General features: G+C 54.4%; 45 protein-coding genes and 1 other annotated feature (2 of these 46 only partly in view). Of the genes, 29 read left to right on the plus strand and 16 right to left on the minus strand.

Features of this window, described 5'->3' with window-relative positions; translation table 11 throughout:
* The 5 genes in view from ACG1VR_RS10500 to ACG1VR_RS10520 are tightly spaced (each overlapping or abutting the next) and all read left to right on the plus strand, a layout consistent with a single transcriptional unit that may run on beyond the window.
* Positions 1-1,444 carry the 3' portion of a hypothetical protein gene (locus tag ACG1VR_RS10500; protein WP_395490884.1) on the plus strand. The gene continues 1,025 nt to the left of window position 1, outside the view, so the window shows 1,444 of its 2,469 coding nt (coding positions 1,026-2,469); the start codon falls outside the window, past its left edge; its stop codon occupies positions 1,442-1,444.
* Positions 1,444-1,908: a hypothetical protein gene (locus tag ACG1VR_RS10505; RefSeq protein WP_395491090.1), complete on the plus strand. Its 465-nt coding sequence runs from the start codon at positions 1,444-1,446 to the stop codon at positions 1,906-1,908. The genes ACG1VR_RS10500 and ACG1VR_RS10505 overlap by 1 nt, the downstream gene beginning before the upstream one ends.
* The gene (locus ACG1VR_RS10510; protein ID WP_395490885.1) at positions 1,908-2,486 is read left to right on the plus strand and encodes a hypothetical protein; all 579 of its coding nucleotides are present in this window, start codon (positions 1,908-1,910) and stop codon (positions 2,484-2,486) included. The genes ACG1VR_RS10505 and ACG1VR_RS10510 overlap by 1 nt, the downstream gene beginning before the upstream one ends.
* The gene (locus ACG1VR_RS10515; protein WP_395490886.1) at positions 2,486-5,200 is read left to right on the plus strand and encodes a transglycosylase SLT domain-containing protein; all 2,715 of its coding nucleotides are present in this window, start codon (positions 2,486-2,488) and stop codon (positions 5,198-5,200) included. The genes ACG1VR_RS10510 and ACG1VR_RS10515 overlap by 1 nt, the downstream gene beginning before the upstream one ends.
* Positions 5,200-8,217, plus strand: a complete 3,018-nt coding sequence (locus ACG1VR_RS10520) for a hypothetical protein (protein WP_395490887.1) — start codon at positions 5,200-5,202, stop codon at positions 8,215-8,217. Before ACG1VR_RS10515 ends, ACG1VR_RS10520 begins: the two co-directional genes overlap by 1 nt.
* A gap of 3 nt (positions 8,218-8,220) precedes the next feature.
* Here ACG1VR_RS10520 and ACG1VR_RS10525 read toward each other — a convergent pair whose 3' ends face one another.
* Positions 8,221-8,655 carry a hypothetical protein gene (locus ACG1VR_RS10525; RefSeq protein ID WP_395490888.1) on the minus strand — a complete coding sequence of 145 codons (435 nt, stop codon included), beginning with the start codon at positions 8,653-8,655 and terminating at the stop codon, positions 8,221-8,223.
* Between the two features lie 19 nt (positions 8,656-8,674).
* On the opposite strand from ACG1VR_RS10525, the gene ACG1VR_RS10530 reads away from it, so the two are divergent.
* Together ACG1VR_RS10530 and ACG1VR_RS10535 are read left to right on the plus strand one after the other, a co-directional pair.
* Positions 8,675-9,124 carry a hypothetical protein gene (locus ACG1VR_RS10530; RefSeq protein ID WP_395490889.1) on the plus strand — a complete coding sequence of 150 codons (450 nt, stop codon included), beginning with the start codon at positions 8,675-8,677 and terminating at the stop codon, positions 9,122-9,124.
* A 25-nt stretch (positions 9,125-9,149) separates the two neighbouring features.
* On the plus strand, positions 9,150-9,461 hold the full coding sequence (locus ACG1VR_RS10535) for a hypothetical protein (RefSeq protein ID WP_395490890.1): 312 nt from the start codon (positions 9,150-9,152) through the stop codon (positions 9,459-9,461).
* A 29-nt stretch (positions 9,462-9,490) separates the two neighbouring features.
* Here ACG1VR_RS10535 and ACG1VR_RS10540 read toward each other — a convergent pair whose 3' ends face one another.
* The gene (locus ACG1VR_RS10540; protein WP_395490891.1) at positions 9,491-10,036 is read right to left on the minus strand and encodes a hypothetical protein; all 546 of its coding nucleotides are present in this window, start codon (positions 10,034-10,036) and stop codon (positions 9,491-9,493) included.
* Between the two features lie 275 nt (positions 10,037-10,311).
* Positions 10,312-11,052 (minus strand): Bro-N domain-containing protein, encoded by a 741-nt coding sequence (locus ACG1VR_RS10545; protein WP_395490892.1) that lies wholly within the window; start codon positions 11,050-11,052, stop codon positions 10,312-10,314.
* A gap of 421 nt (positions 11,053-11,473) precedes the next feature.
* Between ACG1VR_RS10545 and ACG1VR_RS10550 the strand changes: the two genes are divergently transcribed.
* The gene (locus ACG1VR_RS10550) at positions 11,474-12,172 is read left to right on the plus strand and encodes a hypothetical protein (protein ID WP_395490893.1); all 699 of its coding nucleotides are present in this window, start codon (positions 11,474-11,476) and stop codon (positions 12,170-12,172) included.
* Between the two features lie 34 nt (positions 12,173-12,206).
* Here ACG1VR_RS10550 and ACG1VR_RS10555 read toward each other — a convergent pair whose 3' ends face one another.
* Positions 12,207-12,476, minus strand: coding sequence for a hypothetical protein (locus ACG1VR_RS10555; protein WP_395490894.1), 270 nt, complete (start codon positions 12,474-12,476; stop codon positions 12,207-12,209).
* Positions 12,477-12,672: 196 nt separating this feature from the next.
* On the opposite strand from ACG1VR_RS10555, the gene ACG1VR_RS10560 reads away from it, so the two are divergent.
* The 5 genes from ACG1VR_RS10560 (at position 12,673) to ACG1VR_RS10580 (ending at position 16,492) form a co-directional block, all read left to right on the plus strand.
* A complete protein-coding gene (locus tag ACG1VR_RS10560) occupies positions 12,673-14,721 on the plus strand; it encodes a phage tail protein (protein WP_395490895.1) in 2,049 nt (682 codons plus the stop codon).
* Between the two features lie 134 nt (positions 14,722-14,855).
* Positions 14,856-15,260 (plus strand): putative holin, encoded by a 405-nt coding sequence (locus ACG1VR_RS10565; RefSeq protein WP_395490896.1) that lies wholly within the window; start codon positions 14,856-14,858, stop codon positions 15,258-15,260.
* Positions 15,247-15,531, plus strand: a complete 285-nt coding sequence (locus ACG1VR_RS10570; protein ID WP_395491091.1) for a phage holin family protein — start codon at positions 15,247-15,249, stop codon at positions 15,529-15,531. Before ACG1VR_RS10565 ends, ACG1VR_RS10570 begins: the two co-directional genes overlap by 14 nt.
* On the plus strand, positions 15,528-16,007 hold the full coding sequence (locus ACG1VR_RS10575; protein WP_395490897.1) for a lysozyme: 480 nt from the start codon (positions 15,528-15,530) through the stop codon (positions 16,005-16,007). Before ACG1VR_RS10570 ends, ACG1VR_RS10575 begins: the two co-directional genes overlap by 4 nt.
* Positions 16,004-16,492, plus strand: coding sequence for a DUF2514 domain-containing protein (locus tag ACG1VR_RS10580; RefSeq protein ID WP_395490898.1), 489 nt, complete (start codon positions 16,004-16,006; stop codon positions 16,490-16,492). The genes ACG1VR_RS10575 and ACG1VR_RS10580 overlap by 4 nt, the downstream gene beginning before the upstream one ends.
* A gap of 105 nt (positions 16,493-16,597) precedes the next feature.
* On the opposite strand, the gene ACG1VR_RS10585 is transcribed toward ACG1VR_RS10580, so the two are convergent.
* Positions 16,598-16,894, minus strand: a complete 297-nt coding sequence (locus ACG1VR_RS10585) for a YciI family protein (RefSeq protein ID WP_039898288.1) — start codon at positions 16,892-16,894, stop codon at positions 16,598-16,600.
* Between the two features lie 215 nt (positions 16,895-17,109).
* Between ACG1VR_RS10585 and tonB the strand changes: the two genes are divergently transcribed.
* The 4 genes from tonB (at position 17,110) to ACG1VR_RS10605 (ending at position 33,736) form a co-directional block, all read left to right on the plus strand.
* Complete coding sequence (gene tonB, locus ACG1VR_RS10590; protein WP_395490899.1) at positions 17,110-17,850, plus strand: TonB system transport protein TonB; 741 nt, start codon at positions 17,110-17,112, stop codon at positions 17,848-17,850.
* 312 nt (positions 17,851-18,162) lie between these two features.
* The gene (locus ACG1VR_RS10595; protein ID WP_395490900.1) at positions 18,163-19,824 is read left to right on the plus strand and encodes a ShlB/FhaC/HecB family hemolysin secretion/activation protein; all 1,662 of its coding nucleotides are present in this window, start codon (positions 18,163-18,165) and stop codon (positions 19,822-19,824) included.
* Positions 19,825-19,833: 9 nt separating this feature from the next.
* Positions 19,834-33,498, plus strand: coding sequence for a hemagglutinin repeat-containing protein (locus tag ACG1VR_RS10600; RefSeq protein WP_395490901.1), 13,665 nt, complete (start codon positions 19,834-19,836; stop codon positions 33,496-33,498).
* Entirely contained in the window at positions 33,488-33,736 is a 249-nt protein-coding gene (locus tag ACG1VR_RS10605; protein ID WP_172569819.1) for a hypothetical protein, read from the plus strand. The genes ACG1VR_RS10600 and ACG1VR_RS10605 overlap by 11 nt, the downstream gene beginning before the upstream one ends.
* Positions 33,737-33,832: 96 nt before the next feature.
* Here ACG1VR_RS10605 and yciA read toward each other — a convergent pair whose 3' ends face one another.
* From yciA to ACG1VR_RS10620, 3 genes are read right to left on the minus strand one after another with little or no spacing between them, the layout of a single operon-like run.
* Positions 33,833-34,228 (minus strand): acyl-CoA thioester hydrolase YciA, encoded by a 396-nt coding sequence (yciA, locus tag ACG1VR_RS10610; protein WP_016536710.1) that lies wholly within the window; start codon positions 34,226-34,228, stop codon positions 33,833-33,835.
* Complete coding sequence (locus tag ACG1VR_RS10615; RefSeq protein ID WP_016536709.1) at positions 34,228-34,764, minus strand: septation protein A; 537 nt, start codon at positions 34,762-34,764, stop codon at positions 34,228-34,230. Before ACG1VR_RS10615 ends, yciA begins: the two co-directional genes overlap by 1 nt.
* Before the next feature lie 59 nt (positions 34,765-34,823).
* A complete protein-coding gene (locus tag ACG1VR_RS10620) occupies positions 34,824-35,567 on the minus strand; it encodes a YciC family protein (protein WP_016536708.1) in 744 nt (247 codons plus the stop codon).
* A gap of 331 nt (positions 35,568-35,898) precedes the next feature.
* Here ACG1VR_RS10620 and ompW point away from each other — a divergent pair, with 331 nt between their 5' ends.
* On the plus strand, positions 35,899-36,531 hold the full coding sequence (ompW, locus tag ACG1VR_RS10625) for an outer membrane protein OmpW (protein WP_016536707.1): 633 nt from the start codon (positions 35,899-35,901) through the stop codon (positions 36,529-36,531).
* 42 nt (positions 36,532-36,573) lie between these two features.
* On the opposite strand, the gene trpA is transcribed toward ompW, so the two are convergent.
* From trpA to ACG1VR_RS10650, 5 genes are read right to left on the minus strand one after another with little or no spacing between them, the layout of a single operon-like run.
* Positions 36,574-37,380, minus strand: a complete 807-nt coding sequence (trpA, locus tag ACG1VR_RS10630) for a tryptophan synthase subunit alpha (protein WP_395490902.1) — start codon at positions 37,378-37,380, stop codon at positions 36,574-36,576.
* Positions 37,380-38,570: a tryptophan synthase subunit beta gene (gene trpB / locus ACG1VR_RS10635; protein WP_016536705.1), complete on the minus strand. Its 1,191-nt coding sequence runs from the start codon at positions 38,568-38,570 to the stop codon at positions 37,380-37,382. Before trpB ends, trpA begins: the two co-directional genes overlap by 1 nt.
* A gap of 12 nt (positions 38,571-38,582) precedes the next feature.
* Positions 38,583-39,944, minus strand: a complete 1,362-nt coding sequence (trpCF, locus tag ACG1VR_RS10640) for a bifunctional indole-3-glycerol-phosphate synthase TrpC/phosphoribosylanthranilate isomerase TrpF (RefSeq protein WP_172569822.1) — start codon at positions 39,942-39,944, stop codon at positions 38,583-38,585.
* Positions 39,945-39,948: 4 nt separating this feature from the next.
* On the minus strand, positions 39,949-41,544 hold the full coding sequence (gene trpD, locus ACG1VR_RS10645; RefSeq protein ID WP_016536703.1) for a bifunctional anthranilate synthase glutamate amidotransferase component TrpG/anthranilate phosphoribosyltransferase TrpD: 1,596 nt from the start codon (positions 41,542-41,544) through the stop codon (positions 39,949-39,951).
* Complete coding sequence (locus ACG1VR_RS10650; RefSeq protein WP_216374717.1) at positions 41,544-43,106, minus strand: anthranilate synthase component 1; 1,563 nt, start codon at positions 43,104-43,106, stop codon at positions 41,544-41,546. The genes trpD and ACG1VR_RS10650 overlap by 1 nt, the downstream gene beginning before the upstream one ends.
* A gap of 21 nt (positions 43,107-43,127) precedes the next feature.
* Positions 43,128-43,225, minus strand: a sequence feature (Trp leader region).
* Between the two features lie 141 nt (positions 43,226-43,366).
* Here ACG1VR_RS10650 and ACG1VR_RS10655 point away from each other — a divergent pair.
* The 4 genes from ACG1VR_RS10655 to rluB all read left to right on the plus strand — a co-directional run bounded on the left by ACG1VR_RS10655 (position 43,367) and on the right by rluB (position 46,794).
* Entirely contained in the window at positions 43,367-44,263 is an 897-nt protein-coding gene (locus tag ACG1VR_RS10655; RefSeq protein ID WP_172570404.1) for a PHP domain-containing protein, read from the plus strand.
* Positions 44,260-44,880 (plus strand): L-threonylcarbamoyladenylate synthase, encoded by a 621-nt coding sequence (locus ACG1VR_RS10660; protein ID WP_016536700.1) that lies wholly within the window; start codon positions 44,260-44,262, stop codon positions 44,878-44,880. Before ACG1VR_RS10655 ends, ACG1VR_RS10660 begins: the two co-directional genes overlap by 4 nt.
* Positions 44,881-44,890: 10 nt before the next feature.
* Positions 44,891-45,709 carry a MerR family transcriptional regulator gene (locus ACG1VR_RS10665; RefSeq protein WP_172569824.1) on the plus strand — a complete coding sequence of 273 codons (819 nt, stop codon included), beginning with the start codon at positions 44,891-44,893 and terminating at the stop codon, positions 45,707-45,709.
* A gap of 197 nt (positions 45,710-45,906) precedes the next feature.
* Complete coding sequence (gene rluB, locus ACG1VR_RS10670; protein WP_016536698.1) at positions 45,907-46,794, plus strand: 23S rRNA pseudouridine(2605) synthase RluB; 888 nt, start codon at positions 45,907-45,909, stop codon at positions 46,792-46,794.
* A 30-nt stretch (positions 46,795-46,824) separates the two neighbouring features.
* Here rluB and cobO read toward each other — a convergent pair whose 3' ends face one another.
* The gene (gene cobO, locus ACG1VR_RS10675; protein WP_279046333.1) at positions 46,825-47,415 is read right to left on the minus strand and encodes a cob(I)yrinic acid a,c-diamide adenosyltransferase; all 591 of its coding nucleotides are present in this window, start codon (positions 47,413-47,415) and stop codon (positions 46,825-46,827) included.
* On the minus strand, positions 47,412-48,173 hold the full coding sequence (locus tag ACG1VR_RS10680) for a YciK family oxidoreductase (RefSeq protein WP_395490903.1): 762 nt from the start codon (positions 48,171-48,173) through the stop codon (positions 47,412-47,414). The genes cobO and ACG1VR_RS10680 overlap by 4 nt, the downstream gene beginning before the upstream one ends.
* A 257-nt stretch (positions 48,174-48,430) precedes the next feature.
* Here ACG1VR_RS10680 and sohB point away from each other — a divergent pair, with 257 nt between their 5' ends.
* A complete protein-coding gene (sohB, locus tag ACG1VR_RS10685) occupies positions 48,431-49,480 on the plus strand; it encodes a protease SohB (protein WP_039898285.1) in 1,050 nt (349 codons plus the stop codon).
* Between the two features lie 37 nt (positions 49,481-49,517).
* Here sohB and ACG1VR_RS10690 read toward each other — a convergent pair whose 3' ends face one another.
* Positions 49,518-49,769 (minus strand): YciN family protein, encoded by a 252-nt coding sequence (locus ACG1VR_RS10690; protein WP_016536694.1) that lies wholly within the window; start codon positions 49,767-49,769, stop codon positions 49,518-49,520.
* Positions 49,770-50,167: 398 nt separating this feature from the next.
* Here ACG1VR_RS10690 and topA point away from each other — a divergent pair, with 398 nt between their 5' ends.
* From topA to acnA, 6 genes are all read left to right on the plus strand, one after another.
* Positions 50,168-52,765, plus strand: a complete 2,598-nt coding sequence (gene topA / locus ACG1VR_RS10695; RefSeq protein ID WP_395490904.1) for a type I DNA topoisomerase — start codon at positions 50,168-50,170, stop codon at positions 52,763-52,765.
* 203 nt (positions 52,766-52,968) lie between these two features.
* Positions 52,969-53,943, plus strand: coding sequence for an HTH-type transcriptional regulator CysB (gene cysB / locus ACG1VR_RS10700; protein WP_172569831.1), 975 nt, complete (start codon positions 52,969-52,971; stop codon positions 53,941-53,943).
* Between the two features lie 344 nt (positions 53,944-54,287).
* Positions 54,288-54,416, plus strand: coding sequence for a YmiA family putative membrane protein (locus ACG1VR_RS10705; protein WP_016536690.1), 129 nt, complete (start codon positions 54,288-54,290; stop codon positions 54,414-54,416).
* 2 nt (positions 54,417-54,418) lie between these two features.
* A complete protein-coding gene (locus tag ACG1VR_RS10710; protein WP_016536689.1) occupies positions 54,419-54,589 on the plus strand; it encodes a hypothetical protein in 171 nt (56 codons plus the stop codon).
* 157 nt (positions 54,590-54,746) lie between these two features.
* Positions 54,747-54,845: a small membrane protein YmiC gene (gene ymiC / locus ACG1VR_RS10715; RefSeq protein WP_279046313.1), complete on the plus strand. Its 99-nt coding sequence runs from the start codon at positions 54,747-54,749 to the stop codon at positions 54,843-54,845.
* Between the two features lie 174 nt (positions 54,846-55,019).
* Positions 55,020-57,671, plus strand: the 5' portion of a protein-coding gene (gene acnA, locus ACG1VR_RS10720; protein ID WP_395490905.1) for an aconitate hydratase AcnA. Its footprint extends 24 nt past the window's final position; only the first 2,652 of its 2,676 coding nucleotides appear in the window; its start codon is at positions 55,020-55,022; its stop codon lies beyond the right edge, outside the window.

Here is a 57,671-nt window from a genome sequence, read left to right on the forward strand (position 1 = left end):
AAGCCGTACTGGTGACTATAAAGACTTCGGCAAGAATAACCCGCTTCAGGACGATGACCGGATTATCTATACCTACGCCGGGCGGCAAGTTAACGAGATTCGCCACCTGATTGATGTAGGTTCGCTGGTGGCCCTTACCTCTGGTGGTGAATATCAGATCACCGGCGACCAGAACAAAGTGCTTACCCCAAGCTCTTTCGCGTTCAGCTCTCAGGGCTCTAACGGCTCGAGCAACATCCCGCCGATTGCCGTGGCAAACATCGCCCTGTTTGTGCAGGAGAAGGGGAGTGCCGTGCGGGATCTGGCTTACTCGTTCGACGTCGATGGGTACCAGGGTAACGACCTGACGATACTGGCAAACCATTTGTTCGCCAATCACACGCTGGTGGACTGGTCATTCTCCATTGTGCCTTATTCAATCGCGTGGGCGATCCGCGATGATGGCATGCTGCTGGCGTTGACATATCTCCGTGAACAGCAGGTTTTTGCATGGGCACCGCAGCCAACCACCGGAAGATTCGAGTCAACTGTATGCATCAGCGAAGGTGGTGAGGATGCTGTTTATTTCGTGGTAAACCGCACCATCAATGGCCAGGTAAAACGCTATGTTGAGCGCCTGCAAACCCGACAGTTCACCAGTGAAGAGGATGCGTTCTTTGTCGATTGTGGCTTGAGCTATGACGGTCGTAGCGTCAGCGGGCGCACAGTTACCATCTCGGGCGGCACCGAAGAGTGGAATTACCAGTGGCAGTACACGCTTACCATAAGCGGGGCAGCGTATTTTACTGCTGGTGATGTTGGGGCTCAGATCCAGTTGCCGTATACAGAAGCAGACGACGATACCGGTGCGGCAGTATATAAGCAGTTGCGCTGTGACATCGTGGCATTCGTGAACGGGAACACCGTGACCATTTCAGCTAACCGCAATGTACCGTCGCAGTTCCAGGCTATCGCCACATCTAACTGGCGAATGGCGAGAGAGCACTTTGCTGGCCTTGATCATCTTGAAGGACAGACGGTGAGCATTCTTTCTGATGGCAACGTTGAGCCGCAGAAGGTGGTTAACGGTGGTGCTGTTACGCTGGAATCACCGGGTGCAGTAGTTCATATCGGACTGCCAATCACAGCGGAATTTGAAACGCTGGACATCAATATCAACGGCCAGGAAACGCTGCTGGATAAGAAGAAGCTAATGCCGACCGTTAGCCTAATTGTTAACGCCAGCCGCGGCATATTCGCAGGCACGGATAAAGAGCACCTTTACGAATACCCACAGCGAGAGTTCGAGTTCTACGACGATCCGGTTTCCGATGCCACCGGCGTTGTTGAGGTCAAACTCGAATCGCAGTGGGATAAAGCCGGGCGCGTGTATATCCGACAATCTGACCCGCTGCCACTCTCTGTTCTGGCTGTAATACCTCGCGTCTCCGTAGGTGGTGCATGATGAACAGCACCAACATTGTCCCGGCCACTGCCGATCATGTGGCCGCGCTACTACCTAATATCCGAGAAGCTGACGTAGCAGAGTTCATCGCAGCATCCGGGCAAACTCCGGTAGAAGTTCTTGAACACGCGCTACGCGTCTCGACCAGGGCGTGGGCCGGGGTAGTTAAAGGTGAAGTGATCGGAATCTTCGGTGTTGCACCTTCATCGCTTATCGGCGGAAGGGGTACGCCATGGCTGGTAGGTTCAACGCTGATTGAGCGTAATTATCGAATCTTTCTGCGCAACTCCAGACCAGTAGTTAGCGAGTTCCTTTCACTGTATCCGCACCTTGAAAACTTCGTAGATCAGCGAAACCACGTCGCTAAAGCATGGCTGCACTGGCTTGGCTTTCATCTTGAAGACCCTACGCCATACGGTGTGCAGGGTCTGCCTTTCCACCGATTCCACATGGAGAAAAAATAATGTGTGACCCAACAGTGATCGGCGGTGCTGTGCTGGCAATGTCAGCCATGCAGGCATACAGCCAGAACCAGCAGGGGAAATATCAGGCAGAGGTGGCAAACCAGAATGCCAGTATTGCCGAGCAGCAGGCGCAGGATTCCATCAACCGTGGTAACGACCAGGCTGATGAGGTGCGCCGTCGTAACCGGCAGGCAGCCGGTACTCAAGCCGCAACAATGGGAGCTACCGGGGCAGACTTAAGTTCGGGTAATGCACTGGACATCTTCGGCGACACCGCGCAGTTCGGCCAGCTTGATGCGCTGACGACGGTGAACAATGCGCAGCGTGAAGCGTATGGCTTCCAGGTACAGGCCATGAACTCCAGGGCAGAGGCTAACGCCGCGCGATCTAATGGTCGTACCGGCGCATTAACCACAATTCTCACTGCTCCACTACAGGCATATGGCGCATACCAGATGGCGGGTGGAACATGGAACCCGTTCTCCAAGGCTATCTCTTCCGGCGGTGGAACCACGCCAATGCTTTCAGATAAGAGCTTCGTTAATAGCAGTCCACAATTCAAAATAGGGGGCTACTGATGCCAGTCGTTCCAACAGTGCAAGGCCGCCAGGTACAAAGCACCGGCGTGCAGACAGGCGGCTTTACCGCAGCACCAACGCAGGATGCGTTCGGGGCTATCGCTAATGTCGGCGAGAAATATGTCGGTGCCTTTGCCGAGGCAAAACAGCGCGCTAATGTGGCGATGGCGCAGGACGCGGGATTGAAGCTTAGCCAGGCTGAAGAAGATCTTAAAACTCAGCTCTATAGCTTGCAGGGTAGAAATGCCCTTGGTAAGGGGCAAGAATTCACACAGAAATATAGTGAGCAAATTCAGGAGCTTTCTGACTCGCTCCCTGATGATGCATCTCGCCAAATGTTCATGCAGCAGGCCAGGCAGCAGCAAATACAGTTTCAGGGGAACGTTGGGCGGTATGAATTAGGCCAGGTTAATGCTTTTGAGGATGATCAGCATAATGCTACCAGGCAATTGCAGATACAGAAGGAGGCTGACGCCTGGAACGATCCGCAGGCTGCTATTCTGGCTAAAAACACTCGTACCGTTGCCACTGCGAGGTTTGGTGCCGCGCGCGGATGGTCTCAGGAACAAATCCTTGCCGAGATAGAAAAAGACAACCAGGCAGCTACTGAGCTAAGAGCCAAAAATTATGCTGTTTCAAACCCACTCGGCTGGATGAATGGCGATTTTTCAGGTTTAGAACAAAACAGCAGCGGTATGGATTTACGAGCCATTGGCATAGTTGAGTCTGGTGGCAAGCATTTCTCCGATGACGGTACGGTTATCCAGGGGCCGGTAACGAAGTCAGGGGAGAGGGCGCAGGGACAGTACCAGTTGATGCCAAAAACAGGAAAAGAACTGGCAGCTAAACGAGGCGTTGAGTACAACCCAAATGACCCAGAGCAACATGCTCAATTGGCTAAAGATTACTTGGGTCAACTGTATTCTAAATACGGTTCAGAAACTCTTACCGGAGCGGCCTATAACTGGGGGCAGGGTAATGTTGATGAGCTTATTGCCAAGGTTGGAGATCCACGCAAGGGGGAAATTTCACAGACTGATTTTATTAGGAATCTACCTGCTGAAACGCGCGGTTGGCTGGCCCGCTATAACAAAAATAAAACCGGGATGGATCCGCTTACAGTCTACCAGATTGATAATCTTGCTAATGCGCAGATAGAGAAGCAGCGTAGCCTTGTGCTCAAATCACTGGAACCGATGTATAACAACACTCTCGCCCAGTTGAACAATGGTGAGGTGCCGGATGCGATGCCATCAATTCCATCGATAATGTTCGGGTTTGGCCCGCAGGGTAAAAAAATGGTTACCCAGCTAAATATTGCGATGGACAGCGCTAAAAAATTCCAGGCAATTCAGTATCTCGATCCTGCAAGGCAGCAAGCGGAACTGGTGCAGATGAAGCCGCAGGTTAATGACCCGGATTATGCTTTAAAGCTCGATGCCTATGGAAAGCTATCCTCTCTTGTCCAACGGTCCAATGAAGTGATTAAGGATCAGCGAGATTCCCGCAGGTTCAATGAAGCATTGTCTACAGGGGAAAAACTGGACCCTACTGATAAATCTATGCAGAAAGCGGCTGACTATACTCAGGCTGCCCAGAACTTTCGCGTAAATGACACAGGAACGCACAATGACATTGTGCAGCAGGTAGCACAAACCGGCATTATTCCTTCTCAGGTAACATCGCAACTCCAGGCGATCTCCCGTGCCAAAAGCCCGCAGGTTGTCATTGAAGGCGCTCAGCTATTCAATCGACTATATGATGCTGATATGGCTTCCGTTGGTGACATGCCGAAAGATATGCAGAGTTTTTACCTCACCGTGAAGCAGCTCAGCGACGCCGGGATGGCTCCTGAGTCCGCGGTAGATCATGCGCAGCAGGTAACCTACAACCAGACAGATGCTTTGAAACAGCAGCTAGCATCAACTCAAGGGACAAAGGATTACAAAAAAGAGCGCGACAGTGCCATGGATTCCTCAGTTAGCAAGATGTCAGGCTTCTTTAGTTGGGGTGGGCCGTCCGCTGACGATAGCAATGCTGACGCAGCAAGGTTCAGAAATGACTATCAAACCATCTACGATGTTAACTATCGCAGCTCTGGCGGTAACGCGGAAGTAGCGAAGAAGATGACCAACCAGCAAATCGCTCGCACCTGGAGCATCAGCGAGGTTAACGGCGACGCTAAGTTGATGAAGTATGCGCCTGAAGCTTTGTATAACCATGGTCCATCTGGTTGGCAGTCAGCGCAATGGAAAGCCGAGAAAGAACAACTGATGTACGGCGACCGCAAAGAAACCATCACCACAAGCCCTACATCTTTGGGTATCACTTCAGGTAGTGCGCCAGAAGCACAAACCACGATCCCTAAATCCCGCATCGGTGGCGAGCTTGAAATCACGCCTGACGTACTTACTCCTCAAGGATTTGGCTACGCAATTATGGTGCGCACAAAGAGTGACGAAGGAGTTGAAACCGTACAACCACTATACGACAAGTCTGGACAGGTAAGTCGCTGGAAACCTTCGCTGGAAGACTGGGGGCCATATCAGAAAATGCAGCAGGAACGCGAGCAGCAAGAGCAGCAGGAACTCATCAGAGGCCAGGAAATTCGTGGCTTTAAAGATAAGCACAACGCCATCGATGAGCAGTACAAAACTTTCCACAATGACCGTGTTAACCGTTTCAAAAACTACTTCTCATGGGGTGATGAATAATGCCTGTGTTTTCTTTACCAGATGAATTCTCAAATGGTTACACTCCTGGCGGGAGTATATTGCCACAGCCAACAGGGTTTGATGTTCCTCTCCCGGCGGGTCAAAATCCCGCACCGCCGGAAGAACAACCTTCAGTGTGGGGCGCTGCTTTTCGCCAGAATAACCTGCTGGCCGGGATGTTTCGCCCGTCGAAGCAGTTCGAAAACCAGGACGGGTACAACCCGTACACGGACAAAAATGAGCTGCACGGCTACGAACAGTGGGGATCCGCATTCGTTGATTCGCGTTCTCCGGAAGAAACGGCATGGATAAAACAGCAAATTGATTACGAGAACGAAGACCGTCGCGTACTGGCAGATGCTGGCGGCGAGGGTGTGCTCGCCAGTATCGCGGCTGGCGTTGTTGATCCGGTAACTGTCGCATCGATGTTTATCCCCGGCGTCCAGGGCGGGGCCGTTGCCCGCATTGCTTCACAGGTTGCTATCGGCGCAGCCGGTACCGCACTAAGCGAGATCGGGCTTAATAACCAGCAGATTACCCGCACATGGGGCGAAAGCGCGTCTCATGTCGCCGCAGGCGCTTTGCTTAGCGGTGTGTTTGCCAGTGCCGGTGCGGCGTTGTCCCCAGCCGTCAGAACAGCGGCCACGCGGGAGGTGGAGGACGCGCTGGATAATATGCGAGTAACCTCGCCGGTGGATGCAGCGGCAGATGCCCTGCCTAACGGGGGGAGTGTCGGCGCGGCGCGGATCAGCGAAGCCACCCTGGAAGATTTAACCCCTGCTGGTGGAGCGGTCAGTAAAGCCGCCCGCAAAGCAGGTAGCTATCTCACGCCGATTACCCGCTTGATTGAGTCTCCGTCGCTGACCTCCCGCCGCACTGCGCTCGAGCTGGCAGAGAACAATTTCACGCTAGAGGGAAATTTACGTGGTATCGAAACGCCGGTGGCCGCAGAAACTCGCGTTCGTGGCTGGCGCCGGGAAGAGGCGGCTGTAGTCGTCACCAATAAACAGGCATACACCAAATATAAGGCTGGCGGTGGCAATCTTAGTTCCAGTGAATTCAGGGAGGAGGTTGGTAACGCCATGCGCAACGATGACATACACAGTAACCCTGTGGTGCAGGAATCTGCCCAGGCTATGCGGCAGGTAGTGAATAAAGTCAAAGTCGCGCAGCAGAAATTAGGGCTGCTGCCGGGTGACGATGAACTGAAAGCTATAGGTCAGACCAGCTATTTCCCGCGAGTGTACAAAGTCGGCAAAATCATTAAAGAGCGGGACCTGTTCAGAAACTTGCTTGTTAACTGGTGGTCACGCGGTGCCATGGCGATGACGCATGAAGAAGCTGGAATAGCAGCAGATGTGGTTATTAATAAAATAACCGGAGCTAAAATACCTCAAGATTTTGCAAATGTTTTCGCGGTCAAGGCTGCTGGTAGCACAAAAGAAAGAACACTTAATGTTCCTGACAACCTGATGAAAGATTATCTCGAAAGTGACGCTAACTATGTTTTGCAGCGGCATGTTCGTGAGGCAGCATCGGAAATTGAACTTACCCGGGCATTTGGCAACAGAACAATGTCTGAAAGGTTGAAAGATATCCAGGACGAATATGATGATTTGTTACGTGCACTACCTGGTAAACTGGAAGATGAGCAAGCAAAAAAATTAGAAAACATGAAATCAAATATGTCTCAGGAGGATTACGACGCATTTATTGAGAGCAAACTGGAGTCTTTTGATAATAAGCTTTATAAGAAAATTGAAAGGGAACAGGCCAAACTGGCGAAGGCGCGTGAAAACGATATTCGCGATATCACAGCGTTACGTGATCGCCTTGCTGGCACATACGGGATGCCAGATGACCCATCATCGTTCTTTGTTCGAGCCGGCGATTTTCTGCGTAGCGCTAACTTTGTCACTAAGCTTGGCGGCATGACTGTTTCGGCAATACCCGATCTGGCTCGCGGTGTCATGGTGAACGGCTTCAGTAATATCGCCCGCGGCTATGGCGCTCTGATAACCAAGTCACCGGCATTTCTCGCCGCCCGGGCAGAGCAGAAAAAGATGGCGGTGGGACTAGAAACCATTCTGCACAGCCGCGCACGCACAATGGGCGACCTTGTAGACAGCTCATCACGCACTACCGCTGTGGAAGCGGGCATGGAACGCGTTACTGAGGCTTTCGGTAAACTCACGATGATGGGCCATTTCGATGACATGAACAAATCAGTAAACGGCCTGATAACCTCTGACGGCATTCTTTCAGGCGCGTTCCCGGCGCAACGCCTGGCAAAGCTCGGCATTAACGAAAATATGGCGTCGCGCATCCAGGCGGAATTCAGGGTACACGGCGAGAAAATCGATGGCTGGCATATCGGCAACTTTGATAAGTGGGACGACCAGCACGTCGCTGGGATATTCCAGGCAGCGGTGCTGAAGGACGTGAGCAATACCGTTGTTACTCCTGGGATCGGTGATACGCCGTTGTGGGCCAGTACGCCGCTTGGCAAAACCGTATTCCAGTTTAAATCCTTTACCACTGCATCGTATAACCGCGCCACGCTTGGCGGCTTGCAGGAAGGAACAGCGCAATTTTATTACGGAACCGCTTTCCAGATCGGTCTTGGCGCGTTGACTTACGCTTTGAAGCAGGCGGCTAACCAGCGAGATATTGACTGGTCACCACAAAAGTTGGTACTGGAGGGTATCGACCGTTCCGGCATCCTAGGCCCGCTCATGGAATATAACAACATGGCGGAAAAGGCGTCCGGCGGCATGGTTGGCCTGGGGGCAATTCTCGGCACCGGCACGCAGTCTCGTTACGCCAGTCGCGGATTCATTGGCTCAGCTTTGGGCCCAACCTTTGGTCTGTTGGATACCATCACCGATGTAACCTCTGGTGTACTCAACGGCGATGCTGGCGACAGAGTGCTTCACAATGTGCGCACCCTGCTGCCTGGAAATAACCTGTTCTGGATTGCCCCCCTGATTAACCAAGTTGATCCTGGGATGCGATAGCTGTTACTCACATGAGGTGATATTTACAGTATTATAGATTTTTCCTGAGGGGTGGGAATATATGTAACTAACCTCGCCCCCGAGACGAATAAAAGAACGAAGAGGGTTTTTACCAGCGCAAACTCCTGACTTTGCTAACTCAGACATTCTAGTTTTTACCACTCCAGGTTGAATATGATTCTTAATGGCAGCATCGATCATTTGCTCTTCTGTCATGTCTATTCTAACGTTGGCAATGATTTTGTTATCACTTGCGTCAATTGCAAGCATTTCAACGGAATCAGATAGCGTAATTGGCAAGTGAGGCCTAACTTCATTAACTATTTTAATTGCTTTTTGGCATATGTCTGTTTCTATGATGTTTGGTGCGCACGCGCTTGCTGCTAATGTCGTTGAAGAGGTTAGCATGCAAAAAACAAATAAAACTATATTTTTCATATATTACCCTGAGGTTACCATGTTAGGACGATTGATTAACAGAATAATGGGCAAAGGGAATGCTGGCAACGATGATCACTTTCTCAGCTTCAAAGATAACCAGTCAGCATTCGACTACGCCTGCCAGTTTATGGACAGCAAGATACAGATGGATAAACCGATGCTAGCAATCGTCGAGCCGGGCCCGACAGGAGAGCAGCCAATTCAAATGGACTCGGGTAGACAAAGGACTATCCTCAGAGTCTGTTCTGATGATGGCGGGTTTATGGTTGTGGCCGATTCTGCTTACGATAAAGGTCCACGATTGAGGATTGGCGATTTGGTGGCTTGGTTGCCAGTTGATTATGCAGCGGAGCTTAAAGGGCAGGTTGATGATCCAAGGTTCGCAATCATGGGTTTTATCGTGGGAACGTTACATCCTGTTCTTAGCGGAGAGGGTTGGAAAGCGAAGGATAAATTTCACAACTAGCGTGACCAGTCACAAGGGAAAAAACATGAAAAATATCTTTTTAATTTCGGCACTCCTTTTACCTATTTCCAGCTATGCAGCCGTCTATGGTGGCTCTAACCTGGGGTACTCTGGCTATCCTGAGTTCTCAGAGATTGAACCGTCTCAGCCTTACTCAAGCGATCAGTATGCAATGGATAGCTATAAGCGTGAGGTTGAGAATTATGTGGCTAAGGCAAAGCAGTACGTTGAGGATGCTGATTCAGACGCCAAGAGAGTAAGGAAAGCTCAGCAAGAGGCCATTGATAAAGCTAATGCTGTAGTAGCAGATTACAACAGAAAAATGAACAGCTATTAACACCCTACAAAAAAGCCCGCGCTGCGGGCTTAGTTTTTCCACTTATCGGAAAATAAATCCTCATCAAGTGGCATTTCTTTCGTTTTGGTTTGTTCGAAGAACTTATAGCTGATTGAAATCATCGACTCTGTTAACTCTTTCTTTTCGCTTGAAGAGTGAGCATTTTCATCGACAAAAAACATTACTAATGCATCCCTTTTTTCGTTTACTGAGTAGATAAGAAAACTGTCACTGGTTGGCGCATAACGTACTGCTACAGATCCAATATTTCTCCATGCATCCCAGGCGGATTCTTTCCCCCTAATATTTTTATCACTTTCTTCTGGAGTATAATTTTTCGTATCTACGTGACTATGTCTTACGTGCAGGTTCAAAATCTCTGCTGGCCTGGCGAAGGCTGCATTCTTCCCAAAATCAGGGTGGTAGCCATTTTTCCAAAATTGAGCGAAGGCATCTGCAATTTTTTGTAACTCTGGGTCAGAATTACAAAGGGTCGAGAAATTCTTAGTATGAAAGACTCGACCCTTATATGTATAAACTTGTTCTTTATCATTCTGCGACGCAGACGAACTCATAGTTATCCTTATCGTTACGAGAGTCATAGAAAGCGTGAGACACATAAGCCGAATGTTCTGCGGTCATGGTTACCCTAGTGTACTCAACACCTTCATTTTCGGAACGTCTTGCGGCACTACGTGCGTTCTGCACTTGCAGCTCTTCGTTGTAGCGCATGACACCACCTCATAATTTAAAGATTCATTACTGAACCCGTTTACCAATAAGGTAATTCTACATTAGTTGACGGGATCGTCAATGTGTAGTTTATGAGCGCATCCTTGCGCTGCATTACTCAGTGGCTCTTCGCCTGCTTAATGATGTATTCCGCATGAGTCAGCATGTCACCAATCGCCTTGCGCTGCTGAAGCAGGCAGTAGCGGATCACCTCCAGTTCGCGGTATGCACCGGCCACCTCATGGTTATTGCTTCCCAGTTCGCGCAGCAGGGCGTGAAGCTGTAGCCCTTCGCGTTCCTCAGAGAGCAGGGCAGGAAGCACTTCGTCCGGCCCGATCTCGCAGTTGGAATAGTGGTACTGGTAATCTCGCATCTCGCGCAGGATCATCGGCACGCACTTCTCGGCAATGCGTTCTGCCGCTTTGCGGTCCGTTTCCTTCTTACTGCGGCGGCCGTCGCGAACGCTCAATGAGCTGGACACTTCCGGCAGTTGCTCCTGTACCGGTTTAGAGTAGCTACCCGTGCGGCGAATCTGCGGCAGCACCTCGCTGGTCACCCACTTGCGGAATCGGTAGGGGATTGTGCCTTTTCTTACTGCGTCACGGCAGCGAAGAATGAGGGTATAGAGGCCGGACTCGGAAATGATGGAAATGCTCTGAGGCCCCATTCCTGGCTGACTGTCGGTTAAACCGACGGTATCTTTCTCGTCATCATCCAGCTTAAGAAGTGCGTCTCGGTTGTTGGTAAGCCCGAGCGCATTACAGACATCAATTGCAACAAACCAAGGAGAACCGTTAATGGTAATAGCACGGATTTGAGTATTGGATTCGAAGGAAAAGACAGCAGGTTTAGCGTTCATGTGATCACCTTTGTAGTTCGGTTAATCACCACCGCTGAGACCAATCAGTTGGTGGTGAACTGTGCGGAGTTGGTCTTACCGGCTACAAAGGACCCGGCGCACCTTTCGGTGCCACCACACAGCCCACCATAATGCGAATGTGGCCGTGCTTAACGCATAAAAAAACCGCTCGCGCGGTAGATGCGCCTTTGTAGAAATCCGGGAGACCAATCCCGGCACCGGATTTTGCCGATGCAGGATCACTATGGCACACGTTTTTTTGTATGTAAAACCACCAAATTGGTAATTTAGGCAATTGGCCTATCATTGTAATTACCATTTTGGTAATGTTTTATGGCAAAACAAACGGGCATTACGCCCGCTTGATGTGGGTGGCGCTAACGACGCCAGCCTGACAACCATAAAACACTGGAGGTGCTTCATGCACAATCTACCACTGCATCAAAATAATGTCACTAACATCGATAGCCAGAGCCTGCTCGCAATGGTGAACGATGCTCGCAGGCAGTGCGGCGAGCCGGAAGTTCGCAACAATAAATTCATCGAAAAGATCGAGGATGAACTGGAGGGGGAGTTTTACACAAAAAGTGCAAAACCCTCTGGCATCAGTGGCGGTCGCCCTGTTGAGGTGATTGATATGTCCATCAAGCAAGCCCTCCGGGTTGCTGCTCGCGAGTCAAAAGCCGTTCGTCGCGCCCTGGTCGACAGGCTGGAGGATATGCAGGCAGCCCGGCCCGCATCACTTTCTCAGAATGAAATCATTGCCGCGATGGCAGTGGCGAACGTTGAGCAGGACAGGCGCATCCATGCTCTCGAGAAGCAAGTAAATGATATGGCGCAGGGCGCAATACCGGCAGGTTATCAGGGCTACTCTTATCTTTCAGGTAGAACGGGGCTTAGTGACAGGAAGTGTCGACAGCTTGTGGCTGCTTACGATGTGGAGCATAAGACCGTTCCGCATGTTGCCCCGACAGGTGCAGTTACCCGAATGACTGTGGTTCTTGAGCAAGATTTTATGGACAGCTTTAACCAGATGGTTTCTGAAGCCGAGAGGCGTGGATGCTATCACTTCCATGCTGCAATAGGTAAATTTATGCTTGCCGGGGGATTGCCAGCTTAAGACATCGACAGGCCGCGCATGCGGCCTTAGCTCATCACTGGTCGTGATTAAGGTTCTTTTTGATGATCGAAGTACAATAGTCCAGGTGAGAAAGCAGGTCCCCCATCGAAACATTGGTGCTACTGACGTAGTTTATCAGCGCCGTCAGCTCAGCCGCCGCCCCGCTAACGTCGTAACCGTCGCCGTCCAGAGCACGCAGCAACTTCATCAGGTTTGATTCGTAAACCAGTGCGCGAACCCCGGCATGGCTATGTATCCTCTCTTCGTCGCCCTCAATGAGCGGGTAGTTATACGGCGATGACATCCGATTACCTCCACCAATATACTGTATATTTATACATATATCAGAAGAAGATTAAACCTTCCAGAAAAAACTGATTACCAATAAGGTAATTTCTTAGCTCAAAAGGCAGCCGTTAATTCATATAAGGTTTTTTGGGCTATAGAATAACTGTCAGCGGCCGCGCCGGGCGAGCCGGTTCTCCGGAGTGAATAGAGAAATGACAGTCTCAACCGAAGTAGACCACAACGAATATACCGGGAATGGCGTTACCACATCTTTTCCGTACACCTTCAGGATTTTTAAAAAAGGCGATCTAGTAGTCCAGACGGTTGACCTGAGTGAAAACATCCGCGTGCTTATACTGGATACCGATTACAGTGTGACGGGAACCGGTAAGTACAGTGGAGGTAATGTTGTTCTTACCTCACCGCTGGAGAACAACTGGCGCATTGCTGTATCACGTGAGCTGCCGGTTACCCAGGAGACGGATCTGCGCAACCAGGGCAAGTTCTTTGCTGAAGTACATGAGGACGCTTTCGATAAACTTACGATGCTGATCCAGCAATGCTTCGGCGGTTTACGTCTGGCCCTGCGCAGGACGTCTTTTGTCGCTAACTTCTATGACGCGATGGGATATTACATCCGAAACCTTCGTGACCCGTCACGACCGCAGGATGCTGCGACAAAAAACTATGTTGATAGCGTGGCAAATACGAATCTTAGCCATACATTGAGGACGCCAGAGGCAATACCGCCGCTACCTGGAGTTGAGCAGCGCAAAAACAAAATTGTTGGCATGGACGATAATGGCAATCCGATTATGCTATTGCCAGAATCTGGCTCTGCTGCTGATGTGCTCATTGAGCTGGCTAAACCCACAGGCGCTAAGCGAATTGGCTACGGTGATGTGACTGTAGATGATGCCTTAAACAAGCTTGAAAAAACGCAGGGCAAGGATGGTTTTAACGCGGTAGGGCGGTTCCTTAATCTTGCAGAACTGCGAGCATTCCCGCCAGCGGCTGTTGGTGACGTGGTTTATGTTGTATCAGCAGCAAGCACCTCAATTGAAGATATCCATTATGGCGGAGGACATTTTCAGGCTGTAAGGAAACAATCACTCGCTGATGATGGCGGGGTGACCATTTTTCCATTAGGCGGAGCCTTGGCGTGGAGGAGGATAATTGAGGATGGCTATTATTCATTAGATATGTTCGGCGCGAAGCCAGATGGCGTGACGGAATCTGGTGATCAGATATTGAATGCCATGAAATTCGCAAGGATAAACCGAGTTGTTATGAATGCGTCTGCTGGAAAATATCTATCACATACCGGTATCCCAATCTGGAAGAGAAGTGGCCTTAAAGGCGGTGGGATAGGTGTTACAACAATAGCCAGAACAACTAATGATAAATATCACGTGACCGCCGGTAAAGACATCGATGCATATGTCCTCTTCCTCGGTGATTATATGGACGCTGATGATTACACTGCTGACTGTGAGAACGCCACTTTAACTGGTATAACTTTTATTAGAGAAGGATTAACCGGGAGGGGAAATAACACTTATTACGGCCTATGGCACCCTCGGCTTAACGTATCCTCATATTATGATCTTAGATTGGAATGTCCATATATCGGAGTCTACTTTGAAGAGGCGTGGTTTAACAAAATGCACGCACAAATTGTTGGCCTGGGTGTTAAGCAGTTTTACGGAGTTTATGGCGCAAAGTTAAGGGATGGTAAATATCTTCCATCAGGGACTAGCAACGATATCTGTATTGGCGTCACAAACTATCAAGTCGGACACTTCCTTGCTGGCATGCAGTACACCACTCTAAATTGTTGCACCTGCGATAACTGCGAGCCGATGTTAGACCTTGGTGAAACTAACGCAACAGCGTATCAGTTCATAAACCCCACTGGAATTACAATGAATTCATGCGGTTCTGAAGGGGTGGCCGGATCAAGAATTTCTTGCTCAATGACAGCAGATTACATTTATGATTGCACTGTTGTTGTTAACACATACCAGGGAATGATTGAGCAAAGAAACCCATCAGTAACGACACCGATTTTTAGAATACAAAGCGAGCATTTAACTAAAAATCTTTCAGTTATTTTTAATGCATGCAACATAAAAAAAGATGCATCACTTTCCAACCAAACTGTTGGTTTCGTTGGCGGTGCAAATACTTACCTTAATAATATAGGCAGTGTTATGGATCCTCCGACACTATCCGGGGGGGCTGTATTTAAATCTCTGTAAATAAATTGTTTTGTTACGGAGTTTTTTCATGCCAGCGCTGCCATTAAAAGGTAATTATTAACCGTATGCGGTTTATTGTGTACTATGTGATCACCAACTAAGGGGGTCTATATGCACATTGAACGGTGGCTGCTATGTCAGCATCCATAGCCAGCACGGCGCTTAACCAGACGCTGGGGGTCGCCGCGGTGGCGGCCTGGTTTGCAGGTGTCCCGCCAGAGGTCGCCCTCGGCGCACTGGCTGGGGCTATCATCTTCGTAACATCGGCTGTCGAGTACCACATTCATCGGCGGCTACTACTCGCAATATTCAGCTTCCTTTGCGGGCTTCTCTTCTTCAAACCCATCGCTTCGGTACTGATCGGCGTGGCCAGCATCATTCCGTCTATCACTTCCAGTTCGTTTGAGCGCGGCAGCGTAGACGCAGCTGGCGCTTTTGTGGCAGCGATTGTCGCCGTCCGGATCGGCACATGGATTTACCGACGTTCTGACAATCCGGGGCAGCTTATCCCAGGGGGAAAAGATGATGGTAAATCATGATCCGTGGACAACGTTTAACGCGCTTATATGCGCAGTGATTGCTATCCGTGTCCTCACCTTCCGACGGGGCGAATCCCGCCACAGGCGCTGGGGCGGGATCCTCGCTTACGTCCTGATATTCATCTCGGCCAGTATCCCGGTGCGCACAGTGCTGGGCGACTACCCGCAGGCCGACTGGTCAGAAGTCATTCTCAATGCCGTCATGATGGTTGCCGTGCTGCTGACGCGGGGCAATGTCGTACAAATTTTCAAAGTTACGAGGTCACAATGAAGATTTCCCAGAACGGCCTGGCCGTCATCAAGTATTTCGAAAGCTGCTCTCTGGCCGCTTATCCGGATCCCGGCACCGGCGGTGCCCCATGGACAATTGGCTGGGGCCATACCGGCCGGGACGTAGTGAAGGGCATTGTCTGGACTCAGGCACAGGCAGACTCAGCACTGTTGGCTGACCTGGACAAATTCGAGAAGGGTGTTTCCTCTCTGGTGTCTATCGAATTGAAGCAGGGCCAGTTCGACGCGCTGGTATGCTTCGCATTTAACGTTGGCCTTACGGCGCTGGAGAATTCAACGCTGCTGGAGATGGTGAACAATAAACGTTTTGATCAGGCGCTTGCACAATTTGCGCGATGGAACAAAGCAGGTGGCCGGGTGATGAAAGGGCTGATCCGTCGCCGTGCTGCTGAATCCTGGTTATGGCGTGATGCAACCGGCGCGGAGGCAATCAGGAAGGGAGTGGCAGCCGCATGATTGCCGCAATCCTGAAGGCCTACTGGAAACCACTACTGGCGCTGGCGATTATAGTCGCGGTAGTTGCCGGTGTGCGGCTAGCCTGGGTTGGTCATGGTGAAGCCCAATACGCCGCAGGCTACGCTCAGGCAAAAGCAGATCAGCGTAAAGACGATGATGCAGCGAAGAAACAACGCGAACAGGAGAAAGCTAACGATGAACGCGACGCGCAGCAGCGCATTGACAAAGCGCGTAATGATGCTCTTGATGCTTCCAGTCGCGCTGGCCGGTTGCAGCAGCAGATTGCCGCCATCAGGAAACAGCTCGGAGAGTATAACGCCGCTGTCGGCGCTGGGCCGTCAGCCGGAGAAACCGGCGTTCTGCTTGCCGACGTGCTCAGCAAATCTCTCGAGCGAAACAGACAGTTGGCAGAATACGCTGACCGGGCAGCCGAAGCCGGGCGAGTCTGTGAACGGCAGTACGATTCCATGACTGCCGCCAGGTGAAAGAAGGGCACCTTAAAATATTGTGTACTTAAGTGTGCCCTTTTATTGTTTTGGTTTGGTTATTGATTCAATAAATAATACTTAAAACAGATGCTTGCAATACATCTAAAACACCTTTTTGAACGGCTTAACCGAAACCTGCTCATAGACACCGGCCGCAACATACGGGTCGGCATCAGCCCAGGCCTGGGCTTCTTCAAGCGAGGCGAACTCGGCTATCACGGTGGAGCCGGTAAAGCCAGCTGCGCCCGGGTCGTTACTGTCTACGGCAGGCATCGGGCCTGCGGTAAGCAGTCGCCCTTCATCACGCAGCAGTTGCAGTCTGGCCAGGTGAGCAGGGCGCACTGCCAGGCGTTTCTCCAGTGAGTCAGCAATATCCTGGGCATAAATTACATACAGCACGAGCACACTTCCTTCTTAATGTTGGGTTGCAAAAACACGGTAAGTGAACGGCGCGAAGACTGCAATTGAAAGATAAACAGGATGTTAAATCCTTGAGATAACTGCGGGAAATTAGCGCACACAGCATGAAAAAGCGCGCCTTTACTCGATGCGTTGTTGAATATGATTGCTATTTGCATTTAAAATTGCGGTCTCTTAAAGATACTGAAACCATTATGACGTCAATGACCCTCGATTTACCTCGCCGCTTTCCGTGGCCGACCGTACTCTCCGTCGGGCTGCACGGTGCCGTTGTGGCCGGGTTGCTCTACACCTCGGTACATCAGGTTATTGAGTCCCCGGCGCCTTCGCAGCCTATCAGCGTCACCATGGTTGCGCCAGCCGACCTTGAGCCGCCGCAGCCTGAAGTTGTTCAGCCGCCGCCTCAGCCGGTAGCGGAACCCGAGCCGGAGCCTGAACCGATCCCCGAGCCGCCAAAAGAAGCGCCGGTGGTTATTCACAAACCTGAGCCTAAACCAAAGCCGAAACCTAAGCCGAAACCGGTTAAGAAGGTCGAGCAGCCGAAGCCGGAAGTTAAGCCGGTAGAACCGCGCCCAGCCTCGCCGTTCGACAACAATGCGACGCCGCACCCTTCACCGACTCCGGCAGCTAAACCGGCACCAGCCGCACCTGCACCTTCGGCAAACGTCGGGCCGCGCGTTATTAGCCGCGACAGGCCGCAATATCCTGCTCGTGCCTTCGCTCTACGCATGGACGGAAGCGTGCGGGTTAAGTTCGATGTAGATTCGGACGGGCGCGTCAGCAACGTCGAGATCCTTTCGGCCCAGCCGGCGAACATGTTCGAGCGCGAAGTTAAACTGGCGATGAAGAAGTGGCGCTATGAAAGCGGTAAGCCCGGGCAAGGGATTGTCGTGAACATCAAGTTCCGTATCAGCGGCGGCGCAAGCATGGATTAACGCCCGGCGTCCAGCCGTTATTAAAAAGCCGCGGCATTTTGTGTCGCGGCTTTTTTATATTTCTCTACTCAAGTCACATAATTAAAATAAAAATCATATCTTTATTATTATATTTCCCGGCAGAGTCATAAAAATAATTTAGCGGTTTAAAAACAATGAGTTGAAAATTCACCCTGAACTTATCTTAAATTATATTTTTAACTTAACTGAAATTAACTACCAATTATAATAGGGGTGTTTATTTAAGACTTTTCTTATTTCGGCAGGAGGTGGCATACTGCCAATAATTCGAAATAAAATATTAGCTACTTTATGCGCAATTACCGTAAGGCCGCATTACTGTGCGTGCTGGTTTATTCCTCATTAAATAATGCCGCTCCGTTATCACCTGCCGACAGAGATACCGTGCGCCAACAGCAGGAAGACCTGCTATTACAGAATCAGCAGCAGCGAGAAGAATTACAGAGAAGCCTTCAGCCACGGCTGGAGCGGCCTGCAACCGTGTCTGATCAAGGCCCCTGTTTTACCATAAATCAAATTAATATTGATAATGCCACGCTGCTTTCCAGTAAAGTCCAAAAAAAACTTATCGCGCCTTATATTAATCAGTGTCTGGGAATGGCGAAAATTAATAATCTGACGCGTGATATCTCCGACTGGTATATCAACCGGGGCTACATAACCAGCCGCGCATTTCTTACCGAACAGGATCTTTCCGGCGGGGTTTTGCATGTAGCTGTGCTGGAAGGGCATTTGCAGGATATTCGTATCGAAGGCGCGCCGTCCCGTCAGCTAAAAATGGCGTTTCCGGGGCTCATTGGCAAAATCCTTAATCTGCGCGATATCGAACAGGGAATGGAGCAGATTAACCGCCTGCGTACCGTACCGGTACAGATTGAAATTCTGCCGGGAGATAAAGCCGGGGAATCTATTGTTAATCTTACGGCTACGCCCGAATTCCCGCTTTCAGCCGCGGCAGGTTTCGATAACAGCGGGCAAAAGAGCACCGGGACCGGGCAGCTTACCGGCTCCATCACCGCCAACAACCCACTCGGGCTTGCGGATAAATGGTTTATCAGCGGCGGGCGCAGCAGCGACTTCGCAAGCAGCCATGACGCGCAAAGTTTCCAGGCCGGAGTCAATATCCCCTGGGGCTACAGCCTGGTTGATTACAGCTACAGCTGGAGTGACTATCTCAGCACCCTCGACAACAAAGGCTACCTGTGGCGTTCGTCCGGGCGGGCGGAAAGCCACCGCCTCAGCTTCTCTCAGGTGCTGTACCGCAACGGTGATTTAAAAACCGCGGCCTCCATCGGCCTGTCCCATCGCATCAGCCGCAACTACCTCAACGATGCGCCGCTGCTCAGCAGCAGCCGCAAGCTTAGCAGCCTGCAATTTGGCCTCAATCACACCCAGAAAGTGCTGGGCGGCGTGGCAACTTTTAACCCTTCTTTCAGCCACGGCATGCCCTGGTTTGGCGCAGAAAATGATAACGGCAAAAGGGGGGATGTGCCGAAGGCTGAGTTTAAAAAGTGGAGTCTTAACGGCAGTTTCCAGCGCCCTCTGGCGCAAAAAATATGGTGGCTGACCAGCATTTACGGCCAGTGGTCGCCGGACAAGCTCTACGGCAGCGAGCGGTTGACTATCGGCGGCGAAAGCTCGGTACGCGGCTTTAAAGAGCAATATCTTTCTGGCGACAACGGCGGCTATCTGCGCAATGAAATCAACTATGCGCTCTTCAGCCTCCCCTGGCTGGGAAACGTCAGCGCAGTCGTGGCGGTTGACGGCGGCTGGCTGCGTAACGATAGCGCCGACCAGCAGGCATCAGGCACGCTGTGGGGCGCTTCCGGGGGCTTAACCGTTTCCGGGCGCTACTACTCAAGCCAGTTCAGCGTGGGCACGCCACTTCAGTATCCCGGCGAGCTCGCGCCGGACCACCTCGTCATTTATTACCGCCTCGGTTTAGCGATATAGGAAATTAAAATGGATAAGCACCCCGTTGGAGTAACAAAACGTCTGGTCAGTTACCTTGTGATGTTCCTGGTGGCGGGGCAGCCGGTGTTTCCTGCGGTGGCGGCGACGATAAACCCGGTGACGCCGGGTGCGCAGATGGACCAGGCCGGAAACGGCGTGCCGGTGCTTAACATTGCCACGCCGAACCCGGCGGGCATTTCCCATAACCAGTTCCAGGACTACAACGTCGGCAAAGAGGGGCTGATCCTCAACAACGCCACCGGGCAGCTTACCCAGACCCAGCTCGGCGGGCTTATTCAGAACAACCCGAACCTGAAGGCGGGCCAGGAAGCCAGCGGCATCATCAATGAGGTGATTGGCGGCAGCCGCTCGCAGCTGCAGGGCTACACCGAAGTGGCGGGTAAAGCCGCCAACGTGATGGTCGCCAACCCGTACGGCATCACCTGTAACGGCTGCGGCTTTATCAACACGCCGAACGCGACCCTGACCACCGGCAAACCGCAGTTTGACGCGGCGGGCAACCTGCTGGCGCTGGATGTCAGCAAGGGCACCATCACGGTTGAAGGCCAGGGGCTGGACGCCAGCAAAAGCGACGCCCTGTCGATTATTGCCCGCGCCACGGAAGTGAATGCCGGTATCCATGCTAAGGATTTGAAAGTTACCACTGGCGCAAACCGGGTTTCCGCTGGTGGGGCGGTGACGCCAGTCGCAGGTGAAGGCGCAGCACCAACCGTTGCGGTGGATACCGGGGCGCTGGGCGGGATGTACGCCAACCGCATTCATTTGGTCTCGAGCGAGAAAGGCGTGGGCGTGAACCTCGGCAACCTGAACGCCCGTCAGGGGGACATTATCCTCGAGGCGAACGGCAGGCTGGCGGTGAATAACAGCCTGGCGAGCGGCAGTCTGACGGCGCAGGGCGAAAGCGTAACCCTGACCGGGGACCACAAAGCGGGTGGCCCGGCGCAGGTTAACAGCCGGGGCGACCTCGCGCTGGCCAACGGCAAACTGGTTAGCGACGGCAATATCACGCTTAACGCCAGCGGCAAACTTACTGCTTCCGCTGCCGCTCTGACGGCGGGGAATGACGTTGCCCTGAATATCGGAACGCTAAACCAGGATGCGGCCAGTGAAATCAACGCGGGCGGAGCTATCCGCTCTGCCACAGCGGGCGCTGCAAACCACGCCGGGAAGATGACGGCGGGCAGCACTGTGAGCCTCTCCGCGTCTCAGTTGGCCAACAGCGGGAAAATCGTCGCCGGGGGCGAACTGAGCGCGAAGACAGGAAATCTGACTAACAGCGGCACGCTGCAAAGCCGTCAGAACATGCGGCTGGAGTCGAGCTCGCTTGATAATACCGGGCAGGTACTGGCGGGTGACGGGCTGGCTATCTCAACGGGCGATGCGCGGGTAGGCGGGACGCTCAGCAGCGGCGGAGACTTGAACCTCAGCGCTACCAACCTGACTTCTTTCGCCGGAGCACAACTTCAATCTCGGGGCAATATGCTGCTCGAAGCGCGGAGCGCGGCTACGTTTGAAGGCGTTCAGGTAGCGAAAGGCGACCTGACGATAAACGCCGGAAGCCTGACCCACCGGGGCAGCAGCAGCGGGAGCAACGTCTCGCTGCGGGCAAATCACATCGACATCAGCGGTAATATCCAGGCGGATAACGCCATGACGCTTAATGCTGACACTATTGTTCAGCAAGCTGGCAGCGCGCTGCTGGCGCAGAAAGCGTTACAGGTTAATGCGGGGCAATTTACCAACCGTGGCTCGCTGGACAGCGATGCCTTAACCCTCGCCATTGCGGGCGCGGCGGATAACCAGGCGGGGGGTAAACTCACCGCCCGTAACGGCCTGACGTTAACCGGCAACACGCTCACCAACGGCGGCCAGATGGCGGGCAGCACCCTCTCTCTGACGCTGAATAAGGGCTTCTCTAACCTCGCAACCGGTAGCGTACTGGCCGAGAAAACTCTCGATGTTTTCGCTCCGGCTCTGACTAACGCCGGTCGGCTTGCGGCGGCCTCGCTTAACCTTACAACCCAGACGCTTGATAACGGCGGGCTGGTGCAGGGCGGTCAAAGCCTGGCGCTGAGCGGGGCTGAGTTAACTAACCGGCTCGGGGGCAAAATCATCAGCGGCAGCGGGCTGACGCTGAGCATTCCGCAACTGGTTAACGCCGGGCTGATTTCGGTGAAACAGGGGCTGGCAATAGACGGCCTGACGCTCGCCAACGGCGGGAATATCGAAGCAAAGGCGATGACGCTAAGGGCGGGCGAGCGGCTCAGTAACCAGAAAGGCGGCGTATTGCTGGCGGAAGATGCGCTCACGCTGGCGGCCCCTGACTTTGATAATGCGGGCAGCGTACAGGCTAAGACGCTGGCGGTTGACGTCAGCGGCACGTTTGGCAATGCAGAGGCGGGGCGGCTCAGCGGCCAGCAAAGCGGCAGACTAACGGCTGGGCAGCTGGCAAACCAGGGCGGTATCAGCGCAGGCAACCTGGATATTACTGCCGATGGCCTGAACAACAGCGGGCTGCTGCAAAGCGAGGGTGAACTGAGCGTCAGCGTCCGCCAGTTGGTAAATGCCGGGTTTATCACGGCAAAACAGGGCGCGGCGATTGATGGCCTGAGCCTGGATAACCGCGGGCATATCGAGGCGCATGCCTTGCGGCTGGCGCTGGGTGACAAACTCACCAATCAGGCGGGGGGCGTCCTGCTGGCTGAAGGCCGCCTGAAGCTGAACGCTCCGGCGCTGGATAACGCTGGCAAAATACAGGGCAATGAGGTGCTGCTGAGCCACCGCCGGGCGGATAATAGCGGCCAGATACTGGGTTTGTCCTCATTGAGCCTGAATGCGGAGGATGGGGTAAGCAACAGCGGGCAGTTACTCAGCAAAGGCGGGTTTGTTCTGTCCAGTGGCTGGCTGGACAACCAGGGGCAGCTGGCGGCGACGGATCTCAGCGTGGATGCCCGGCGACTTGCTAACGCCGGACTGATGCAGGGCGACCAGTCCTTTAGACTTATCGCCACCGCGCTTAACAACCTGCGGGGCGGAGAAATCATCAGCGGCAGCGGCCTGGCGCTGAACATCCCGGAGCTTATCAACGCCGGATTAATCTCCGTGGAGCAGGGGCTGGCTATTGACGCCGCAACTCTAGAAAACAGCGGGAAAATAGAGGCTCGTGATCTCCAGCTCACGCTGCGTGACCGCCTGATAAACCAGTCAAAAGGCGTGCTGCTGGCGGACGACTCACTGCGGCTGTCTGCCGCTATGTTTGACAACGACGGGCAGCTGGTTGGCCGCACCGGCATCTTACATGCGGACAACCTTACTAACAGCGGCATCTTGCACGCTAAGCAATCTCTTACGCTTAGCGGTCAGACGCTGAATAACGCCACCGGGGCGGAAATAAGCGGCGAAGGCGGCAGTCTGCATGTTGAACAGTTGGTTAACGCCGGGTTGATTTCGGCCAGGCAGGGATGGGCAATAGACGCTCTGTCGCTGAAAAATAGCGGCAATATTGAAGCGGGTGACCTGACGCTGAAGCTTGCACAGAAGCTGGATAACCAGACCGGGGGAGTATTGCTTGCGGACAATACCCTTGAACTGGATAGCGTAAACGCGGAGAACGCCGGGAAACTTATCGCCAGCAATGCTCGTCTGGCCGTTAACGGATTAATCAACGGCGGCCTGATCCAGGGGAATCAGGCCCTGAGCTATCGGGGAAACAGCCTCAATAACAAGGCCAATGGCCAGCTACTGAGCGAGGGAAATCTCGCCATCAATGCGGCGCGTCTGGATAACGCCGGGCGAATGCAGGGGCAGACGCTGACGCTTGACGGCGGACAGTCCGGCGGCACAAACAGCGGTCAGATGCTCGGGAAGGAGGCGCTGACTATTCTGTTCGGCGGTGCGTTTAACAACGACGGGAGGCTTATCGGGCTGAGCGCTGTTAGCCTGAAAGCAAGCCAGTTGGATAATACCGGCATCCTGGCGGCTAAAAGTATCACCCTGGATGGCGGAGCCGGGCAGGTAAACAACGCGGGGCTTATCCAGGCCGACGGCAGGCTGGTGTTTTCCGCCGGTTCACTGCTTAACCAGAAAAACGGCTCGCTGACAGGCGGCGATGATGTGACGCTGACCGTTCCGCTCCTTACGAATAGCGGGCTTATCTCATCGGACAAAGTGCTTCACCTCGACGGCACAACGCTCGACAACGGCGGCAATATTGAAGGCGCTGGGTTGCAGCTTAATCTGGCCGGTAGGGCGAATAACCAGACGAGCGGGATTTTACTGGCGGACAATGGGCTGACGTTGCAGGCGTCAGAACTGAATAATAGCGGTAAACTTTCGGGTGACAACGTCACAATTACCGCTTCACAGGGGCAAAACGATGGGCTGATGCAGGGACAGTCTTTAACCCTGAACGGCGGGAGTATAAGCAACAGGGGTTCTTTGTTAGGCAAATCCAGCCTGACGGCGACCCTGGCCGACCAGTTGACTAATAGCGGGCAATTGCTCAGCCAGGGCGGGATGCAGGTTAGGGCAAAAAACCTCGCCAATAACGGATCCCTGGCGGCTGATGCAATTAATGTTCGGACCGGCACGCTGGATAACCAAAGTAGCGGCAAGCTTCTTGCCACACATGAATTGAATATCGCAAGTGGTTCATTCACCAATAGCGGTACGCTTGCGTCGGAGAATGCCCGTCTTGCGGTCAATATCATGACCAACGGTGGACTTGTTCAGGGAAACAATAGCCTGACGGTAGAGGGTTTCAGCGGCGCGAGAAGCTTCGCTATTGCGCAACTGGCAGCCGTTAACGTGCTGAACAACCTTAGCGGCGGTCAGCTATTAAGCGATGGCGAACTCCGGGTTACGGTGGGTAAAGGCGACAGCTCAGGCAAGCTTCAGGGCAAAACGCTTAATCTTACGGCGGGAAGCTGGAGCAATGGCGGCACGGTGCTTGGTAGCAGTGCGCTAACGCTGAATACCGGCGAACTGGAAAACCGGGCCAGCGGGAAGATTCTTTCCGGCAGTTCGCTTAATTTGCAGCTACCGCAGCTGACCAACGACGGTGTCATTCAGGCTCAGCAGAACCTGATGCTGAAACTCGACAACCTCAACAACTCGGGCACGCTGTCAGGGAACAATGTCATTCTGAGCATCGCCCGGCTGCTTAATAACCAGACCAGCGGCAGGCTGCTGGCAACCCGGCAGCTTACCGGCAAGAGTGGCACCCTGAATAATAGCGGCGTACTGGCGGCGGATAATCTCGACCTTACCGCTAATCAAATTGATAACCAGGGTGTGCTCCAGGGTGAAAACGTTCTGGGGTTGAATACTTCGGCACTTCATAACCTGGAAGGCGGCCAGCTTATCAGCGGCAGTTCGCTGAGCCTGAGCATTCCGCAGATGGTCAACCTTGGCCTGATATCGGTAAAAGACGCGCTGACGCTCTCGGGCAGCACGCTGGATAACCACGGAACATTACAGGCCGCCAGCCTGGCGCTGAATTTTGCGGATAGCATTCTCAACCGCAATAACGCGCGGCTGCTGGCGCAGAAAGATCTCACCCTGCGCGCTGCCAGCCTCACCAACCAGGGGACGCTGGCGGGTGATACCGTGGCGGTAACCACCAATGTCCTGACTAACGGCGGCCTGCTGCAGGGCAATAACGCTCTGACTCTGGACTCTCTTTTACCTTCAGATCTTATGCTCACTAACCTGGTCAGCGGAAAAATCCTGACCGGTGGAGCGCTCTCCCTCTCCCTGCCGCAGCTGACAAACCAGGGGGTAATACTTTCTCAGCAGGGGCTGACGCTGACGGCAACTCAGCTGGATAACTGCGGGCGGCTGGCGGCGAATAACGCCACGCTGGCGGTGAATATTCTCAATAATGGCGGTGTGGTGCAGGGCGATAACGGGCTGTCGATAACCGCCACGACGCTGAGCAATAATGCCCCCGGCAAACTGCTGAGCGGAGGACTGCTGTGGTTGAAAGCCGGGCAGCTCGGTAACGCGGGGCTGATGCAGGGCCAGCAGCTGACGCTGGCGGCTGGCAGCTGGAACAACGGCGGCAGCGCCCTCGGCCTTAACGGCCTGACGGCGCAGGTGGACAACCAGCTGATCAACGGCGGGCGGGTGCTTAGCCAGGGCAACGCCCGCATCAACGCCGGGGCGCTGAACAATACCGGCTCTCTGCTGGGGGAAGGCGATGTCATTCTTGAAGGCGGCAGTCTGCTTAACGGGGGCAACATTCAGGGAGACAGGCTTACCGCCAGCAACCTAAACATCGATAACGCAGGCTCCGTGATTGGCCTCAAGTCCCTGACGTTGCAACCTCAGCAGGGGCTGACCAACCGCGCAGGCGGGGCGATGCAGACCCAGGGAGCGTTCGTCGTGGGCGGGCGGGATATCGTCAACGGCGGGCTGTGGCAGGCGCAGTACCTGAAGCTGAACGCCCAGCAACTACAGAATAATGGCATGCTACAGAGCACCGGCAATATGGACCTGGCGCTCACATCCGGGCTGAGCAATACCGGAACGATGGTGGCTAACGGGACGGCTATCCTGACCGCACCTACGCTCACCAACGGCGGGCAACTGACGGCTAAAAACCTGTCGCTCAGCGGCACAACTCTGACCAGCAGCGGCAGCATCAGCGGGGTTGACGGCCTGGGCGTTACGCTCGGGGGTAACCTCGACCTGCAAAGTGGCGCAAAACTGCTGACCAACGGCCTGCTTAATATCGGAGCCAGCGTGCTGACCAACCTCGGGCATATTCAGGGCAATGCCCTGACGCTGAACGCCGCGGGCCTGAACAACCAGGGGCGCATGGAAGCAAACACCGCCCTGAATGCCAGCCTGCGGGGCAATGCGGATAACGGACGCGGCGGGGTGATGCTGAGCCAGGGTACGTTCCAGCTCGGTGCGCAGCAATTAAACAACGACGGGACGCTTCAGGGCAACGGCAACACGCAGCTCGACCTGCGCGAGCGCGGCAGTAATCAGGGGCAACTGCTCAGCGGCGGAACGCTGACGCTTAACGCGCCGGGCTTTACCAACGGCGGCTGGGTACAGGGCCTTAACTTGTGGCTGTCCGGCGGGTCGCTTGCCAACAGCGGCACGGTGCTGGCGCAGCAGCAGGGCACGCTGGGCGGGAGCTACATCCTGAATAACGGCATGTTGCAGGGGGCGAACCTGACGATCAACCCCGGCCAGATGGATAATAACGGCACGCTCTACACCGCGCAGAATCTGGGCATTACTGCCTCGCAGGTGAATAACGGCGCGGCCGCAAAACTGCTGAGCCAGGGCAACCTGACGATTAACGCCGGGACTACCGGCCTGCAGGGGCAGGTGACGGCGCTGGGCAATCTCGCCCTGACAAGCCAGGCCAGTTTTAACCAGCTTGCCACCCTGGCGGCGGGCAACACGCTGTCGCTCACCAGCCAGGGTGATATCAACGTCAACGGGCTGATGCAGGGCCAGGGGCTGCAACTCTCTGCCGCCGGGACGCTTAACAACAACGGGCAGCTGAGAGCGGGCTACGGCGAAAGCCATCTGAATGCCGGGCAGCTAAATCTTAACGGGGCGGGAAGCGTACAGGCGGGCGGCACGCTGCGCCTGACCAGCCGGAACGGCATCAACAACACCGGGTTTGTCGGCACGGCAGGCGACCTGATTGCCAGCGCGGGCGGCACGTTGCTGAACAGCGCCCTGCTGTATGCGGGCAATAATATGAGCCTGCTGGCGAACAGCATCCGCAACTACCGGGGCGATATTCTGGCAGGCAATAACCTGTGGATGCAGCGCGATGCGGCGGGCAATGCTAATGCTGAAGTGGTGAATACTTCTGGCAGCATTGAAACCCAGAATGGCGATATTTCAATCCGCACCGGGCATTTACTGAATGAGCGGGACGGCCTCACTGAATCCTGGAGCTATCAGCCTGGGAGTGATTCATCGAATAACGCGATGTCGCTAAATGTAAAAGTTGTCGATCTTGGCGATGGCAATTGGGGATTCTACCAGGATTTTCATGGTTCAACTCAGGGGGGAAGTATTACATCAACCGTTGCGCCAACGCAGCAAGGGTCGAGAAAAAGAGTTCTTAGTGGTTCAACAGTTGTGGATGTTGTCGCCAGTGGCGGAGTATCCCGCATTGCTGCGAAAAAAGATTTGCATATCTACGCTAATTCTCTGGATAACCAGGCCAGCAATTTACTGGCTGGAAACGCAATAGATCTCTCTGGCTCCGTCTTAAATAACCAATCTTATTTTGGTTACGCAGAAGATGAATATCGTGTTTATAAATACACTGGTCGTTTGGCCACAATAGTCGCTACGCCGAAGACTATGAAAGATATTTATAATAAACGAGCCTCTAAAAATCGCACGGTGACATATTATCTGGATGGCGCACCAGAAACTCTTCGACGTGATACAGATCAGGTTTTCCGGTCGGTAATCCAGGCCGGTGGCGCGGTTGTTGCCAACTTTAGCAATAATATCAGTAATACTTCATCCGCTGCTTATGCCGGTGGCTATACGCCCGGGCGCAGCGCGCCGGGGCTAAACTTAGCTACCGGGCCGGGCGTTGGGGCTGGCTCTCAGGCCGCCGGGCTTAATAATAGCGGTAATACATTGCTCAGTGCTCCACAGGCGACTATCAATTTAGCCGGTGCCGGGAACGGAGTTGGACATGTTGAAGACCTCGCCGATAACAGTACTAAAAATAATGGCCTGAATGCGGTTGATACTCGCCCGCAGGGGGTAGGTGATTTTGGGCAGTCCGACGATAAACAGGCTGGGATCAAAGAGCAAACGACGGCCTTAATCAATCGAAATGGACCTGACGGCAAACCGATTGAGCTGGGGGGTAAGGATGCTACGTTTACCGACCTCGGCAATGCTGGCGGTAAACACACCAGCATCGGCAGCGGGGCTGTGGCGCCAGAAGCCGTCGGGCCTCAGGGTGAAACATCCGGTTCTGTTGCCCGCGATAAAATCGGCGGCATTACTTCGGCAACTGAGCAGGTTATTGCTTCGTCCAGCGGGGGAAAAACGCCCCCGCCAGCGGGTTATGATTATCGCCCGGTTTCGTTGACGGATATCTCGGCTATCGCCTCGACGCTAACCGCCAGCGGATCGCCTGTCAGGCTTAGCGACTACCCGCTGCCCGCCAGCAATAACGGCTATTTCGTGGCGAATAAAGATCCGAAAAGCCCGTATCTGATTGTCACTAACCCGAAGCTGGATGGCCTGGGGCAACTGGATAACAGCCTGTTCAACGATTTGTATAAGCTGGCCGGAACTTCTGCCCCAACTGCTCCGCAGGAAAACCGTTCAACTTACACTGACAGCAATAATTTCCTCGGCTCGGATTACTTCCTGGCGCGCCTCAACCTGCGCCCGGAATACGATTATCGCTTCCTCGGCGATGCCGCTTTCGACACCCGCTACGTCAGCAACCAGATCCTCAACCAGACCGGGAACCGCTACGTTAACGGCATTGGTTCCGACCTGGAGCAAATGCAGTACCTTATTGACCATGCGGCACAGGCGCGTGACAAGCTCGGGCTGCAATTAGGCGTTAGCCTTTCTGCGGAGCAGGTTGCCGCTCTCGACACCAGTATTATGTGGTGGGAAACGGTGGTTATCGACGGCCAGAAAGTGCTGGTACCGAAGCTCTATCTCTCACCGAAGGATGTTGCGGTTAATAACGGGAGCGTTATAGCCGGAAACCAGGTCATCCTGAACGGCGGCAGCATCACCAACAGCGGCAGTACCTTACAGGGTAAAAATCTGCTCGCAGCCAGCAGCCAGAACGCGATTAATAACATTAATGGTGGGGCAATCAATTCTGCCGGAAGCCTGCAATTAAGCGCTTTGGGTGATATCAACAACATTGGCTCCACTATTGCCGGGCAGAAAGTCAGCCTTGAGAGCGTGGGCGGCAGCATTATTAACCAAACGCTGACCAACCAGTGGAATGCTTCAAGCCCCACAAGCGGATGGAAAGGGCCGTCCCTCTCATTTACCAAAACTGAACTTGGTTCGCTCGCCTCAATCAGCGCCGGCGATAGCCTGAGCATGAGTGCCGGGAAAGATATCGTTAATACCGGGGCGAATCTTAGCTCCGGCGGGGATATGTTGCTGAAAGCCTGGGACAATATCGCTATTACCGGCAATCAGTTGGTCGATAACAAGCACCGTGGTCGCAATATCAACGACAGTATCGGTAACCAGGAAAGCCTGATTACCAGCGGCGGTAACTTAAGTCTTTTGGCCGGGCAAGATCTTACCGTTGCGGGCAGTCGCCTGAACGCCGAAGAGAGCGTACGTTTACAGGCAGGAAGGGATATAAGCCTGCTCGCGGCCGAGACCAGCCGTAGCGATAAATACAGCGCGAAGAAAAAGGTCGAAATTAATGAGTCCGTACGCCAGCAGGGCAGCGAAATTGCCAGCGGCGGCAGTACGATGATACTTGCCGGGCGCGATGTGAATACCGAAGCGGCGCAGGTTACCGCCCACGGGAATATTGGCGTGGGGGCAGGTCGCGATATCAACCTGCTGACCGCCACCGAAAGCGATTACCACTACGACGAAGAAACCAAAACCAAAAAAGGGTTCCTCAGTAAGAAAACCACTCACACCATTAACGAAAGCAGCTCGACGCGTGAAGCCGGGACGCTGCTGAGTGGCGATAACGTCACGCTCAAAGCGGGCAATGACCTGCTGGTGAAAGGTTCTTCGGTGGTTGGCGACGGTAGCGTGGCGCTGCATGCGGGTAATAACGTCGATATTGTGGCCGCCACCAACACCGATTCCTCGTGGCACTTTAAGGAAACTAAAAAGAGCGGGCTGATGGGCACCGGAGGCATCGGCTTCACCATCGGCAGCAGCAAAAGCACGCACGATCTTCGTGAGCAGGGCACCACCCAGAGTCAGAGCATCAGCACCGTTGGCTCAACCGGCGGAAACGTCAGCGTGAACGCGGGCGGCGTGGCGCATATTGGCGGTGCTGACCTGGTGGCGGGTAAAGACCTGTCGCTTTCCGGCGAGAGCGTGCTGATTGAGCCGGGCCACGATAAACGCACCCGCGATGAGAAGTTTGAGCAGAAGAGTAGCGGGCTGACGGTGGCGCTTTCGGGGGCGGTAGGAGACGCCATCAACAATGCGGTGACTACGGCTCAGGCGACTAAAAATGAGAGCGACGGACGTTTAGCTGCCTTACAGGCGACTAAAACTGCGCTGGCCGGTGGGCAGGCGTATCTGAATTCTCAGCAGGCTACGGCCTCAGCAGATCCCAATAACGGCATCGGCGTCAGCATCTCGCTCACGACACAGAAATCCAAATCTGAACAGCATATGGAATCGGATTCGGTTAACGGCTCAAGCCTGACGGCGGGCAATAACCTGAGTATTGCGGCGACCGGGAAAAGTGAAGGCAGCGGCAATATCGTGATTGGCGGCAGCCAGCTTAAAGCCGGAGGCGACACCACGCTGGCGGCGGCTCAGGACATCGTGTTGAGCGGTGCGGCCAATACGCAGCTAACGACGGGGAAAAACAGCAGCAGCGGTGGTGGCGTGGGCGTCAGCATCGGCGTGGGCGGCGGAAGCGGAGGGATCAGCGTATTTGCCAACGTAAATGCGGCGAAGGGCAAAGAGAAAGGCAACGGCACGGCGTGGACCGAAACTACGCTCGACAGCGGCGGCACGGTGTCTCTGACCAGCGGTCGCGATGCGGTTCTGAACGGAGCGCAGGTTAACGGCGATAAAATCGTCGCGGACATCGGCCGTGACCTGCTGATGAGCAGCCAGCAGGATTCCAACCGCTACGACAGCAAGCAGACCAGCGTGGCCGCGGGCGGCAGCTTCACCTTCGGGAGTATGACCGGCTCGGGCTATATCAGCGCCAGCCAGGACAAGATGAAGAGCACCTATGATTCGGTGCAGGAGCAAACGGGCCTGTTTGCCGGTAACGGCGGCTTTGATATCACCGTAGGGCGCCATACCCAGCTTGATGGAGCGGTTATCGCCTCTACCGCCTCGGCAGATAAGAACAGTCTCGATACCGGGACGCTGGGCTTCTCCAGTCTTGGCAATAAAGCGGACTATAAAGTTAGCCACAGCGGGATAAGTTTGTCTGGCGGCAGCAACATGTCGGCTGGCTCCATGCTGGCGGCAAATGGGATAGCAAATGCCGGGTCATTGCTGGCGGGGATGAACGGTAAAGGACATGCCGAGGGAACCACGCAATCCGCCGTTGCGGACGGCACGATAACCATCCGCGATAAGGCGAACCAGCGGCAGGACGTTGCGGCCCTGAGCCGTGACACCGAGCACGCCAATGACAGTATTGGCCAGATCTTTGATAAGGAAAAAGAACAGAAACGCCTGCAAACGGCGCAGCTGGTGGGTGAGATTGGCGGGCAGATGACCAACATGGTGTCGACCTACGGCGACACCCAGGCGCTGGAAGCCGCGCGTGCGAAGGGCGGGCAAAATGCGAGCATGACCGCAGAGCAGTTGCGCAAAACCGATGACTACCAAAAAGCGTTTAGCGAGTATGGCATCGGGGGTAAATACCAGATGGTGGCGCAGTCGGTCAGCGGGATCCTGGCAGGTGCGGCAGGGGGCGACCTTAAAAAAGCGCTGGCGGGTGGGCTGAATCCGCTCATGGCACAGACCATTAAGGGCGCAACCACCGAAGACGGCAAGGTGAATGAATCCGCTAACCTGATGGCGCATGCGGTCTGGGGAGCGCTGGCAGCCCAGCTTTCCGGAGGCAATGCGGCAGCGGGTGCGGCAGGCGCGTTCAGCGGAGAGCTTGCGGCAAGACATATCGCCGCGGAAATGTTCCCGGGCAAAGATCCTGGCGATCTGAGCCAGGATCAAAAACAGGTCGTTAGCCTGCTGGGCACCATGGCCGCGGGCCTTGCCGGAGGCGTTGTGGGTAACAGCACTGCATCGGCAACGACCGGCGCTCAGGCCGGGAAAAATGCGGTTGAGAATAATGGACTGAGTTTTGGTACCGGTATGGACAGTTACGGAGCTTCGGTAGCCTCCTGGGGTCAGTATGCGGAGAATAATAACCTGACGCCTGAGCAAAAGCAGGCAGGGCTGGATAAGCTGGCAAGGGGAGATTTGCCTGAAGGTCAAAGCCCAGCTACCGGCTTGTTAAAAGCGTGGGGTGCAGGAGCGAGCACGGTAGTGGCTCCGGTTTTATTACCCGCTACAGCAACGGCAGGGAGTGTTATCGCTGCGGGTGCAATCGGCGGTTCGGCTAACGTGTTTAATCAACTGAATAGCGGGGAGCCATTCAGTGCCACTGATGCACTTATCGCTACCGGCATCAGTGGATTAACTCAGGGCAGAGGATTCTGGTTCACTGAAGCGGCAAGTATCACTGGCGCCTATGCAGGGGCTAAGTTGCAGGGAAAAGATGTTACAGCTCCAATGATTGGTGCAGGCTTTGGTACCCTTAGCGGTGCTGGTATAGGAAAAGGTGTGGAGCGGCTGCAAACGGCAATACCGTTTACTATTCCTAAACTAACGGGAGCGGTAGCTGAATCTGCTGGTTCTGAATACATTGGAAGTGCCGTACAGAATCTAGCTGAAAAGGTTCAGAAGAAACTGGAGAAGACGAGTGATGCAAAATAAGAAAATTAAACTTTTATTATTACTGGTCACTTTATGGACCGCTGGTCTTTTCATTACTCTCACAGGTGGGCGATTGCTTATAGCTTTGGCTTCCTATTTTTTAGTGGGTGATTTTGATTTTGATCGTAGCACCCTGATCGGGGGGGCTGAAATATCAATCGGGTGTGGAGTTGTTATTGGCGTCGGACAATGTCTTATGTCGAAAGAAAAACCGAGCTCGCCTTCAAATCCCGGTTAGTTTTCTGCAATCCCAATCTTTGATGAATTGGCTTGCTGGTTGCTATGGCTATGAGGTTTTTATAAAAAACCCGGCAATGCCGGGTTTTCTTGAGCTTTAATCTACCTGAGGTATAGCGCGAGGTTTGCCCGCTTTATCCACGGCCACGTAGATAAAAATGGCCTCGGTGGCTTTATAGCGCTGGCCGATAGGTTCGGAAGAAACCTTTTTCACCCACACTTCCACATTGATGGTAATGGACGTAGTACCGCGCTTAACGCAGCGCGCGTAGCAGCAGACTACGTCGCCAACCGCTACCGGCTTCAGGAAGGTCATCCCGTCCACGCGCACGGTAACCACGCGGCCATGGGCAATTTCTTTGGCCTGAATTGCGCCACCCATATCCATCTGCGACATTATCCAGCCGCCGAAAATATCGCCGTTGGCGTTGGTATCCGCTGGCATCGCCAGGGTGCGCAGTACTAGTTCACCTTGCGGTAATTCGTTCGGCATTACTTCTCATCCTGCGGCATATGGCGGTAGATATACACCCCGCTCAGCAAGGTAAATACCAGCGTGAGGGCGGTGAGTCCGAAGACTTTAAAGTTAATCCAGATGCTTTCCGGGAGCCAGAACGCAACGTAAATATTCAGCAAACCGCAGACGATAAAGAACAGCGCCCAGGCGATGTTAAGGCGAAACCAGACCACCGTCGGGAGTGAGATCTCTTTGCCCAGCATGCTCTGGATAAGCAGCTTGTTCATGCCAAACTGCATAAACAGCAGCGCGGCGGCAAACAGCCCGTAGATTAGCGTCACTTTCCACTTAATAAACTCGGCGTTGTGGAAATAGAGCGTCAGGCCGCCAAAAACGACCACCATCACGAAGGTCACCAGGGTGGTTTTTTCCAGCTTGCGGTATTTAAACCAGCTGTACACCAGCGCTAATGCAGTGGCGATAATCAGCGCCCAGGTGCCCACAAAAATGTCGTACATCTTATAGAAGGCGAAAAAAACAATCAGCGGCAGGAAGTCGAGAAACTGCTTCATAATCTGTTCCGTAAAGAGGTGGCTCCTGACTATAACGCGCGCTCAGGAGCCGGGGAAGGTTATTGACGTATCAACATGTAAAGGCGGAATAAATAAATAAGCAGCGCGGCAGATGCCAGGTTACTGACCGTATTCAGGATGGTCACGCCGACTTCCGGCGGCAGCGCCGCGAAGGTGGAGGTCAGCAGCAACAATGCCCCTTTTACCAGCAGCCAGGCGATAACCGCCGGGGCAACCAGGCGCATATTGGACCAGACTAATCCCATACTTGCGCGCATCGAGCGGAAAATACCGATTTTATCCTGCGCCAGCATCACCGGCGAAAACGAAAGCAGGATAGCCAGCAAAACGCCCGGGACGACAACAAGCATCAGGCCAATCTGGAACAGCAGCGTTGCCAGAAACAGCAGAATAAACATTTTTGGCAGCACTGGCGCAGAAGCACCGATGGCGCGCAGGGCGCTAACCCGCTGACCGGCGGAGACGACTTGCACCAGAACCAGCACGCTGGCCGCCAGAATAGCGTTGCTAATCAGGCCAGAGAAAGTGCCCGCGGCCGAGGCCTTGAGCAGCACCTGCTGCTGTTCCGGTGTCATATTTTGCACCAGCTCGAACAGCCCAACGCTTCCCGTCAGATTATCGCCCTGGCTCAAAATCGCCATTTGTTCGTCGCTGGGCGTTAACGCGTGACCAATGACCACCGAAATTAAGGCGCAAAGTAATGCAATCAGTAAGATAGTAACAAACTGATTACGAAGAAAATTTCCCGTGTCACGGTATACGGAACCCGCCGTGATAGACATGCACTCTCCTTGGTGTTGCTAGCGGTTATCAATCTGCGGGCAATTGTACCCTGGATGCACGCGCCGTGGCACCACAAAGACTTTCTATAAGCGGTTGAATAGTGTCGATTAGCTTGTAGGTTGTACAGATATGACAGAAATTTACGAAAGTTGATAATTCAATAAAATTGATTTGGATTCTGTTTATTGATTGTTGTGCAGATGCAAAAAATTAATCCAGATCATTGAATGTTAAATTAGGCAGCAAAGTGTGATCGGCGTTAGATCACTTTGTACTTCTTTCTGAGTATATTCAGCCCGCTGTTTAAAAAACCATAACAAGGGAAGGGCTATGAAAAAACTCACTCTGGCATTACTGGCGATGGGTTGTCTGTCTGGCGCTGCGTCGGCGCATCAGGCAGGTGAATTCTTTATGCGTGCAGGTACGGCGACGGTTCGCCCAACGGAAGGTTCGGACAACGTGCTGAACATGGGCAGTTTTAAGGTGAATAACAATACCCAGTTGGGGCTGACCTTTGACTATATGGTCACCGACAACATCGGGATCGAGCTGCTGGCGGCTACGCCATTCCGCCATAAAGTCGGTCTTGGGCCAACCGGGGATCTGGCAACCGTGCACCAGCTGCCGCCTACGCTGATGGCGCAGTGGTACTTTGGCGATGCTAAAAGCAAGGTGCGCCCGTACATCGGGGCCGGGATTAACTACACCACATTCTTTGATGCCAGCTTTAACGAAACGGGTAAAAGCGCGGGTCTTAGCGACCTGAGCGTCAAAGACTCCTGGGGGGCGGCGGGCCAGGTCGGGCTGGATTATATGGTAAACAACGACTGGCTGCTGAATATGTCAGTCTGGTATATGGACATCGATACCGAGGTGAAATTCAAAGCCGGCGGCGAGCAGCAGAATATCAAAACGCGCCTCGATCCGTGGGTATTTATGTTCTCGGCAGGTTATCGTTTCTGATAGCCAGAGCCAAAAAGGCCGGGTTTCCCCGGCCTGAATGTTTTAAGCGCGCGTGGCTGCCTTCATGCCCTGAACGAAGCTTTTTAGCTCGCTCAGCATCACGTCAGGTTTATCAAGGTTCTTCTCGATAATTTTTACCACCGCCGAGCCAGAAATGGCACCCGCTGCACCCGCCGCAATCGCATCGCGAACCTGAGAAGGCTCGGATATACCAAAGCCCTGCAGCGCCGGAGCAGCCTGGAACTCTGTCAATTTTTCTACCAGATGATGCAGCGGCAGCTGAGCACGGGTCTCGGCTCCGGTCACGCCAGCGCGGGAAAGCAGGTAGGTATAACCGCGCCCGTGGGTAGAGATTTCACGCAGCAGCGCATCATCGGCATTTGGCGGGCAGATGAAGATAGGGGCCACGCCGTGGCGCAGAGCCGCATTGCGGAATTCGGCAGACTCTTCAACCGGCACGTCGGCAATCAGCACTGAATCAACGCCAACTTTGGCGCACAGGGCATAAAACTCGTCGATACCGCGGCTGAACACCAGGTTGGCATACATCAGCAGGCCAATGGGGATTTCCGGGTATTTCTGGCGAATTTTAGCCAGCATCTCGAAACATTTGCTCGGCGTAACGTCAGAGGCAAAAGCGCGCAGCGCGGCGTTCTGAATCGTCGGGCCATCGGCCAGCGGGTCGGAGAACGGAATACCCAGCTCAAGCGCATCTGCACCGCCTTCAATCAGCGCATCGATAATGTTAAGAGACTGCTCAGGGTTCGGGTCGCCAAGGGTCACAAAGGGAACGAACGCGCCTTCCTTGCGTGCCTGAAGCTGTTCAAAAAGATGATGATAACGTTCCATTACATTTCCCCTCGTGCTTTCAGAATATCGTGGACGGTGAAGATGTCTTTGTCGCCGCGGCCTGAGAGGTTCACCACCAACAGCTGCTCTTTTTCCGGATTCTCGCGCATCATTTTCAGCGCATGGGCGAGGGCGTGGGAAGATTCCAGCGCCGGAATAATTCCTTCGTTACGGCACAGCGTCTTAAAAGCATCCAGCGCTTCGTCGTCGGTGATCGACACGTAATCGGCGCGGCCAGTGCTATTAAGGTAGGCGTGCTGCGGCCCAACGGACGGAAAGTCCAGCCCGGCAGAGATAGAGTAGGACTCTTCAATCTGCCCTTCGTCAGTCTGCATCATCGGCGACTTCATTCCGAAGTAAATGCCCACGCGGCCATGCTTGAGCGGCGCGCCGTGCTCGCCGGTTTCGATACCGTGACCGGCAGGCTCAACGCCAATCAGGCCGACGCTGGTTTCATCAATAAAATCAGCAAACATGCCGATAGCGTTGGAGCCGCCGCCGACGCAGGCGATGACCGCATCCGGCAGGCGTCCTTCTTTCTCCAGGATCTGCGCTTTGGTTTCTTCGCCGATCATACGCTGGAATTCACGAACGATAGTCGGGAACGGGTGTGGACCCGCAGCGGTGCCGAGCATGTAGTGCGCGGTGTCGTAGCTTGCAGACCAGTCGCGCAGCGCTTCGTTACAGGCGTCTTTCAGAGTAGAGGAGCCGCTGTGTACCGGGATCACTTCGGCACCCATCAGGCGCATACGGAATACGTTCGGCGACTGGCGCTCAACATCTTTTGCGCCCATATAAATGCGGCACTTCAGGCCCAGCAGGGCGCTCGCAAGGGCGGAGGCCACGCCGTGCTGACCGGCACCCGTTTCGGCAATAATTTCGGTTTTACCCATCCGTTTGGCGAGCAGAGCCTGGCCCAGCACCTGGTTGGTTTTATGCGCGCCGCCGTGCAGCAGGTCTTCACGCTTGAGGTAGAGCGTGGTGTTGGTGCCGGCGGTAATATTTTTGCATTTGGTCAGCGCCGTAGGGCGACCGGCATAGTTTTTCAGCAGGTCGTTAAACTCGGCCTGGAAGTCAGCATCGCTTTGTGCCGCAACAAACGCTTCTTCGAGCTGGCGCAGGGCGGGCATCAGGATCTGTGGCACATACATGCCGCCAAATTCACCAAAATAAGGGTTCAGTAAAGTCATGGTATCTCTTCCTTAGTAAGCCCGCAGGGTCTGGAAGACCGCAGCCAGCTTGTTAGCATCTTTGATTCCCGGCGCGCTTTCCACGCCGGAATTGAAATCCAGCCCTGCGCAGCCGGCTTTTGCCGCTTCTACACAGTTATCCGCTCCGAGGCCGCCCGCCAGAATCACGTTATCCAGCTTTTGTCCGGCTAACAGTCGCCAGTCGAAGCTTTGCCCGCTGCCGCCCTGGCCGTTATCAAACACGTATTTATCGACGGACTGCAGGTTGCGTTCCGGCAGAGTTTTGCCTACGCTAAGCGCCTTCCAGATTTGTACCTTCGTCGGCAGAGCCGCACGCAGCTGGTTGATATAATCCTGGTCTTCGTCGCCGTGCAGCTGTACGGCGGTGAGAGAGAATTTCTCTGCTTTTTCTACTACTTCAGTTACAGGCGTATTACGGAACACGCCGACGTAGCGCAGCGGAGCGGCTGCAATAACCGCTTCAGCTTTTTCATCGCTCACAAAGCGCGGTGAGGCCGGAACAAAAATCAGCCCGCCGTAAATCGCCCCTGCTTCTTGCGCCGCGCGGGCATCTTCACCGCGCGTCAGGCCGCAAACCTTGTTTTCACCCAGCAACACGCGGCGCACGGCGGCGTTTAAATCATCTTCGCTCATCAACGCGGAACCAATCAGGAACCCGTTGGCGAAGTGGCTCAGCTCGCGAACCTGAGCGTAGTTATTGATGCCGGACTCGCTAATCACCGTCACGCCGTGGGTCAGGCGTGGAGCCAGCTGGCGGGTGCGGTCGAGGTCAATGGACAGGTCACGCAGGTCGCGGTTGTTGATGCCAACAACTTTGGCCTCAAGCGCAATGGCCCGCTCCAGTTCCTCTTCGTTACTGACTTCGGTCAGCACGCCCATATTCAGGCTATGCGCCACGGCCGCAAGCTGGCGATACTGCTCGTCGTTCAGCACGGAGAGCATCAGCAGGCAGGCATCGGCCTGGTAAAAACGCGCCAGATGAATTTGGTAAGCGTCGATAATAAAGTCTTTGCACAGCACCGGCTGGCTGACAATGCCGCTGACTATCGGCAGGAAATCAAAACTGCCCTGGAAATATTTCTCATCGGTCAGGACCGAAACCGCTGAGGCATAATGCTTGTAGACATTTGCGATGCGCGCCGGGTCAAAATCATCGCGGATCACGCCCTTAGACGGCGAAGCTTTCTTGCATTCAAGAATGAACACGCTGCGCGCGCCCTGTAGCGCGTGGTAGAAATTGCGCGTGGCCGGTACGATGTCATTCTGGAAACTCGCCAGCGGCTGCTGCTGCTTGCGGGCTTCAACCCACAGCGCTTTGTCTGCGACGATTTGATTCAATACTGTTTCCTGCATTGCCTTATCCTCTCCCTGCCAGTGCGGTAACGCGGTCGTATGCTGCGCCGCTGCGTAATACATCCAGCACTTTCTGCGCGTTGGCTTTCAAATCTTCGTGGCCGTGCAGCCGCATCAGCATGGCGACGTTGGCGGCCACTGCGGATTCGTGCGCTGTCTCACCTTTACCTTGTAACAGGCGGGTCAGAATGTCACGGTTTTCTTCGGGCGTGCCGCCCGCCAGCGCTTCCTGGTGGTAAGCAGGCAGGCCAAAGTCTGCGGCGGTCAGCTGGTAGCTTTTGATTTCGCCGTCGTGCAGCTCGGCAACCTGCGTTGGGGCATGGAGCGAAACTTCATCCATCCCGCCGCTGTGAACGACAGCCGCACGTTTATAGCCGAGTACACGCAGGGTTTCAGCGATAGGCAGCACCAGCTCTGCGCTGTAAACGCCTATCAGCGCCAGAGGCGGATGAGCCGGGTTAATCAGCGGCCCCAGCACGTTAAACAGGGTGCGGGTTTTCAATTGCTGGCGAACCGGCATCGCGTGGCGAAAGCCCGTGTGGTACTTAGGCGCAAACAGGAAGCAAACTCCCAGCTCGTCCAGCGCTTTTCTGGACGCATCGGCTGGCATTTCCAGGTTGATGCCAAATGCGGCCAGTAAATCGGATGATCCGGAGCGGCTCGACACGCTGCGGTTGCCGTGCTTAGCGACCTTCATTCCCACCGCGGCGGCCACAAAGGCGCTGGCGGTGGAGATGTTAATGCTGTTGCTGCCGTCGCCGCCGGTGCCGACGATATCGGCAAATTCGTAGTCCGGGCTTGGGAACGGTGCCGCATGCTCAAGCAAGGCGGAAGCCGCGCCGGCAATTTCGTTCGGGTGCTCACCGCGTACTTTCATACTGACCAGCGCCGCTGCCAGCTGTTCCGGCTTCAGCTCGCCGCGCACAATGCCGGAAAACAGCTGGTGGCTCTCTTCGCGGCTCAGGGTCTGGGCCTGGTACAGCTTGTCGAGGATAGGTTGCAGCGTATTTGCCTGTTTCAGCTTCTGCAAAGCCCAGTCCAGCGTCTGCTCCAGCAGGCGAGCGCCCTGGCTGGTCAGAATAGATTCAGGGTGGAACTGGAAGCCAACAACGCGGTCCGTTTCGTGGCGCACGGCCATGACCATGCCGTCGAAATGGGCGTTAATGGTTAGCCCGGCCGGAATATTGCTCCCGACCAGAGAGTGGTAGCGCGCAACCGGCAGCGGGTTAGGCAGCCCGGCAAACATCGCTTCGCCATCGTGAGAAATAGAAGAAGCTTTACCGTGCAGAATTTCACCGGCCTGGCCAACGTAGCCGCCGTAAGCTTCAACAATCGCCTGGTGGCCGAGACAAATGCCGATAATCGGCAGTTTGCCGCGCATGCGGGTTAACAACTCCGGCATGCAGCCCGCCTCGCTTGGCGCGCCTGGGCCAGGGGAGAGCATCAGCACCGGGTTGTCCATCGTCGCCAGGCGTTCAATCAAGGTCTGGGCCGGAACGTGGTTGCGGTAAATAACTACGTTGTGGCCGTTAGCACGCAGCTGATCTGCCAGGTTGTAGGTAAAGGAGTCGATATTATCGAGCAGCAGAATGTCAGCCATCAGAAAATCTCCTGTGCGTGATGCGCGGTGGCAATGGCGCGCAAAACAGCGCGGGCTTTGTTGCGGGTTTCATCGGCTTCGGACTGCGGGTCTGAGTCCAGCACCACGCCAGCACCGGCCTGAACTGTTGCAATGCCGTCTTCTACATAGGCGGAGCGGATGACGATGCAGGTATCCAGGTCGCCGTGGGCGGTAAAGTAGCCGACCGCGCCGCCGTAGCTGCCGCGGCGGACGCCTTCGGCACCGGCAATCAGCTGCATAGCACGGACTTTTGGTGCGCCGCTCAGGGTGCCCATATTCATACAGGCGCGGTAGGCATGCAGCACGTCGAGGTCATGGCGCAACTCGCCGACAACGCGTGAAACCAGGTGCATAACAAAGGAGTAGCGGTCAACTTTGGTCAGATCCGCAACGTAGCGGCTGCCTGGAGTACAGATGCGGGCAAGGTCGTTACGCGCCAGGTCAACCAGCATCAGGTGCTCGGAAAGCTCTTTATGGTCGGTACGCATTTCCAGCTCGATACGGCTGTCCAGGTCGCGGTCAAGAGAACCGTCGGCGCGGCGGCCGCGAGGGCGAGTCCCTGCAATTGGGTAAATTTCAATCTGGCGGTTGGTGGCATCGTATTTCAACGAGCTTTCCGGCGAAGCGCCAAACAGGGTGAAGTCGTTATCCTGCATAAAGAACATATACGGGCTCGGGTTGCTCTTTTTCAGGGTCTGGTACGCAGCCAGCGGCGACGGACAAGGTAGTGAGAAGCGGCGGGACGGTACAACCTGGAAGATTTCACCGATTCGAATCGCTTTCTGCATCTGGCGAACCACCGCGCCGTACTCTTCGTCGCTCTGGTTAACGTCGCAGCTCATGTGCTCGACTTTCTGCACCGGCAGCGCGGTTGGCTGCTCGCTAATCTGCTGGCGCAGCTGTTCGGTACGCTTCAGCAGGCGCTGCTTTTCACTCTCCGACGGAGTGAACAGGCTGGCCTGAATGCGGGTCTGTTTTTTCTGGTGATCGATGGTCAATAAGGTTTCGGCCAGGTAAAAGCAGTAATCCGGGCAGCGGTTGTCTTGCTTCAGCTGCGGCAGATCTTCAAAACCGGCGACCAGGTCATAGGCAAACAGGCCGCCAAAGAACATCGCATTGCGCTCATCGGCAGGGACGCTAACCAGCTCCTGCATCAGGCGGAAGGCGTCAAATACCGAAAGCGAGCACAGGCGGGCATCTTCATCCAGCAGGGTGCTCACTGCCGGGAAGCGCAGCGTGCGGCCATCAGGGAAATGCTGGTTTTCAACGCCCGCAGGCAGGGCGGCGTCCAGCAGCGGCAGCAGTGAAGCGCCGTTGGCGGAGAGCGCCTGTAACGTGACGGTGTCACCCAGGGCGGTAATGCGCATCGCACTGTCGACCAGCAGCAGGCTTTTTAAATCGTTCTTGCTGTCGATGTCGGCGGACTCCAGCAGCAGAGTAGCCGGACGAGCGCCGCAAAGCTGATGGAACAGCGCGGTTGGGTTTTCACGGTAGGCGGCTTCGCTGCTCAGGAGTTCTAATGCTGGTTTTTGTGTTTGCATGTCAGTTCTCAAATTTTGTTCAAAAAAAAGCCCGCGTTATTAGCGGGCCTGGTATCTGCGCTGGTAACCAGCGTTCGCGTGAGGTCCGCCCGAAGTCAGGAAGTACGCCACCAGCTAAGCAGGGAATTCATCGCTTTCATTTCAGATACCTCGTCATGTGAACTTGCGTACTAGTAAACTGGTTCGGGCGTAAGTTGTCAATAGTGATTTTTTAAAATAGCCGAATATCGTTATCATGGGCCGCTAATTTCTATTTATCCATTCCCGGAGCTATTTTGAGCGAGCCCACCCTGGCCACGATCCACGATTTACACAGCCACACAACCGCCTCGGACGGCCTGCTGTCTCCTGAAGCCCTGGTTAAACGCGCGGTTGATATGCGCGTCAGCGTGCTGGCGATTACCGACCACGATACCGTGGCGGGGCTACCGGCCGCGCGGGCAGAGATCGAACGTCTTCAATTACCGCTACAGTTAATCAGCGGCGTTGAAATTTCTACCCTCTGGGAAAACCACGAGATCCATATCGTCGGCCTCGGCATTGACGAGCAACATCCCGAGCTCAGGCTATTCCTGGAGCAGCAAAGCGAGCGCCGCCATCAGCGTGCGGCGATGATTGCCGACAGGCTGGATAAAGCCCGTATCCCCGGCGCGCTGGAAGGGGCGATGCGTCACGCAGGCGGTGGAGCGATTACCCGCGGCCACTTCGCCCGTTTCCTGGTCGAGCAGGGCAAGGCCAGTAATATGGGCGACGTGTTTAAGAAGTACCTGGCAAAGGGGAAAACCGGATATGTTCCGCCCCAGTGGTGTACAATAGAACAAGCTATTGATGTGATTCACCATTCTGGCGGGCAGGCGGTACTGGCGCACCCGGGCCGTTACGGCCTGACCGCAAAATGGCTAAAACGACTGCTGGCGCACTTTGCTGAACATGGCGGCGATGCTATGGAAGTGGCGCAGTGCCAGCAGGCCCCCAATGAACGTACTCAGCTGGCGAGCTACGCGCAGCAGTTTAATCTGCTGGCGTCGCAGGGGTCGGATTTTCATCTGCCCTGCGCGTGGATAGAGCTGGGCCGCAAGCTGTGGCTCCCGGCCGGGGTTGAACCGGTCTGGCAGACCTGGGGGCAGGGCCAGAAAGATAAAGAGAGGGCAGTATGAGTCAGTTTTTCTATATTCACCCGGATAACCCGCAGCCGCGTCTGATTAATCAGGCGGTGGACATTATTCGTAAAGGCGGGGTGATTGTTTACCCTACGGATTCAGGCTATGCCTTGGGCTGTAAGCTTGAGGAGAAGGGCGCGATGGAGCGAATCTGCCGCATTCGCCAGCTGCCGGACGGGCATAACTTCACCCTGATGTGCCGCGATTTGTCCGAGCTGTCTACCTATGCGTTTGTCGATAATGTCGCGTTTCGCCTGATCAAGAACAATACGCCGGGTAATTACACCTTTATTTTGAAAGGGACCAAAGAGGTTCCGCGCCGCCTGCTTCAGGAAAAGCGTAAAACCATCGGCCTGCGCGTACCTTCGAACCCGATAGCGCTGGCGCTGCTCGAAACGCTGAATGAGCCGATGCTTTCGACCTCTTTAATGCTGCCGGGCAGCGAATTTACCGAGTCCGATCCCGAAGAGATCAAAGATCGTCTTGAGAAAGTGGTTGATCTGGTTATCCACGGCGGCTATCTGGGGCAGCAGCCCACCACGGTTATCGACCTGACGGAAGACGCGCCGGTAGTGATGCGTGAGGGCGTCGGAGACGTTAAACCTTTCCTGTAAGGAAATCGCAATGGCCCGATTTAACATTGATGTTCTTGCTTCTCAATGCGGCGTGACGCCCACAAATATTCGTAGCTGGCAGCGTCACGGCCTGATTAAACCGCAGATGGATGAGAACGGGCACCGTTTTTTTGATATGACTCACTGCACACGCGTTGCCGAGATTGTCGGCTGGCTGGAAAAAGGCGTGGCTCTGCCTGATATGCTGGCATTGCTGAACGGCGGCGAAACAGCTTTCCCCTCCGGCTGGCTGGAGGTTCAGGATGCGCTGCTGGAACAGTGCGAGGCGATGCAGCCCACGAAACTGCGGGCGCTGATATGGCGCTACGGGCGTGAAGTGCCGCCCGGCATCTTTATTGATGAAGTTATTCGCCCGCTAAGGCTGTGGCTCAACGCCGATGCACGTTTTGATATGGCGATGAACCGCGCGCTGCTGGATACGGCGCTAATTGAGTACGCCACTTTTGTACTGGCCAGCGGGCGTAAACGCCCCGGCGGCAGCATGTTTATCCTGGCGCTGTCCCTGAAAGACCCGGTAGAACTCTGGCTGGAAGGTATTCGTTTTGCCAGCGATGGTTTTCGCGTCGAGGTATTAGACCGCGAAATCCCAATGCCGGACCTGAGTCGTATCAACGCCGAGCATATTATGGTTTGGGCCGATGAGGCACTAAATCCGGAGCAACAGGCGCTGTATTTACGCTGGCTGAGCCAGGGGCGACCGGTTTTCCTCGGCGGAAGCGAGGCGGCCAACCCGCCCAAAAATTTGGAAAGCAATAGCGGGCATTCGCCCCCGGCCCTGGCTTCGTTATTAGATAGCCTCAGTAATTAGCCAGAGTTGCTTCCGGGGAGCGGGTTTTAACTCCATTTAAGCTAAAATTCGTGTAGTATGTGCGGCCACGAAACTGCCCGTTGCGTTTGTTAACGGCCGGGCAGCGGTCCAAATCCGTATTTATACTTCATCAGGCCCTTGCCTTTTGATTTCAAAGTATCTGAGACGCCTGTGAAGGCGACACCCGAGGAAGCTCAATGAGCGAAAAGTTACAAAAAGTGCTGGCTCGCGCCGGCCATGGTTCCCGTCGTGAGATTGAAACCATTATCTCTGCTGGTCGAGTGAGCGTTGATGGCAAAATCGCCACGCTCGGCGATCGTGTTGAAATTACCCAGTCGCTGAAAATTCGTATCGACGGTCATTTGATCTCGATTCGCGAATCTGCGGAGCAAATCTGCCGCGTGCTGGCCTACTACAAGCCGGAAGGCGAGCTGTGTACCCGCAGCGATCCTGAAGGGCGTCCAACCGTGTTTGACCGCCTGCCAAAACTGCGCGGTGCGCGCTGGATTGCCGTTGGGCGTCTGGACGTTAACACCTGCGGCCTGCTGCTGTTCACTACAGACGGCGAGCTGGCTAACCGCCTGATGCACCCGAGCCGTGAAGTAGAGCGTGAATACTCGGTTCGCGTGTTTGGCCAGGTCGATGAAGACAAGGTTAAGCAGCTGTCCCGCGGCGTGCAGTTGGAAGATGGCCCGGCGGCGTTCAAAACCATCAAGTTCACCGGTGGGGAAGGGATTAACCAGTGGTACAACGTGACCCTGACCGAAGGCCGTAACCGCGAGGTTCGCCGCCTGTGGGAAGCGGTTGGCGTTCAGGTTAGCCGCCTGATCCGCGTTCGCTACGGCGACATCAAGCTGCCTAAGGGCCTGCCGCGCGGCGGTTATACCGAGCTTGACCTGGCCCAGACTAACTATCTGCGTACCCTGGTAGAGCTGCCGGAAGAAACCAGCAGCAAAGTGGCGGTTGAAAAAGACCGTCGCCGTATGAAGGCGAACCAGATTCGCCGCGCCGTTAAGCGTCACACTCAGGTGACCGGCGGCAACCGTCGCTCCGGCGGCGGCCGCAATAGCGGTAACGGCAACTAAATCTAAGCCCCTCGCCTGAGGGGTTTTTTATTAGTAATCAATCCCAATCTGCGCCTTAACCCCGGCATCAAAAGCATGTTTTACCGGGCGTAACTCGCTCACGGTGTCGGCTATTTCCAGAATCTCCCGGTGGCAGCCGCGGCCGGTAATAATCACCGTCTGGCTCTCAGGGCGGTTTGCCAGCGCGTTGAGTACTTCTTCCAGCGGCAGATAATCGTAGGCCACCATGTAAGTCAGCTCATCGAGAATAACTAAGTCCAGCGCGGCGTCCGCCAGCATTCTTTTGCCGTGTTGCCAAACCTCAAGGCAGGCGGCGGTGTCGGTCTCCCGGTTTTGCGTGTCCCAGGTAAAACCCGTGGCCATCACCTGAAATTCAACGCCGTGCGGCTCCAGTAAATTGCGCTCGCCGTTCGGCCACTGGCCTTTGATAAATTGGATCACGCCGACTGTTTTACCGTGGCCAACGGCGCGTGTAGCGGTCCCGAATGCGGCGGTAGTTTTACCTTTGCCATTGCCGGTAAAGACAATCAAGATGCCTCGTTCGTCCTGAGCGCTGGCTACGCGGGCATCCACTTTCTCTTTTTGACGCTGCTGGCGCTGTTGGTAGCGGTCATCACTCATTCTGAGATCCCCGGTTTGCGGTTAGGCTGGGCGTCAAAGCTCATGCCGGTTTTGCGACGGCTGTCGTCGCCCATCAGCCACAGATACAGCGGCATCAGGTCTCGCGGAGTTTTAAGTTTTGCCGGATCTTCCGTCGGGAAGGCGCTGGCTCGCATCGCGGTACGCGTCCCGCCTGGGTTGATGCAGTTTACCCGCAGGTTGTGCTGCTTATATTCTTCCGCCAGGACTTGCATCATCCCTTCGGTGGCAAATTTTGAGACGGCATACGCGCCCCAGCCCGCACGACCCTGGCGACCCACGCTTGAGCTGGTAAATACCAGAGAGCCTGATTCTGATTTAAGTAATAAAGGAAGCAGCGCCTGGGTCAGGAAAAAGGTGGCGTTCACGTTCACCTGCATAACGTCCTGCCAGGTTTGCGGGTCCTGCTTGTCCATCGGCGTGACGTCACCCAGGATGCCCGCATTGTGCAAAACGCCGTCGAGGCGAGGCACAATACAGGAAAGTTTAGTTGCCAGAGCGTGGCACTCCTCCGGCGTGGTGGTTGCCAGGTCAAGAGTAAACCAGTGTGCCGGATGCAGACCGTGGGCATGAATTTCGTTGGCCACGGCGCGCAGTTTTTGCTCGTTACGGCCTAAAAGGATCACCGAGGCGCCAAAGCGCGCATAAGTGAGGGCGGCTTCACGGCCGATGCCGTCGCTGGCGCCGGTGACCAGAATAATGCGGTTTTGCAGTAAATTATCTTGCGGCTGGTAGTGCATGGTTTAGCTCCTCGCGTGATGCTCAGCGCTCACGTCTTATTTCTCATTAAGTTACCCGGCTTTATGCCTGAAAGGTGGATGCATTTCAATCAGCCAGCGGGAGACAATGCCGGAGATTAACATTTTGCAAAAATTTCATCCCTTTCATGCCATTCAGGAAGCGCTCTCGCAGCCTTTATAGTTACTTACAGACGGGAGCGTATCTGCTCGGGTACACTTGAAGGTATTAACAATGCTTGGTGATAAAGGCGGTAGATGTGGATCTGATTGCTAATTATGGACTTTTTCTGGCCGAAGCGGTGACGGTTGTGGTCGCGATTGCCGCAATTGCCCTCATTTTGGTGAATGTTGCGCAACGTAAAAAGCAGACGCGCGGCGAATTACGGCTGACGAACCTAAGCGAGCAGTATCAGGATATTCAGCAGGAAATGCAGGTGGCGATGCTAGACCCGCACCAGCAGAAGCTGTGGCACAAAGGGGAAAAGAAAAAGCTCAAGCTGGAGGCAAAGCAGGCCAAAGCTCGCGCTAAACGCGGTGAAACCGTCAGCTCCGGTAAGCCAACGCTGTATGTCCTGGATTTTAAAGGCAGTATGGACGCCCACGAGGTGAGTTCTCTGCGTGAAGAGGTGACGGCGGTACTTTCGGTTGTGAAGCCAAAGGACGAGGTTCTGCTGCGCCTGGAAAGCCCCGGTGGCGTGGTGCATGGCTACGGCCTTGCGGCCTCTCAGCTCCAGCGTCTGCGTGAGAAGCAGGTGCCGTTGACGGTGGCGGTGGACAAGGTCGCGGCAAGCGGCGGCTATATGATGGCCTGCGTTGCGCAGCGCATCGTGGCGGCGCCTTTCTCTATTATTGGCTCGATTGGCGTTGTCGCCCAGGTGCCGAACTTCCACCGTCTGTTAAAGCGTAACAATATTGACGTAGAACTGCATACCGCAGGTCAGTACAAACGCACCCTGACCTTGTTCGGCGAGAATACCGAGCAGGGCCGCGAGAAGTTCAGGGAAGACCTGAACGAGACGCACCTTCTCTTCAAACAGTTTGTTAGCGATATGCGCCCGGCGCTGGATATTAACGCGGTGGCGACAGGCGAACACTGGTACGGCACGCAGGCGAAGGAAAAGGGGCTGGTTGATGAAATTGCAACCAGCGACGACCTGCTGCTGGATATGATGAAGGAGTTCGACGCCATTAACGTGCGCTACCTGCAGCGCAAGAAAGTGATGGATCGCTTTACCGGCAGCGCGGCTAAGAGCCTGGATCGGCTGCTGCTCCGCTGGTGGCAGCGCGGTGAAAAGCCGCTGCTTTAAAGCAAAAAAGCGAGGCCTGAGAGCCTCGCTTTTTTATTTAGTCTTGCAGATGATATTTCTCTGAAAGCACATGGGCCAGGTGTTTAAACATGTTAAACACCGCCGTGCTCTTCGGCGTCGGCAGGCCCTGCTCGTCGAGGAAGTATTCTCCCTTAAAGACCAGCACGCCGTTTTTTTGCTCTACGCCGGTGGCTTCCATCCCGTGCAGGAAATCCTCATGTTCACGAATGATTTTATTCGCCTCAACGAGGAGGGATTCGCGGTTAATTGGCTGAGTTGTCTCTTGCATGATGTTCTCCTTAAAAAACTGGCGCTAGTTTACGTCCGCTCGGGCGTAAAGGGCAAATTTTCCCTGTAAACCTTATGGGGTTTGCAAAGTTAACCATGCTGGCGAGAAAGGCCATTGCATGCTAATAAAGTTGCGTAACATATTTTATCAGGTAGAGTGTGACGCTTTCGCAAATCTGGCAACAGAATTGCTTGACATTCGACCAAACTTCCGTCGTGCTATGCCACTTGCGCCAGAACTCGGGTTCTCAAAAACCACTGTGTCCGCCTCGGGTGATGCAGGTTATTGAAAAAAAGAGTTGATCTCCTTCGACGCTGCCTCAATATAAAAAGGCACGTCGCCAGTGGAAGGTAAACCCGCGACGTATTCCTGGAAGAATTAAATAGGTAAAGGTGAAAATGGGTAAAGCTCTCGTTATCGTTGAGTCCCCGGCAAAAGCCAAAACGATCAACAAATATCTCGGTAATGACTACGTGGTTAAGTCCAGCGTCGGTCACATCCGTGATTTGCCGACCAGTGGATCAACCACCAAGAAGAGCGCTGACTCTGCCGCCGCCAAAGGGACCAAAAAGGTCAAAAAGGATGAACGCGGAGCGCTCGTCAACCGTATGGGCGTTGATCCATGGCATAACTGGGATGCTCATTACGAAGTCCTGCCGGGCAAAGAGAAAGTGGTCAACGAGCTGAAAGCTCTGGCAGAAAAAGCAGACCACATCTATCTCGCAACCGACCTTGACCGCGAAGGGGAAGCCATTGCGTGGCACCTGCGGGAAGTTATCGGCGGCGACGACACGCGCTACAGCCGCGTGGTCTTTAACGAAATTACCAAGAATGCGATTCGCCAGGCGTTTGAAAAGCCGGGCGAACTGAATATTGACCGCGTTAACGCCCAGCAGGCGCGCCGCTTCATGGACCGCGTTGTGGGTTACATGGTTTCGCCTCTGCTGTGGAAGAAAATTGCGCGTGGCCTCTCCGCAGGGCGCGTTCAGTCCGTAGCGGTTCGCCTGGTGGTTGAGCGTGAGCGCGAGATTAAAGCGTTTGTGCCGGAAGAGTATTGGGAAATCGATGCGAATCTGGCGACGCCGAAGGGCGATGCTCTGCCGATGCAGGTCAGTCACCATCTTGATAAGCCGTTCCGTCCGGTTAACCGCGAGCAAACTATGGCGGCGGTCAGCCTGCTGGAGAAAGCTCGTTATACCGTGCTGGATCGCGAAGATAAACCGACCAGCAGCAAGCCTGGCGCGCCGTTTATCACTTCCACGTTGCAGCAGGCCGCAAGTACGCGCCTGGGCTTCGGCGTGAAGAAAACCATGATGATGGCGCAGCGCCTCTATGAAGCGGGCCACATCACCTACATGCGTACTGACTCAACCAATCTGAGCCAGGATGCGGTGAGCATGGTGCGCGGTTTTATCGAAGAGAGCTTCGGTAAAAAATATCTGCCGGCGGATGCAAACCAGTACGCCAGCAAAGACAACTCGCAGGAAGCTCACGAAGCGATCCGTCCTTCGGATGTGAATGTCCAGGCCGAAGCGCTGAAAGATATGGAAGCCGACGCCCAGAAGCTGTATCAGCTGATCTGGCGCCAGTTTGTTGCCTGCCAGATGACGCCGGCGAAATACGACTCCACCACGCTGACGGTCGAAGCGGGCGAGTATCGCCTGAAGGCTCGTGGCCGTACTCTTCGCTTTGACGGCTGGACGAAAGTGATGCCTGCGCTGCGTAAGGGCGATGAAGATCGCACCCTGCCGCCGGTGAACCCGGGTGAAACGCTTTCGCTGGTTGAGCTGCTGCCTGCTCAGCACTTTACCAAACCGCCTGCTCGCTTTAGCGAAGCTTCGCTGGTTAAAGAGCTGGAAAAACGCGGTATTGGCCGCCCGTCTACCTACGCTTCTATTATCTCCACCATTCAGGATCGTGGTTACGTGCGCACTGAAAACCGCCGTTTCTACGCCGAGAAGATGGGGGAGATTGTTACCGACCGTCTGGAAGAGAACTTCCGCGAGCTGATGAATTACGACTTCACCGCGCAAATGGAAGACAGCCTGGACCAGGTGGCAAACAATCAGGCCGAATGGAAAGCCGTGCTGGATAACTTCTTCAGCGACTTCAGCGGCCAGCTGGAAAAAGCCGAGCAGGATCCGGAAGAAGGCGGGATGCGCCCGAACCAAATGGTGCTGACCAGCATTGACTGTCCGACCTGTAGCCGCCAGATGGGGATCCGTACCGCCAGTACCGGCGTGTTCCTCGGCTGTTCGGGCTATGCGTTGCCGCCGAAAGAGCGCTGCAAAACCACCATCAACCTGGTGCCTGAGAACGAAGTTCTCAACGTGCTGGAAGGTGACGACGCGGAAACTAACGCCCTGCGCGCCAAACGTCGCTGCCAGAAATGCGGCACGGCGATGGACAGCTACCTTATCGATCCTAAGCGCAAGCTGCACGTCTGCGGTAATAACCCGACCTGCGATGGCTACGAGATTGAAGAAGGTGAGTTCCGCATTAAGGGTTACGACGGCCCAGTCGTTGAGTGTGAGAAATGTGGTTCTGAAATGCACCTGAAAATGGGGCGCTTCGGGAAATACATGGCCTGTACCAACGAAGAGTGTAAAAACACCCGTAAGATCCTGCGTAACGGCGAAGTTGCTCCGCCGAAAGAAGATCCGGTTCCGCTGCCTGAACTGCCGTGCGAGAAGTCTGATGCTTACTTCGTACTGCGTGACGGGGCTGCCGGCGTCTTCCTGGCTGCGAATACTTTCCCGAAATCGCGTGAGACGCGTGCGCCGCTGGTGGAAGAGCTTTACCGCTTCCGCGATCGCCTGCCGGAGAAACTGCGCTACCTGGCCGATGCCCCTCAGGAAGATCCTGAAGGCAATAAAGCCGTAGTGCGCTTTAGCCGTAAGACCAAGCAGCAGTACGTGGCTTCCGAAAAAGAGGGCAAAGCTACCGGCTGGTCCGCCTTCTTCGTGGAAGGCAAGTGGGTTGTTGGCAAGAAATAATCCCGCCTGAAGTGATGAAAACCGGAGCCTGGCTCCGGTTTTTTTATTGCGCCATATATAACTTGTTTATTATCTTTTTATCACATCTATACAAAGTAGCTATAACTGATATAGTGCGTAAAGCAATGTCAATTTTCGCTTTCACTGCGTCTCAATCCCCGCCATTTCCGTGCCGGGGCCTTTTTGACCCTGGACGGTAATTCATGAAATTACAGCAACTTCGTTATATCGTTGAAGTGGTAAACCACAATCTTAATGTCTCCTCCACCGCAGAGGGGCTTTATACCTCCCAGCCCGGCATCAGCAAGCAGGTGCGTATGCTGGAAGACGAACTTGGGATCCAGATTTTTGCCCGCAGCGGCAAGCATCTCACTCAGGTCACTCCGGCGGGGCAGGAAATCATCCGCATCGCGCGCGAAGTGCTTTCTAAGGTGGACGCGATTAAGTCCGTCGCCGGGGAACATACCTGGCCGGATAAAGGCTCTTTGTATGTGGCAACTACGCACACCCAGGCACGCTACGCGCTGCCGGGCGTTATCAAGGGCTTCATTGAGCGCTACCCACGGGTTTCTCTCCATATGCATCAGGGCTCGCCTACGCAGATTGCTGAGGCCGTTTCTAAAGGCAATGCGGACTTTGCCATTGCCACCGAAGCGCTGCATCTTTACGACGATCTGGTGATGCTGCCATGCTACCACTGGAACCGCTCTATCGTGGTAACGCCGGATCATCCTCTGGCGTCCAAAGAGTCGGTAACGATTGAAGAGCTGGCCCAGTACCCGCTGGTTACCTATACCTTTGGCTTTACCGGCCGCTCAGAGCTGGACACGGCGTTTAACCGCGCCGGGCTCACGCCGCGCATTGTATTCACCGCAACCGATGCCGACGTAATTAAAACCTACGTTCGCCTGGGGCTGGGAGTAGGGGTTATTGCCAGCATGGCCGTTGACCCTGTTTCAGACCCGGATTTGGTCCGCATTGAAGCGCAGGGCGTCTTTAGCCACAGCACCACAAAAATTGGCTTCCGCCGCAGCACCTTCCTGCGTAGTTATATGTATGATTTCATTCAGCGTTTTGCGCCGCATTTAACGCGTGACGTGGTAGATACCGCCGTGGCATTACGCTCCAATGAAGATATTGAAGCGATGTTTAAAGATATTAAATTACCTGCTAAATAATTCCCCCGGGTATCTTCGGCTAAACCGGAGATACCCTTCTAAATATTAAACAAGAATTAAACGCATTCTTCTTGCCGGTTCCCTTTCATTTAATAAGCCACATCCTGCCAATGGTTATTGTGTCGCAATAAAGAGACACAGCTAGTAAATAATTAGTAGTTGCGCAAATTTGGCACTTCAATTATTTATTTCAGGTCAAAAGATTAAATCTTTTCTCCTTCTGAGGGCGCAATTTCGCTGGCTTTTGCGCTAGAGTTTCTTTAGGATTAATCCCAACTGGCGATTAGTTATACCGATTGTTAAGAATTATTACGATAAGTGGTGTCGATTGTATGAGGCTAGCAATGTCATCAGGAAGTGAACAACCGCAAAGGGATCCGGCCCTGAAACGTAAAGCCTGGATTGCGGTCTTTTTGGTTTCAGCCCTGTTCTGGCTGGTTGTGGCATTAGTTGCCTGGAAATTTTGGGGGTAGCTATGTCCGCCAGAGCCAGACTCTCTGCACCAAAAACGGTAACCCGCAGCGACAGCAAGCCGCGCAAGGTTGACAGGAAAAGCGCAAACGCCACGCCCGATGGCTGGGAGCTGACTAAACAGCAGCAGGCGTTTATAGATTTGTTTTCCGAAGACGACAGTAAAAAACAATAAGATTAATTTAACATTGCTTATTTTATCCGCGACCCAAAGACACAATTTATTTACCGCGGCTAAACGAACTATTTACTGATAATTACACACAGCAATAATCCATCGAGACTGATTAATTAATCAGTCATATTGCATAGCGCAACATTGAGTAATGTTTATGAATAGCCGTTGTGGCACTAAATACTGGGCATGGCTGGGAGCGTTTTTGCTCTCTTCTTTGTTCTGGTTAGAGTTATTCCGCATTTTTACTAATTAATCTCTCAGCGCCCCGGCTAACACCCGGGGCGTTTTGTTTTCTCACCTCCGCTTGCATAACGTCCATTTATCAATTCGGGTTGTTATCAAATCGTTACGACAGGTTTGTGTTATCTTTAATAGTGACCCTGACGATAATCAGGGCACTCGCTATCCCTGTCATAAAGGAGGAGCTATGTCGTTAACCCTACGCGAAGCCAGCAAGGACACCCTACAGGCGCTAAATAAAACCTGGCACTACTACAGCCTGCCGCTAGCCGCGAAACAGCTTGGGGATATCAGCCGTTTACCTAAGTCGCTAAAAGTTCTGCTGGAAAACCTGCTGCGCTGGCAGGATGAAGACTCCGTTACCCGGGAAGATATCCACGCCCTTGCCGGATGGCTGAAAAACGCCCACGCCGACCGTGAAATTGCCTATCGACCCGCCCGCGTGCTGATGCAGGACTTTACCGGCGTACCTGCCGTTGTTGACCTCGCGGCAATGCGTGAAGCCGTGAAACGCCTCGGCGGTGACGTGGCTAAAGTGAATCCGCTCTCGCCGGTTGACCTGGTGATTGACCACTCGGTTACCGTTGACCATTTCGGCGACAAAGATGCATTCGAAGAAAACGTGCGTCTTGAAATGGAACGTAACCACGAGCGCTACGTCTTTTTACGCTGGGGCCAGCAGGCGTTCAGCCGCTTCAGCGTTGTACCGCCAGGAACCGGCATTTGCCACCAGGTAAACCTCGAATATCTCGGTAAAGCCGTATGGAGCGAACAGCATGAAGGAGAATGGGTTGCGTACCCGGACACCCTCGTCGGCACCGACTCCCACACTACGATGATTAACGGCCTCGGCGTTTTAGGCTGGGGCGTAGGCGGCATAGAGGCTGAAGCGGCGATGCTCGGCCAGCCGGTATCGATGCTTATTCCCGACGTCGTTGGCTTTAAGCTCGACGGCAAACTGCGGGAAGGGATAACCGCCACCGACCTGGTGTTGACCGTAACCCAGATGCTGCGCAAGCATGGCGTGGTGGGTAAATTTGTTGAATTTTATGGCGATGGGCTGGATTCGCTCCCGCTCGCGGACCGCGCGACTATTGCCAATATGTCCCCTGAATATGGCGCTACCTGTGGTTTCTTCCCGATTGACGGCGTGACGCTCGACTATATGCGCCTTAGCGGCCGCAGCGAAGAACAGGTTGCGCTGGTTGAAGCTTATGCCAAAGCGCAGGGCATGTGGCGTAACGCGGGTGATGAGCCTGTATTTACCAGCACCCTGGCGCTGAATATGGACGATGTTGAGGCCAGCCTTGCCGGGCCAAAACGCCCGCAGGATCGCGTGCCGCTTGGCGGCGTGCCGAAAGCATTTGCCGCCAGCAACGAGCTGGAGGTTAACGCCTCGCATAAAGATCGTGCTCCGGTGAATTACACGCTTAACGGCAAAGAGTATCAACTGCCCGATGGTGCGGTAGTCATTGCCGCAATCACCTCCTGTACCAACACCTCCAACCCAAGCGTGCTGATGGCCGCGGGGCTTTTGGCCAAAAAGGCGGTAACGCTTGGGCTTAAACCTCAGCCGTGGGTCAAGGCTTCGCTGGCTCCCGGCTCGAAGGTCGTATCTGACTACCTGGCAAAAGCGAAACTGACGCCTTATCTCGATGAACTGGGCTTTAACCTTGTCGGCTACGGGTGTACCACCTGTATCGGCAACTCTGGCCCGCTGCCCGATCCTATCGAGCTGGCGATTAAAAAGGGCGATCTTACCGTTGGCGCGGTGCTTTCCGGTAACCGCAACTTTGAGGGCCGCATCCATCCGCTGGTGAAAACCAACTGGCTGGCTTCACCGCCGCTGGTGGTGGCTTATGCCCTGGCGGGCAATATGAACATCGACCTGACCAAAGAGCCGCTTGGGCATGACCGCAAAGGTGACCCGGTATATCTGAAAGATATCTGGCCGAGCAGCCAGGAGATAGCCACTGCGGTAGCTCAGGTCACGACGGATATGTTCCGCAAAGAGTATGCGGAAGTGTTTGAAGGTACTGAGGAGTGGCGGAGTATTGAAGTTGAACGCTCGGCGACCTACGGCTGGCAGGATGACTCAACCTACATTCGACTATCGCCGTTCTTTGACGATATGGGCGTGGAGCCTAAGCCGGTGGAGGATATTCACGGCGCCAAAGTGCTGGCGATGCTTGGCGATTCTGTCACCACCGACCACATCTCTCCTGCGGGCAGTATAAAACCGGACAGCCCGGCAGGGCGCTACCTGCAAGGGCACGGCGTTGAGCGCAAAGACTTCAACTCTTACGGTTCACGGCGAGGTAATCACGAAGTAATGATGCGTGGGACCTTCGCTAATATCCGCATTCGTAACGAAATGGTGCCGGGCGTGGAGGGCGGGATGACGCGCCTGCTGCCGGGGGAAGAAGTCCTCTCGATTTATGACGCAGCCATGCGCTATAAAGAGCAGGGCACGCCGCTGGCGGTGATCGCCGGGAAAGAGTACGGCTCCGGTTCAAGTCGCGACTGGGCGGCAAAAGGCCCAAGGCTGCTGGGCATCCGGGTCGTTATTGCCGAATCCTTCGAGCGTATTCACCGCTCCAACCTTATCGGGATGGGGATATTACCGCTGGAATTCCCGCAGGGCGTAACGCGTAAAACGCTTGGCCTGACCGGCGAAGAGAAAATAGACATTAGTAATCTTAATCAATTAAAGCCTGGCGCCACGGTGCCGGTAACGTTGACCTTTGCCGACGGACGCCAGCAGGTAATTGACTGCCGCTGCCGTATCGATACCGGAAATGAATTAACCTATTTCCGCAACGACGGCATCCTGCACTAT

This window comes from Cedecea davisae, from assembly GCF_044095835.1.
GTDB lineage: Bacteria > Pseudomonadota > Gammaproteobacteria > Enterobacterales > Enterobacteriaceae > Cedecea > Cedecea davisae.

Excerpts from the sequence above, each read along its gene's own strand:
- ACG1VR_RS10600 (WP_395490901.1), top strand. The coding sequence starts at position 19,834 with ATGGATAAGCACCCCGTTGGAGTAACAAAACGTCTGGTCAGTTACCTT.
- ACG1VR_RS10550 (WP_395490893.1), top strand. The coding sequence starts at position 11,474 with ATGCACAATCTACCACTGCATCAAAATAATGTCACTAACATCGATAGC.
- topA (WP_395490904.1), top strand. The coding sequence starts at position 50,168 with ATGGGTAAAGCTCTCGTTATCGTTGAGTCCCCGGCAAAAGCCAAAACG.
- ACG1VR_RS10545 (WP_395490892.1), bottom strand. The coding sequence starts at position 11,052 with ATGAACGCTAAACCTGCTGTCTTTTCCTTCGAATCCAATACTCAAATC.
- ACG1VR_RS10565 (WP_395490896.1), top strand. The coding sequence starts at position 14,856 with ATGTCAGCATCCATAGCCAGCACGGCGCTTAACCAGACGCTGGGGGTC.
- ACG1VR_RS10665 (WP_172569824.1), top strand. The coding sequence starts at position 44,891 with ATGGCCCGATTTAACATTGATGTTCTTGCTTCTCAATGCGGCGTGACG.
- ACG1VR_RS10710 (WP_016536689.1), top strand. The coding sequence starts at position 54,419 with ATGTCCGCCAGAGCCAGACTCTCTGCACCAAAAACGGTAACCCGCAGC.
- ACG1VR_RS10505 (WP_395491090.1), top strand. The coding sequence starts at position 1,444 with ATGAACAGCACCAACATTGTCCCGGCCACTGCCGATCATGTGGCCGCG.
- ompW (WP_016536707.1), top strand. The coding sequence starts at position 35,899 with ATGAAAAAACTCACTCTGGCATTACTGGCGATGGGTTGTCTGTCTGGC.
- ACG1VR_RS10540 (WP_395490891.1), bottom strand. The coding sequence starts at position 10,036 with ATGAGTTCGTCTGCGTCGCAGAATGATAAAGAACAAGTTTATACATAT.
- ACG1VR_RS10650 (WP_216374717.1), bottom strand. The coding sequence starts at position 43,106 with ATGCAAACACAAAAACCAGCATTAGAACTCCTGAGCAGCGAAGCCGCC.
- ACG1VR_RS10575 (WP_395490897.1), top strand. The coding sequence starts at position 15,528 with ATGAAGATTTCCCAGAACGGCCTGGCCGTCATCAAGTATTTCGAAAGC.
- ACG1VR_RS10620 (WP_016536708.1), bottom strand. The coding sequence starts at position 35,567 with ATGTCTATCACGGCGGGTTCCGTATACCGTGACACGGGAAATTTTCTT.
- ACG1VR_RS10580 (WP_395490898.1), top strand. The coding sequence starts at position 16,004 with ATGATTGCCGCAATCCTGAAGGCCTACTGGAAACCACTACTGGCGCTG.
- ACG1VR_RS10510 (WP_395490885.1), top strand. The coding sequence starts at position 1,908 with ATGTGTGACCCAACAGTGATCGGCGGTGCTGTGCTGGCAATGTCAGCC.
- cobO (WP_279046333.1), bottom strand. The coding sequence starts at position 47,415 with ATGAGTGATGACCGCTACCAACAGCGCCAGCAGCGTCAAAAAGAGAAA.
- trpB (WP_016536705.1), bottom strand. The coding sequence starts at position 38,570 with ATGACTTTACTGAACCCTTATTTTGGTGAATTTGGCGGCATGTATGTG.
- trpD (WP_016536703.1), bottom strand. The coding sequence starts at position 41,544 with ATGGCTGACATTCTGCTGCTCGATAATATCGACTCCTTTACCTACAAC.
- ACG1VR_RS10525 (WP_395490888.1), bottom strand. The coding sequence starts at position 8,655 with ATGAAAAATATAGTTTTATTTGTTTTTTGCATGCTAACCTCTTCAACG.
- ACG1VR_RS10690 (WP_016536694.1), bottom strand. The coding sequence starts at position 49,769 with ATGCAAGAGACAACTCAGCCAATTAACCGCGAATCCCTCCTCGTTGAG.
- ACG1VR_RS10570 (WP_395491091.1), top strand. The coding sequence starts at position 15,247 with ATGGTAAATCATGATCCGTGGACAACGTTTAACGCGCTTATATGCGCA.
- ACG1VR_RS10515 (WP_395490886.1), top strand. The coding sequence starts at position 2,486 with ATGCCAGTCGTTCCAACAGTGCAAGGCCGCCAGGTACAAAGCACCGGC.
- rluB (WP_016536698.1), top strand. The coding sequence starts at position 45,907 with ATGAGCGAAAAGTTACAAAAAGTGCTGGCTCGCGCCGGCCATGGTTCC.
- ACG1VR_RS10530 (WP_395490889.1), top strand. The coding sequence starts at position 8,675 with ATGTTAGGACGATTGATTAACAGAATAATGGGCAAAGGGAATGCTGGC.
- ACG1VR_RS10555 (WP_395490894.1), bottom strand. The coding sequence starts at position 12,476 with ATGTCATCGCCGTATAACTACCCGCTCATTGAGGGCGACGAAGAGAGG.
- ACG1VR_RS10705 (WP_016536690.1), top strand. The coding sequence starts at position 54,288 with ATGTCATCAGGAAGTGAACAACCGCAAAGGGATCCGGCCCTGAAACGT.
- ACG1VR_RS10560 (WP_395490895.1), top strand. The coding sequence starts at position 12,673 with ATGACAGTCTCAACCGAAGTAGACCACAACGAATATACCGGGAATGGC.
- yciA (WP_016536710.1), bottom strand. The coding sequence starts at position 34,228 with ATGCCGAACGAATTACCGCAAGGTGAACTAGTACTGCGCACCCTGGCG.
- ymiC (WP_279046313.1), top strand. The coding sequence starts at position 54,747 with ATGAATAGCCGTTGTGGCACTAAATACTGGGCATGGCTGGGAGCGTTT.
- ACG1VR_RS10605 (WP_172569819.1), top strand. The coding sequence starts at position 33,488 with ATGCAAAATAAGAAAATTAAACTTTTATTATTACTGGTCACTTTATGG.
- cysB (WP_172569831.1), top strand. The coding sequence starts at position 52,969 with ATGAAATTACAGCAACTTCGTTATATCGTTGAAGTGGTAAACCACAAT.
- trpCF (WP_172569822.1), bottom strand. The coding sequence starts at position 39,944 with ATGCAGGAAACAGTATTGAATCAAATCGTCGCAGACAAAGCGCTGTGG.
- ACG1VR_RS10595 (WP_395490900.1), top strand. The coding sequence starts at position 18,163 with ATGCGCAATTACCGTAAGGCCGCATTACTGTGCGTGCTGGTTTATTCC.
- ACG1VR_RS10680 (WP_395490903.1), bottom strand. The coding sequence starts at position 48,173 with ATGCACTACCAGCCGCAAGATAATTTACTGCAAAACCGCATTATTCTG.
- ACG1VR_RS10535 (WP_395490890.1), top strand. The coding sequence starts at position 9,150 with ATGAAAAATATCTTTTTAATTTCGGCACTCCTTTTACCTATTTCCAGC.
- tonB (WP_395490899.1), top strand. The coding sequence starts at position 17,110 with ATGACGTCAATGACCCTCGATTTACCTCGCCGCTTTCCGTGGCCGACC.
- ACG1VR_RS10660 (WP_016536700.1), top strand. The coding sequence starts at position 44,260 with ATGAGTCAGTTTTTCTATATTCACCCGGATAACCCGCAGCCGCGTCTG.
- trpA (WP_395490902.1), bottom strand. The coding sequence starts at position 37,380 with ATGGAACGTTATCATCATCTTTTTGAACAGCTTCAGGCACGCAAGGAA.
- ACG1VR_RS10520 (WP_395490887.1), top strand. The coding sequence starts at position 5,200 with ATGCCTGTGTTTTCTTTACCAGATGAATTCTCAAATGGTTACACTCCT.
- ACG1VR_RS10615 (WP_016536709.1), bottom strand. The coding sequence starts at position 34,764 with ATGAAGCAGTTTCTCGACTTCCTGCCGCTGATTGTTTTTTTCGCCTTC.